The 57,671-nt window shown below is 45.5% G+C and carries 57 protein-coding genes, 2 riboswitches and 1 other annotated feature (1 of these 60 running past the window's edge); of the genes, 55 read left to right on the top strand and 2 right to left on the bottom strand.

The genetic code is table 11. From position 1 onward, the window contains the following. Nucleotides 1-179: 179 nt before the first annotated feature. The 33 genes from spoIIGA (at nucleotide 180) to sirC (ending at nucleotide 32,490) form a co-directional block, all read left to right on the top strand. Nucleotides 180-1,109, top strand: coding sequence for a sigma-E processing peptidase SpoIIGA (gene spoIIGA / locus SC79_RS03375; protein WP_039073895.1), 930 nt, complete (start codon nucleotides 180-182; stop codon nucleotides 1,107-1,109). Between the two features lie 62 nt (nucleotides 1,110-1,171). Then, nucleotides 1,172-1,891: an RNA polymerase sporulation sigma factor SigE gene (gene sigE, locus SC79_RS03380; RefSeq protein WP_003221446.1), complete on the top strand. Its 720-nt coding sequence runs from the start codon at nucleotides 1,172-1,174 to the stop codon at nucleotides 1,889-1,891. Nucleotides 1,892-2,031: 140 nt separating this feature from the next. Continuing rightward, on the top strand, nucleotides 2,032-2,814 hold the full coding sequence (gene sigG, locus SC79_RS03385) for an RNA polymerase sporulation sigma factor SigG (RefSeq protein ID WP_003221449.1): 783 nt from the start codon (nucleotides 2,032-2,034) through the stop codon (nucleotides 2,812-2,814). A 147-nt stretch (nucleotides 2,815-2,961) separates the two neighbouring features. Next, the gene (locus SC79_RS03390; protein ID WP_039073896.1) at nucleotides 2,962-3,756 is read left to right on the top strand and encodes an ABC transporter ATP-binding protein; all 795 of its coding nucleotides are present in this window, start codon (nucleotides 2,962-2,964) and stop codon (nucleotides 3,754-3,756) included. Nucleotides 3,757-3,768: 12 nt separating this feature from the next. Next, nucleotides 3,769-3,871: riboswitch (TPP riboswitch) on the top strand. 85 nt (nucleotides 3,872-3,956) lie between these two features. Continuing rightward, a complete protein-coding gene (locus tag SC79_RS03395) occupies nucleotides 3,957-5,237 on the top strand; it encodes an acetylornithine deacetylase (RefSeq protein WP_039073897.1) in 1,281 nt (426 codons plus the stop codon). Between the two features lie 82 nt (nucleotides 5,238-5,319). Further along, nucleotides 5,320-5,565, top strand: a complete 246-nt coding sequence (locus SC79_RS03400; protein WP_003232153.1) for a YlmC/YmxH family sporulation protein — start codon at nucleotides 5,320-5,322, stop codon at nucleotides 5,563-5,565. Nucleotides 5,566-5,726: 161 nt separating this feature from the next. Beyond that, nucleotides 5,727-6,563 carry a peptidoglycan editing factor PgeF gene (gene pgeF / locus SC79_RS03405; RefSeq protein ID WP_039073898.1) on the top strand — a complete coding sequence of 279 codons (837 nt, stop codon included), beginning with the start codon at nucleotides 5,727-5,729 and terminating at the stop codon, nucleotides 6,561-6,563. Nucleotides 6,564-6,569: 6 nt separating this feature from the next. Next, nucleotides 6,570-7,262, top strand: a complete 693-nt coding sequence (locus SC79_RS03410) for a YggS family pyridoxal phosphate-dependent enzyme (RefSeq protein ID WP_039073899.1) — start codon at nucleotides 6,570-6,572, stop codon at nucleotides 7,260-7,262. Next, a complete protein-coding gene (sepF, locus tag SC79_RS03415; protein ID WP_010327926.1) occupies nucleotides 7,259-7,714 on the top strand; it encodes a cell division protein SepF in 456 nt (151 codons plus the stop codon). The genes SC79_RS03410 and sepF overlap by 4 nt, the downstream gene beginning before the upstream one ends. Nucleotides 7,715-7,720: 6 nt before the next feature. After that, nucleotides 7,721-7,993, top strand: coding sequence for a YggT family protein (locus SC79_RS03420; protein ID WP_010327925.1), 273 nt, complete (start codon nucleotides 7,721-7,723; stop codon nucleotides 7,991-7,993). A 60-nt stretch (nucleotides 7,994-8,053) separates the two neighbouring features. After that, a complete protein-coding gene (locus tag SC79_RS03425) occupies nucleotides 8,054-8,827 on the top strand; it encodes a YlmH family RNA-binding protein (protein WP_039073900.1) in 774 nt (257 codons plus the stop codon). A 93-nt stretch (nucleotides 8,828-8,920) separates the two neighbouring features. Then, entirely contained in the window at nucleotides 8,921-9,415 is a 495-nt protein-coding gene (gene divIVA, locus SC79_RS03430) for a septum site-determining protein DivIVA (RefSeq protein ID WP_003221468.1), read from the top strand. Nucleotides 9,416-9,477: 62 nt separating this feature from the next. Continuing rightward, nucleotides 9,478-9,704, top strand: a binding site (T-box leader). A 52-nt stretch (nucleotides 9,705-9,756) separates the two neighbouring features. Next, nucleotides 9,757-12,522, top strand: coding sequence for an isoleucine--tRNA ligase (ileS, locus tag SC79_RS03435; protein ID WP_039073901.1), 2,766 nt, complete (start codon nucleotides 9,757-9,759; stop codon nucleotides 12,520-12,522). A 144-nt stretch (nucleotides 12,523-12,666) separates the two neighbouring features. Then, entirely contained in the window at nucleotides 12,667-13,041 is a 375-nt protein-coding gene (gene ylyA, locus SC79_RS03440) for a sporulation-related RNA polymerase-binding protein YlyA (RefSeq protein WP_039073902.1), read from the top strand. Between the two features lie 102 nt (nucleotides 13,042-13,143). Further along, a complete protein-coding gene (gene lspA / locus SC79_RS03445) occupies nucleotides 13,144-13,608 on the top strand; it encodes a signal peptidase II (RefSeq protein WP_010327921.1) in 465 nt (154 codons plus the stop codon). Nucleotide 13,609: 1 nt separating this feature from the next. After that, a complete protein-coding gene (locus SC79_RS03450; protein WP_010327920.1) occupies nucleotides 13,610-14,521 on the top strand; it encodes an RluA family pseudouridine synthase in 912 nt (303 codons plus the stop codon). A 182-nt stretch (nucleotides 14,522-14,703) separates the two neighbouring features. Then, the gene (pyrR, locus tag SC79_RS03455; protein WP_010327919.1) at nucleotides 14,704-15,249 is read left to right on the top strand and encodes a bifunctional pyrimidine operon transcriptional regulator/uracil phosphoribosyltransferase; all 546 of its coding nucleotides are present in this window, start codon (nucleotides 14,704-14,706) and stop codon (nucleotides 15,247-15,249) included. A 174-nt stretch (nucleotides 15,250-15,423) separates the two neighbouring features. Beyond that, nucleotides 15,424-16,731 (top strand): uracil permease PyrP, encoded by a 1,308-nt coding sequence (gene pyrP, locus SC79_RS03460; RefSeq protein ID WP_039073903.1) that lies wholly within the window; start codon nucleotides 15,424-15,426, stop codon nucleotides 16,729-16,731. A 144-nt stretch (nucleotides 16,732-16,875) separates the two neighbouring features. Beyond that, nucleotides 16,876-17,790 carry an aspartate carbamoyltransferase catalytic subunit gene (locus SC79_RS03465; RefSeq protein WP_039073904.1) on the top strand — a complete coding sequence of 305 codons (915 nt, stop codon included), beginning with the start codon at nucleotides 16,876-16,878 and terminating at the stop codon, nucleotides 17,788-17,790. Continuing rightward, nucleotides 17,774-19,060 (top strand): dihydroorotase, encoded by a 1,287-nt coding sequence (locus tag SC79_RS03470; protein WP_039073905.1) that lies wholly within the window; start codon nucleotides 17,774-17,776, stop codon nucleotides 19,058-19,060. Before SC79_RS03465 ends, SC79_RS03470 begins: the two co-directional genes overlap by 17 nt. Further along, entirely contained in the window at nucleotides 19,057-20,151 is a 1,095-nt protein-coding gene (locus SC79_RS03475) for a carbamoyl phosphate synthase small subunit (protein ID WP_039073906.1), read from the top strand. The genes SC79_RS03470 and SC79_RS03475 overlap by 4 nt, the downstream gene beginning before the upstream one ends. Next, the gene (gene carB, locus SC79_RS03480; protein ID WP_039073907.1) at nucleotides 20,136-23,351 is read left to right on the top strand and encodes a carbamoyl-phosphate synthase (glutamine-hydrolyzing) large subunit; all 3,216 of its coding nucleotides are present in this window, start codon (nucleotides 20,136-20,138) and stop codon (nucleotides 23,349-23,351) included. Before SC79_RS03475 ends, carB begins: the two co-directional genes overlap by 16 nt. Further along, the gene (pyrK, locus tag SC79_RS03485) at nucleotides 23,348-24,118 is read left to right on the top strand and encodes a dihydroorotate oxidase B electron transfer subunit (RefSeq protein ID WP_039073908.1); all 771 of its coding nucleotides are present in this window, start codon (nucleotides 23,348-23,350) and stop codon (nucleotides 24,116-24,118) included. The genes carB and pyrK overlap by 4 nt, the downstream gene beginning before the upstream one ends. Then, on the top strand, nucleotides 24,118-25,053 hold the full coding sequence (locus SC79_RS03490) for a dihydroorotate dehydrogenase (RefSeq protein ID WP_039073909.1): 936 nt from the start codon (nucleotides 24,118-24,120) through the stop codon (nucleotides 25,051-25,053). Before pyrK ends, SC79_RS03490 begins: the two co-directional genes overlap by 1 nt. Next, nucleotides 25,022-25,741 carry an orotidine-5'-phosphate decarboxylase gene (gene pyrF, locus SC79_RS03495; protein WP_039073910.1) on the top strand — a complete coding sequence of 240 codons (720 nt, stop codon included), beginning with the start codon at nucleotides 25,022-25,024 and terminating at the stop codon, nucleotides 25,739-25,741. Before SC79_RS03490 ends, pyrF begins: the two co-directional genes overlap by 32 nt. Further along, nucleotides 25,738-26,370 carry an orotate phosphoribosyltransferase gene (gene pyrE, locus SC79_RS03500; RefSeq protein WP_039073911.1) on the top strand — a complete coding sequence of 211 codons (633 nt, stop codon included), beginning with the start codon at nucleotides 25,738-25,740 and terminating at the stop codon, nucleotides 26,368-26,370. Before pyrF ends, pyrE begins: the two co-directional genes overlap by 4 nt. A 144-nt stretch (nucleotides 26,371-26,514) precedes the next feature. Next, nucleotides 26,515-26,620, top strand: a riboswitch (SAM riboswitch). 160 nt (nucleotides 26,621-26,780) lie between these two features. Continuing rightward, nucleotides 26,781-27,482 (top strand): phosphoadenylyl-sulfate reductase, encoded by a 702-nt coding sequence (locus tag SC79_RS03505; RefSeq protein WP_039073912.1) that lies wholly within the window; start codon nucleotides 26,781-26,783, stop codon nucleotides 27,480-27,482. A gap of 11 nt (nucleotides 27,483-27,493) precedes the next feature. Beyond that, nucleotides 27,494-28,558, top strand: coding sequence for a sulfate permease (gene cysP / locus SC79_RS03510; RefSeq protein ID WP_039073913.1), 1,065 nt, complete (start codon nucleotides 27,494-27,496; stop codon nucleotides 28,556-28,558). A 48-nt stretch (nucleotides 28,559-28,606) separates the two neighbouring features. Then, the gene (gene sat, locus SC79_RS03515) at nucleotides 28,607-29,755 is read left to right on the top strand and encodes a sulfate adenylyltransferase (protein ID WP_039073914.1); all 1,149 of its coding nucleotides are present in this window, start codon (nucleotides 28,607-28,609) and stop codon (nucleotides 29,753-29,755) included. Between the two features lie 12 nt (nucleotides 29,756-29,767). Continuing rightward, nucleotides 29,768-30,361 carry an adenylyl-sulfate kinase gene (gene cysC / locus SC79_RS03520; protein WP_039073915.1) on the top strand — a complete coding sequence of 198 codons (594 nt, stop codon included), beginning with the start codon at nucleotides 29,768-29,770 and terminating at the stop codon, nucleotides 30,359-30,361. Nucleotides 30,362-30,459: 98 nt separating this feature from the next. Then, nucleotides 30,460-31,233 (top strand): uroporphyrinogen-III C-methyltransferase, encoded by a 774-nt coding sequence (cobA, locus tag SC79_RS03525; protein ID WP_039073916.1) that lies wholly within the window; start codon nucleotides 30,460-30,462, stop codon nucleotides 31,231-31,233. Between the two features lie 2 nt (nucleotides 31,234-31,235). After that, nucleotides 31,236-32,021, top strand: a complete 786-nt coding sequence (gene sirB / locus SC79_RS03530; protein WP_039073917.1) for a sirohydrochlorin chelatase — start codon at nucleotides 31,236-31,238, stop codon at nucleotides 32,019-32,021. After that, nucleotides 32,002-32,490 (top strand): precorrin-2 dehydrogenase, encoded by a 489-nt coding sequence (gene sirC / locus SC79_RS03535; protein WP_039073918.1) that lies wholly within the window; start codon nucleotides 32,002-32,004, stop codon nucleotides 32,488-32,490. Before sirB ends, sirC begins: the two co-directional genes overlap by 20 nt. A gap of 38 nt (nucleotides 32,491-32,528) precedes the next feature. Here the strand turns inward: sirC and rqcH are convergent, their stop codons facing one another. Then, entirely contained in the window at nucleotides 32,529-34,241 is a 1,713-nt protein-coding gene (rqcH, locus tag SC79_RS03540; protein ID WP_039073919.1) for a tRNA modification protein RqcH, read from the bottom strand. A 121-nt stretch (nucleotides 34,242-34,362) separates the two neighbouring features. Here rqcH and SC79_RS03545 point away from each other — a divergent pair, with 121 nt between their 5' ends. From SC79_RS03545 to spoVM, 17 genes are all read left to right on the top strand, one after another. Next, nucleotides 34,363-37,035, top strand: coding sequence for a calcium-translocating P-type ATPase, SERCA-type (locus SC79_RS03545; protein ID WP_039073920.1), 2,673 nt, complete (start codon nucleotides 34,363-34,365; stop codon nucleotides 37,033-37,035). Between the two features lie 83 nt (nucleotides 37,036-37,118). Beyond that, nucleotides 37,119-37,994, top strand: a complete 876-nt coding sequence (locus tag SC79_RS03550) for a YicC/YloC family endoribonuclease (protein ID WP_039073921.1) — start codon at nucleotides 37,119-37,121, stop codon at nucleotides 37,992-37,994. A 76-nt stretch (nucleotides 37,995-38,070) separates the two neighbouring features. Beyond that, nucleotides 38,071-38,340: an extracellular matrix/biofilm regulator RemA gene (gene remA / locus SC79_RS03555; protein WP_003154355.1), complete on the top strand. Its 270-nt coding sequence runs from the start codon at nucleotides 38,071-38,073 to the stop codon at nucleotides 38,338-38,340. 7 nt (nucleotides 38,341-38,347) lie between these two features. Further along, nucleotides 38,348-38,962, top strand: coding sequence for a guanylate kinase (gene gmk / locus SC79_RS03560; RefSeq protein ID WP_010327898.1), 615 nt, complete (start codon nucleotides 38,348-38,350; stop codon nucleotides 38,960-38,962). 2 nt (nucleotides 38,963-38,964) lie between these two features. Continuing rightward, on the top strand, nucleotides 38,965-39,168 hold the full coding sequence (gene rpoZ / locus SC79_RS03565) for a DNA-directed RNA polymerase subunit omega (RefSeq protein ID WP_039073922.1): 204 nt from the start codon (nucleotides 38,965-38,967) through the stop codon (nucleotides 39,166-39,168). 81 nt (nucleotides 39,169-39,249) lie between these two features. Then, nucleotides 39,250-40,470 (top strand): bifunctional phosphopantothenoylcysteine decarboxylase/phosphopantothenate--cysteine ligase CoaBC, encoded by a 1,221-nt coding sequence (gene coaBC / locus SC79_RS03570; RefSeq protein ID WP_039073923.1) that lies wholly within the window; start codon nucleotides 39,250-39,252, stop codon nucleotides 40,468-40,470. Next, complete coding sequence (gene priA / locus SC79_RS03575) at nucleotides 40,467-42,884, top strand: primosomal protein N' (RefSeq protein WP_039073924.1); 2,418 nt, start codon at nucleotides 40,467-40,469, stop codon at nucleotides 42,882-42,884. Before coaBC ends, priA begins: the two co-directional genes overlap by 4 nt. 26 nt (nucleotides 42,885-42,910) lie before the next feature. Beyond that, nucleotides 42,911-43,393, top strand: coding sequence for a peptide deformylase (gene def, locus SC79_RS03580; RefSeq protein ID WP_039073925.1), 483 nt, complete (start codon nucleotides 42,911-42,913; stop codon nucleotides 43,391-43,393). Nucleotides 43,394-43,397: 4 nt separating this feature from the next. Beyond that, nucleotides 43,398-44,348 (top strand): methionyl-tRNA formyltransferase, encoded by a 951-nt coding sequence (fmt, locus tag SC79_RS03585; protein ID WP_039074259.1) that lies wholly within the window; start codon nucleotides 43,398-43,400, stop codon nucleotides 44,346-44,348. After that, nucleotides 44,338-45,681 carry a 16S rRNA (cytosine(967)-C(5))-methyltransferase RsmB gene (gene rsmB / locus SC79_RS03590; RefSeq protein WP_039073926.1) on the top strand — a complete coding sequence of 448 codons (1,344 nt, stop codon included), beginning with the start codon at nucleotides 44,338-44,340 and terminating at the stop codon, nucleotides 45,679-45,681. The genes fmt and rsmB overlap by 11 nt, the downstream gene beginning before the upstream one ends. A 2-nt stretch (nucleotides 45,682-45,683) precedes the next feature. Beyond that, nucleotides 45,684-46,775, top strand: a complete 1,092-nt coding sequence (rlmN, locus tag SC79_RS03595; RefSeq protein ID WP_039073927.1) for a 23S rRNA (adenine(2503)-C(2))-methyltransferase RlmN — start codon at nucleotides 45,684-45,686, stop codon at nucleotides 46,773-46,775. 6 nt (nucleotides 46,776-46,781) lie between these two features. Continuing rightward, nucleotides 46,782-47,546 (top strand): protein-serine/threonine phosphatase PrpC, encoded by a 765-nt coding sequence (prpC, locus tag SC79_RS03600; protein WP_039073928.1) that lies wholly within the window; start codon nucleotides 46,782-46,784, stop codon nucleotides 47,544-47,546. Further along, nucleotides 47,540-49,486 (top strand): serine/threonine protein kinase PrkC, encoded by a 1,947-nt coding sequence (gene prkC / locus SC79_RS03605; protein WP_039073929.1) that lies wholly within the window; start codon nucleotides 47,540-47,542, stop codon nucleotides 49,484-49,486. The genes prpC and prkC overlap by 7 nt, the downstream gene beginning before the upstream one ends. A 14-nt stretch (nucleotides 49,487-49,500) precedes the next feature. Continuing rightward, nucleotides 49,501-50,397: a ribosome small subunit-dependent GTPase A gene (gene rsgA / locus SC79_RS03610; RefSeq protein WP_010327890.1), complete on the top strand. Its 897-nt coding sequence runs from the start codon at nucleotides 49,501-49,503 to the stop codon at nucleotides 50,395-50,397. A gap of 4 nt (nucleotides 50,398-50,401) precedes the next feature. Beyond that, nucleotides 50,402-51,055 carry a ribulose-phosphate 3-epimerase gene (gene rpe, locus SC79_RS03615; RefSeq protein WP_039073930.1) on the top strand — a complete coding sequence of 218 codons (654 nt, stop codon included), beginning with the start codon at nucleotides 50,402-50,404 and terminating at the stop codon, nucleotides 51,053-51,055. A gap of 70 nt (nucleotides 51,056-51,125) precedes the next feature. Beyond that, entirely contained in the window at nucleotides 51,126-51,770 is a 645-nt protein-coding gene (locus tag SC79_RS03620) for a thiamine diphosphokinase (protein ID WP_010327888.1), read from the top strand. A 70-nt stretch (nucleotides 51,771-51,840) separates the two neighbouring features. Then, on the top strand, nucleotides 51,841-51,921 hold the full coding sequence (gene spoVM / locus SC79_RS03625) for a stage V sporulation protein SpoVM (protein ID WP_003221545.1): 81 nt from the start codon (nucleotides 51,841-51,843) through the stop codon (nucleotides 51,919-51,921). Nucleotides 51,922-51,993: 72 nt separating this feature from the next. On the opposite strand, the gene rpmB is transcribed toward spoVM, so the two are convergent. Continuing rightward, nucleotides 51,994-52,182: a 50S ribosomal protein L28 gene (gene rpmB, locus SC79_RS03630; RefSeq protein ID WP_003221548.1), complete on the bottom strand. Its 189-nt coding sequence runs from the start codon at nucleotides 52,180-52,182 to the stop codon at nucleotides 51,994-51,996. A gap of 277 nt (nucleotides 52,183-52,459) precedes the next feature. Here rpmB and SC79_RS03635 point away from each other — a divergent pair, with 277 nt between their 5' ends. The 5 genes from SC79_RS03635 to recG all read left to right on the top strand — a co-directional run. Further along, nucleotides 52,460-52,822 carry an Asp23/Gls24 family envelope stress response protein gene (locus SC79_RS03635; protein WP_003238605.1) on the top strand — a complete coding sequence of 121 codons (363 nt, stop codon included), beginning with the start codon at nucleotides 52,460-52,462 and terminating at the stop codon, nucleotides 52,820-52,822. A 15-nt stretch (nucleotides 52,823-52,837) separates the two neighbouring features. Next, the gene (locus tag SC79_RS03640; protein ID WP_039073931.1) at nucleotides 52,838-54,499 is read left to right on the top strand and encodes a DAK2 domain-containing protein; all 1,662 of its coding nucleotides are present in this window, start codon (nucleotides 52,838-52,840) and stop codon (nucleotides 54,497-54,499) included. A 138-nt stretch (nucleotides 54,500-54,637) separates the two neighbouring features. After that, entirely contained in the window at nucleotides 54,638-55,300 is a 663-nt protein-coding gene (gene sdaAB / locus SC79_RS03645; protein WP_039073932.1) for an L-serine ammonia-lyase, iron-sulfur-dependent subunit beta, read from the top strand. Between the two features lie 23 nt (nucleotides 55,301-55,323). Further along, a complete protein-coding gene (gene sdaAA / locus SC79_RS03650) occupies nucleotides 55,324-56,226 on the top strand; it encodes an L-serine ammonia-lyase, iron-sulfur-dependent, subunit alpha (RefSeq protein ID WP_039073933.1) in 903 nt (300 codons plus the stop codon). Further along, nucleotides 56,204-57,671, top strand: the 5' portion of a protein-coding gene (recG, locus tag SC79_RS03655; RefSeq protein WP_039073934.1) for an ATP-dependent DNA helicase RecG. It continues 581 nt past the right edge of the window; 1,468 of the gene's 2,049 nt are visible here — the first part of the coding sequence; its start codon is at nucleotides 56,204-56,206; its stop codon lies off the right edge, out of view. Before sdaAA ends, recG begins: the two co-directional genes overlap by 23 nt.

Consider the following 57,671-nt stretch of genomic DNA (forward strand, 5'->3'; position numbering starts at 1 on the left):
CCTGCCGGTCAACGGCAGCTTTTTTATCTATACTCTCATTTATTCCCTCGACAAATTAAGCAGATATCTCTGAAAAATTGTATTTTCCTCTCAACATTAACTGACAGACTTTCCCACAGAGCTTGATTTATACTATGAAACTAGAAGGGGAGCAGCGTGATGCAAGAAAGGAGTCAGATGTGAAAATCTATTTAGATGTCATTTGGCTGTTAAACTTTTGTTTTGATGCGCTTTTGCTTTTGCTCACGGCATTTATTTTAAAACGGCATGTGAAAAAAAGAAGAGTGATAGGAGGAGCGTTCATCGGTTCAAGTATTGTCGTGTTGGTGTTTACTCCTTTTTCGCCAATTGTTGAACACCCGGCCGGCAAGCTGGCTTTTTCAGTTGTTATTGTGATGGTGACATTTGGCTTTAAAAGATTTCGTTATTTCTTTCAAAATTTGTTTTCCTTTTATTTTGCCACTTTTTTAATGGGGGGAGGAATTATTGGTGCCCATTCTTTGCTGCAGACCAATTCCGTTATTCGAGACGGTGTCATGATCACCAATCAAACTGGGTTTGGAGACCCGATCAGCTGGTTGTTTATTGTTGCTGGCTTTCCAGCATTGTGGTTTTTTTCTAAGAGAAGAATTGAAGATATTGATACAAAAAACATTCAGTATGAGGAACGAGTCAGCATTCAGGCGGATTTAGGCGGGCAAACGCTTCATGCTAGAGGGATGGTTGATTCTGGTAATCAGTTGTACGATCCGCTTACTAAAACGCCGGTCATGATTATTCACATTGATAAACTGGAATCGATTTTCGGAGAAGCCGAAACAATGATCATTCGAAACACAGATCCATTGGAAGCCACCCAACAGCTCGATGATTCGTTTCGATTTTTAGATAAACTGAGGCTGATTCCATATAGGGGAGTAGGTCAGCAAAATCAATTTTTATTATGCGTTAAACCGGATCACGTAACAATTATGACAAAAGAAGAAATGATTTCTGCGGATAAATGCTTAATCGGAATCAGCACAACAAAGCTATCAGCAGATGGAGAGTTTGACGCCATTATTCATCCGAAAATGCTTTCGGGCAAGGCCATCAAACACGTTTCATAATGTTCGCAAATGTCCGTTACTTATCATACTCAAATGACGTGACATTTAGAAGGGAGAGGAAGATGAAAAAACTGAAATTGCGATTGACGCACCTCTGGTATAAGCTGCTGATGAAACTTGGGCTGAAAAGTGATGAAGTCTATTACATAGGCGGGAGTGAAGCCCTGCCGCCTCCATTATCTAAAGATGAGGAACAGGTTCTGTTAATGAAGCTCCCAAACGGCGATCAGGCGGCTCGCGCCATTTTGATTGAACGCAATTTGCGCCTCGTCGTCTATATCGCCCGTAAATTCGAAAATACGGGAATTAATATAGAGGATTTAATCAGCATCGGCACCATCGGATTAATCAAAGCTGTGAATACATTCAATCCAGAAAAGAAAATCAAGCTGGCGACCTATGCCTCACGCTGTATAGAAAATGAAATCCTCATGTATTTAAGAAGAAACAACAAAATCCGGTCAGAGGTTTCCTTTGATGAGCCGCTAAATATTGATTGGGACGGCAATGAGCTTTTGCTTTCTGATGTGCTGGGCACTGACGATGACATTATCACAAAAGACATAGAAGCAAATGTAGATAAAAAGCTTTTGAAAAAAGCGCTTGAACAGCTTAATGAGAGGGAAAAGCAAATCATGGAGCTGCGGTTTGGGCTTGTCGGTGAAGAAGAAAAGACCCAAAAGGATGTAGCGGATATGATGGGAATTTCTCAGTCCTATATTTCGCGTCTGGAGAAAAGAATTATAAAAAGACTGAGAAAAGAGTTCAACAAAATGGTGTAAAAATTTTTGTGGTTTGGAACCCCTTGATTTGACAGGGATTTCCTGGATTCGACTGTTTTTCGGTCTCCGTGCAGTGCATATTTTTCCCACCCAAGGAGATACTTAACGTTGTACAGCAGCTCCTGTAGGGAGGGAAAAAAGTGTCGAGAAATAAAGTCGAAATCTGCGGGGTGGATACCTCCAAATTACCAGTACTCAAGAATGAAGAGATGAGAAAGCTGTTTAGGCAGCTGCAGGATGAAGGCGATGATTCAGCGAGAGAAAAACTTGTAAACGGGAACTTGCGTCTTGTCTTAAGTGTCATTCAAAGATTTAATAACAGAGGAGAGTATGTTGATGACTTATTTCAGGTCGGCTGCATCGGACTAATGAAATCCATTGATAATTTTGACCTAAGCCACAATGTTAAGTTTTCAACATACGCTGTACCTATGATTATCGGAGAAATCCGCAGGTATTTACGCGATAATAACCCGATTCGTGTTTCAAGATCACTCCGGGATATCGCTTACAAGGCACTTCAGGTAAGAGAGCGGTTAATCAGTGAGACAAGCAAGGAGCCGACTGCAGAAGACATCGCAAAAGTTCTTGAAGTACCGCATGAGGAAATCGTATTTGCGCTCGATGCCATCCAGGATCCTGTTTCTCTATTTGAGCCGATCTATAACGATGGCGGAGATCCGATCTATGTAATGGACCAAATTAGTGATGAGCGCAATAAAGATTCACAATGGATTGAAGAGCTAGCTTTAAAAGAGGGCATGAGAAGGCTGAATGATAGGGAAAAAATGATTTTGAGAAAACGGTTCTTCCAAGGGAAAACACAAATGGAAGTAGCCGAGGAAATTGGGATTTCCCAAGCTCAGGTGTCCAGGCTTGAAAAAGCGGCTATCAAACAAATGAATAAGAATATTCACCAATAATGAAAAGCCTTTAAAACAGTTTTTGTTTTAAAGGCTTTTCTATTGATTGCACGTGGTTTACGTCTTGGAATAAATAAGGTATCCTAGTTTGTACGAAGTTTTAGAAAATTTAAACAATTACCAAAGGCAGTAAAGAGGGGGACCACGATGATTTTGCAGCTTGACAATGTCTCACTAAAACGAAATGGAAAATGGATACTGAAAGATGTTCATTGGAAGGTGGAAGAAAAGGAAAATTGGGTGCTTTACGGGCTGAATGGGGCCGGCAAGACCGCGCTGTTACATATGCTTTGCTCTTATTATTTTCCAACATCAGGCGAGATGGAGGTGCTTGGCCATGAATTTGGCAAAACGGAGCTTGGGGAGAAGCTTAGACGGAAAATCGGCCTCGTCTCAGCTGCACTTCAGCAAAAATTTTATCCGGCAGATTCTGCATTTGAAATTGCTTTGAGCGGAGCTTACGCTTCAATTGGATTATATGAAACGCCAAGTGCGCAAATCAGGGAAAAAGCGATCGGTTTGTTAGAGGACTTGGGAGCAATTGAATATGCGGATCGCCGTTATGAGACGCTTTCTCAAGGAGAAAAACAAAGAGCTTTGATTGCAAGAGCGCTAATGGCCGATCCTGAGCTGTTGATACTGGACGAACCAGTGACAGGGCTGGATTTTATTGCCCGGGAAAATCTGTTAGATACGATTACATACATTGCAAGTAAAGAAAATGCGCCATCGATCCTTTACGTGACTCATCATGCGGAAGAAATTTTGCCGGTTTTTGACAAAGCCCTTTTATTAAAACAGGGAGAGGTCTTTCGATCGGGAGAAATGAAGGAAATGCTTACTGATCATATACTTTCCGCTTTTTTTGATACGCCAATCCATGTATTATGGAATCAGGGTCGGCCGTATTTAACAAGAGCTGAGCCGATCACGAATGCCTGACAAACTCATATTGATTCATCCTAGGGGTGCTTTTCGAAGCTGAGAGAGACATAGGTCTCAACCCTTTTGACCTGATCTGGATCATGCCAGCGGAGGGAAGCGGTGAAAAATTCGGAGTGCATAGGACTCTGTTTATTTTGATGAAGCCGTTTCATACATGTGAAACGGCTTTTTGATTTTTTAAAAAAGGAGCGGATGACATGAAGCCACAAATAGACTCTCTGATAAAAAGAGCGGAAGATCAAAAGGAGGAGCTTATTCAGCTAGCAAAAACGCTGATTTCCTATAAAACACCTGCTCCGCCTGCAAGAAATACAGCCGGCATTCAGTCATGGGTTGCAGAATTTTTAAAGAAAAATGGATTCTTGATCGACAAATGGGACGTGTACCCGGGAGACCCCAATGTTGTAGGCTTGCTAAAGGGAACAGATTCAGCAGATTACCATAGCTTGATCATCAATGGCCATGTAGATGTGGCAGAGGTAAAAGAGGATGAGGAGTGGGAGGATGATCCATTTCACCCAATTGAAAAAAACGGTCTCTTAATCGGGCGGGGCGCTTCTGATATGAAAGGCGGAATGGCGTGTGTGCTGTTTGCGGTGAAATTGATTCGTGAAGCCGGTATTGAACTTCCCGGTGACTTGATTCTGCAATCGGTGATCGGGGAGGAAGTTGGAGAAGCCGGCACGCTTGAATGCTGCAAGAGGGGCTATCATGCTGATTTTGCAGTTGTGGCGGATACGAGTGATATGCATATACAAGGCCAAGGCGGAGTCATTACAGGCTGGATTGAAATCAAAAGCAGCCAAACGTTTCATGATGCCACAAGGCGGAATATGATTCACGCAGGCGGGGGAACATTCGGAGCAAGTGCAATTGAAAAAATGGCAAAAATCATTGCGGGGCTCGGTGAACTAGAACGCCACTGGTCCATTATGAAAAGTTATCCCGGTTTTACACCAGGCACAAATACGATTAACCCGGCTGTCATAGAAGGCGGCAGACATGCCGCTTTTATAGCGGACGAGTGCCGGCTATGGATCACAGTCCATTTTTACCCGAATGAAACCCATGAACAAGTGGCAGCGGAAATAGAAGATTACATCAATCGCCTGAGTGACAGTGATATTTGGCTGAGGGAAAACCGCCCTGTTTTTCAGTGGGGAGGCTCATCTATGATTGAAGACAGAGGAGAAATTTTCCCGGCACTGAAAGTTGACCCATACCACCCAGGCGTCTTAGCGCTTACGGCGTCTCATGAGGAGGTGAAACGGGAGCGTCCGGTTATGGACGTTTCTCAATCCGTTACAGACGGGGGGTGGCTGTATAATGCCGGCATACCAAGCGTGATCTACGGTCCTGGTGATCTGCACAATGCACACTCTGTGAACGAGGAGGTATCGATTGAGCAGCTGATAGATTACACAAAAATCATGCTTGATTTTATTATCAGGTGGTGCAGCGGTATAAAAGAACAGTAACCATGAAAATTTCTTCTTGCTGACAAGGTTCAGCCCGCCCGTTCATATACTTGAACAAAGGACGGAAAAAGGACGTGATGGAATGATCAGCATTTCTGAATTTCAGGTGAAGGATGTCGTCAATGTCTCAAACGGAAAAAAGCTGGGGAGCATTGGCGATATCGATATCAATGTGACCACAGGCAAAATTCAGGCAATCATACTAGGAGGAAATGGCAAAGTTCTCGGATTTTTTGGAAAAGAAGAGGAATTGGTCATTCCATGGCGAAATATAGTAAAAATCGGGGAAGATGTGATCTTGGTCCGATTAAGTGAGCCGCATGCATAACCTGTTTTGTCTGCCATTGATTGGCAAATGCCGGAAGCTAGATTTTTTCGGCACATTTCATTTAGAAATATGCAAATCGGCGCTCAACGAATGCTGAAAGATGTGGTAAAATAAGTGGGAAATTCCGCTTTTTTTAATGTTTGTCGAAAGGTTGGATCACCATGAATACATATCACCCATTCAGTCTTACCACACCCTCGACACTCATGATACAAGACTGGACACAAGCGATTCAAAACGACAGAGAAGTCATCGCCGGGTTTACAACGAAAAACGGCGGTGTCAGCCAGAAGCCTTTTGAATCGTTAAATACAGGATTGCACGTTCATGACAAAGATGCAGATGTAGTTAAAAATCGTGAATATATTGCCGATATGTTTAATATTGATTTGCAGTCTTGGGTATTTGCTGATCAGACACACGATAATCGCGTCCAAAAAGTGACGCACAGTGATAGGGGAAAAGGCGCCCGTGAGTACCAGACAGCTTTAAAAGCAACAGACGGGCTCTATACAAATGAAAAGAATGTATTTTTGGCATTATGCTTTGCTGATTGTGTGCCTCTTTTCTTTTATGATCCGGTTACATCGCTTGTCGGGGTTGCCCATGCCGGGTGGAAAGGCACTGTTAAACAGATTGGCAGAGAAATGGTGAAGCAATGGGCCGAACAGGAAGGTTCAAATCCTTCAGATATTTATGCTGTGATTGGACCGTCTATCGGCGGAGCATGCTATACGGTAGACGATCGAGTTATGGATGCTGTCCGCGCATTGCCGGTTTCGGCAGAACGTGCCGTAAATCAGACGGGACAGGGACAATATCAGCTTGACTTGAAAGAACTGAACCGCCTCATACTGATCGACAGCGGTTTGGCAAATGAACAGATCTCTGTCAGCGGTTTATGCACGGAAAGTGAGCCGTCTCTTTTCTATTCACACCGCCGCGATCAGGGGAAAACTGGACGGATGATGTCCTTTATCGGAATGAAGGAGGCATAAAAGATCTTGCGTGTTGTTGATCATTTACGACATATAAACGAACGAATAAACGAAGCATGTAACAGATCGGGCCGCAGCTCCGATGAAGTTACGGTTATTGCAGTCACAAAATATGTATCGCCTGAAAGAGCACAGGAGGCAGTGGATGCGGGCATCACCTGCCTCGGAGAGAACCGGGACGCGGAACTGCTCCGCAAACAGGAAATCATAAAAGGGAATCCGGAATGGCATTTTATCGGCAGTCTGCAATCAAGAAAAGCAAAAGCCGTTGTCAATGCGGTTTCTTATATCCATTCCTTAGACCGGCTCTCATTAGCGAAAGAAATTGAAAAACGGGCTGAAGGTACTGTCAAGTGCTTTGTGCAGGTCAATACCTCTCTTGAGCCTTCTAAACACGGCATAAAAAAAGAGGAAGTCATTCCATTCATACAGGAGCTTTCCGGTTTTGGCCATATCGTTGTGGCCGGACTGATGACAATGGCTCCGCTGACTGATGATCAAGATCAGATCAGAAGCTGTTTCAAAGAGCTGAGAGAACTCCGTGACCAGGTTCAGGAGCTAAAACAGCCGAACGCTCCGTGTACAGAACTGTCGATGGGCATGTCAAATGATTTTGAAATGGCAATTGAAGAAGGGGCTACTTATATTAGAATCGGCTCATCGTTAGTCGGAAATGAAACAGGGGGTGTACAGCAATGAGTATGAAAAATAAACTGAAAAACTTTTTCTCAATGGAAGATGAAGAATACGAATATGAATATATTGAGACAGAGCGGGAATCTGACGGGGAGCAGGAGCAAAAAGAAAAGCCGGCTTACGCTGCCCAAAAACCTGCAGGCAAACAGAATGTAGTGAGCTTGCAAAGTGTTCAGAAATCCTCTAAAGTGGTGTTGAGTGAGCCGCGCGTTTATGCGGAGGCGCAGGAAATAGCAGACCATTTGAAAAACCGGCGGGCAGTTGTCGTCAATCTTCAGCGGATCCAGCATGACCAGGCTAAGCGAATTGTTGACTTTTTAAGCGGAACCGTTTATGCCATCGGCGGCGATATTCAAAGGATCGGCTCTGATATTTTTCTCTGCACGCCTGACAACGTAGATGTATCAGGCACAATTTCTGAGCTCATATCTGAAGACGAACATCAGAGGTGGTAAAGCGAGATGATCCTTTATCAAGTTTTTTCGGTTTTAAGCTTATTAATTACAATATACTCATTTGCCCTGATCATATATATTTTCATGTCATGGGTGCCGAGTACAAGAGAAACAGCGGTCGGGCGGTTTTTAGCCCAGATTTGTGAACCGTATCTCGAACCATTTAGAAAAATCATCCCGCCAATCGGAATGCTCGATATTTCACCGATTGTGGCTATTCTTGTGCTTCGGTTTGCGACAACCGGCTTGTGGGGGCTTTATCGCATGATTGCGTTTTAAAGTGACAGTTTGATAGGGGCTTGGCAGCAGCCAAGCCTCTTTACATAGAAGGGAAAGATGATGAGCGATATCTATCAGCACTTCAGAAAAGACGAGCGGGCCTTTATAGACCAGGCGCTCGAATGGAAAAGAATTGTCCAGGAACAGTACAGAATGAAGCTGACCGACTTTTTAGACCCTCGAGAGCAGGTCATCCTCTCTGCTGTTACGGGACAGGCCGACGTTGGACTTGCTTTTTCCGGCGGCTATGACAGAGCGGAGCGGAAACGGGCGATCCTGTATCCAGAGTACATCACTCCGGAAGAGCCGGATTTTGAATTGCAGGCGTTTCACGTCCGGTACGCTGAAAAATTTGTCTCAGTAGATCACCGTGCTCTGCTTGGTGCATTGATGGGCATAGGCTTAAAGCGGCAAAAGTTTGGTGATCTCGTGTTTTCTGAGACGGCAGTGCAATTGATTGTCTCAGCCGATACTGCTGATTTTGTGGCGGCACAGCTGACCCAAGCAGGGAAAGCGGCGGTCAGCCTAGAGAAAATTGACTTGTCAGACCTTAACATTCCAGCAGTTGATGTCGAAATAAGAGATGACACGGTTTCTTCTTTAAGGCTTGACGCCGTCTGCGCCTCTATGAGCAGACAATCCCGCCAAAAATCACAGACGCTTGTGAAAAACGGACTCGTGAAAGTGAACTGGAAGGTAGTTGAAGATCCTTCATACATAGTGGCAGAAGGGGACATGCTGTCTATCAGAGGTTTTGGCCGCTGCAGCTTAACAAAAATCGAAGGAAAAACCAAAAAAGACAAATGGAGAGTAACGTTTGAGCGACAAAAATAGTCGGTTTTTCAGTTTTTTTCTCCATCTGTGCGAAATTTGCTTTATAATGTGAACTAGATAACTGTACTGAAATGTAAAAATGGAGGTGGCATCATGCCATTAACGCCAAATGATATTCACAACAAGACGTTTACAAAAAGTTTTCGCGGATATGATGAAGATGAAGTAAATGAATTTCTAGCGCAAGTCAGAAAAGATTACGAAATTGTTCTCCGTAAGAAAACGGAGCTGGAAGCGAAAGTCAATGAACTTGATGAAAGAATCGGACACTTTGCCAATATTGAAGAAACGCTGAATAAATCGATTTTAGTTGCTCAAGAGGCGGCTGAAGACGTAAAACGCAATTCTCAAAAAGAAGCAAAGCTGATCGTTCGGGAAGCGGAGAAAAACGCTGATCGCATTATTAACGAATCTTTATCAAAATCAAGAAAAATCGCCATGGAAATTGAAGAGCTGAAAAAACAGTCTAAAGTATTCAGAACACGTTTCCAAATGCTGATTGAAGCTCAGCTCGATCTTCTGAAAAATGACGATTGGGATCATCTGCTTGAGTATGAAGTCGACGCAGTATTTGAGGAAAAGGAATAAATTCTCTGATTGCCTTGACATGTTCCGAGCTTGTCGAATATAATACGTTCATAAATTCAGATGAAAAGACGGTTGAAAGGGACAGTCATGTTTCCTTCAGGCCTTCATAGCGACCCGGAGATGGTGAGAGTCCGGGATGGCCGGAATCATGTAGATCAGCCCTTAAGTTTCCTTTCTGAACTATCAGTAGGTTAGGACGCTCATCACGTTACGATGCTCAAGAGGAAAAAGCGCCTGTTTGCTTTTTCTAAAAGGGTGGTACCGCGAGATAAGCTTTCTCGTCCCTTATGGGATGAGAGGGCTTTTTTTATTTTCTGAAAAAATGCAGTGGAGGAATGAAAATGGATTTTAAAGACACGCTCTTAATGCCGAAAACAGATTTCCCGATGCGAGGAAATTTGCCAAATCGTGAGCCTGATATGCAAAAGAAATGGGAAGAAGAGGATATCTACCGTCTTGTGCAAGAACGGACGAAAGACCGCCCGAAATTTGTTTTACATGACGGACCTCCGTATGCAAACGGCGATATCCATATGGGACACGCGCTTAACAAGATTTTAAAGGACTTTATTGTCCGCTATAAGTCAATGAGCGGCTACAACGCGCCGTATGTACCGGGCTGGGATACACACGGGTTGCCGATTGAAACAGCCCTTACAAAAAACAAAAAAGTCAACCGCAAAGAAATGTCTGTAGCGGAATTCCGTAAACTGTGCGAAGAGTACGCTTGGAAGCAAATCGAGGGACAGCGTGAGCAGTTCAAGCGTCTTGGTGTTCGCGGTGATTGGGAAAACCCATATGTGACATTAAAACCGGAATACGAAGCGCAGCAAATCCGCGTATTTGGTGAGATGGCAAAACGAGGCTACATTTATAAAGGTCTTAAACCGGTTAACTGGTCACCTTCAAGTGAGTCTGCATTGGCTGAAGCCGAGATCGAATATCAAGACAAACGCTCTGCATCTATTTACGTTGCTTTCGGTGTAAAAGACGGAAAAGGCGTTCTGGACAACGGCGAGCGCATCATCATTTGGACAACAACGCCTTGGACAATTCCGGCGAACCTCGGAATTTCGGTGCACCCTGACCTTGAGTACAGCGTGATTGCAGTAGGGGAAGATCGTTTTGTTGTAGCAAGTGCTTTAGTCGAAAATGTGGCGTCTGCATGTGGATTTGATCAGTATGAAGTGACAAGAACGATCAAAGGGAATGATCTTGAGAACATTGTCGCCGAACACCCGCTATATGGCAGAGACTCTCTTGTAATGCTTGGCGAACACGTAACAACTGATGCCGGAACAGGCTGTGTTCATACAGCTCCGGGACACGGGGAAGATGACTTTATCATCGGCCAAAAATACGGCTTAGATGTGCTATGCCCGGTTGATGCAAAAGGTGTCATGACAAGCGAAGCACCAGGCTTTGAAGGCATGTTCTATGATGATGCGAACAAAGCGATCACACAGCAGCTTGATGAAAAAGGCGCGCTTGTGAAGCTTGAATTCATCACCCACTCTTATCCGCACGATTGGAGAACAAAAAAACCAACCATTTTCAGAGCGACAGCGCAATGGTTTGCTTCAATTAAAGATTTCAGGTCAGACCTGCTGGATGCCATTAAAGAAACCAAATGGGTCCCTGAATGGGGCGAGCAGCGTTTGCACAACATGGTTCGTGACCGCGGAGACTGGTGTATTTCCAGACAGCGTGCGTGGGGTGTGCCGATCCCGGTTTTCTATGCTGAAAACGGAGAACCGATTATTACAGATGAAACCATTGAACATGTTTCTGAATTGTTCAGACAGCACGGATCAAACATCTGGTTTGAAAAAGAAGCGAAGGATCTTCTTCCGGAAGGCTTTACGCATCCTGGCAGCCCGAACGGCACGTTCACAAAAGAACAGGACATCATGGATGTTTGGTTTGATTCAGGCTCTTCCCATCAAGCGGTGCTTGAAGAGCGTGAAGACCTCGTTCGCCCGGCTGATTTATACCTTGAAGGATCTGACCAATATCGCGGCTGGTTTAACTCATCTCTTTCTACAGCGGTAGCCGTAACAGGAAAGGCGCCATATAAAGGTGTGCTCAGCCATGGTTTCGCATTGGATGGAGAAGGGCGCAAGATGAGTAAATCAATCGGTAACGTCGTTGTACCAGCTAAAGTCATGAAACAGCTTGGTGCCGATATCTTGAGATTATGGGTGTCTTCAGTTGATTATCAGGCGGACGTTCGCGTGTCAGACGCAATTCTAAAGCAGGTTGCTGAAGTATACCGTAAAATCCGCAATACGTTCCGTTTCCTTCACGGCAACCTATTCGATTTTGATCCAAAAACGAATGCGGTGGCTGTCGAAGATCTTCGCGAAGTGGATCAGTATATGCTGATTAAGCTGAACAAACTGATTGACAAAGTGAAAAAAGCGTATGATGAGTATGAATTTGCGGTTGTATACCACAGCATCCATAATTTCTGCACAATCGAATTGAGCTCATTCTATCTTGATTTTGCAAAAGATATTGTCTACATCGAGCATGCGGATCATCCGGACAGACGCAGCATGCAGACGGTATTCTATGAAACGCTTCTAGCATTAGTGAAGCTTTCAGCGCCTATCCTTCCTCATACCGCTGACGAATTATGGGCTCATTTAGCATTTGTTGAAGAGCAGAGCGTTCAGCTGACAGATATGCCGGAAACAATCGCGGTTCCAAACAGTGAAGCGACAGAAGATAAATTTGACCGCTTTTTGACTTTCCGTGACGATGTGCTAAAAGCGTTAGAAACTGCCCGGAATGAAAAAATTATCGGTAAATCATTGGAAGCGAACTTGAAATTGTATCCAAACAAAGAAAACCAAGAGCTCTTGGCTTCGATTAAAGAAAATCTTTCTCAGCTGTTTATTGTTTCTGAACTGACAATCAGCGAAGAAAATGAAGCGCCGAACGATACGCAAAGCTTCGCGACAGGTAAAATCGCTGTCGAGAAAGCCGAAGGCGAAATGTGTGAGAGATCCCGAGTAATTTCAAAAGACGTGGGGGCAAATCCGAAATATCCTACACTTTCATTGCGAAACGCTGAAATCGTTGAAAAATACTATCAAAATTAATGAAAAATAGCCTGGCGTAAAAGCCGGGCTTTTTTTGTGCCAAGAGTGACATCGTTTAGAACGGCAGGAAAAATCTTATGGGCTTTAGATCATCATTCACAGGCAACAATATAGGTATTACGTTAAGAGCAGGAGTTGTGATGAATGAATGATCAACTGACCGCAATTTATACGGAACTTCTTCTAATGAAAGAAGAATTACAGTCGAGATTATTTGAGTATTCTTGCTTTCAGGCTTCAACAAGCCCGCAAGCAGCAATCAATCATAAACAAAAAGCAACTCTGGTCTATCACATTAAAGAAGAGCTTCAAGACGTTCTTCTCGCTTTGTCTAAAATCGAAAACGGCACATTCGGATATTGTGAAGAATCCGGGGCTCCCATTCCTCTTTCAAAGCTTGCTGTACTGCCGACAGCCCGTACAGCAAACGATTTTCTTTATTCTGTCCAATTTGAAAAAAAAACGCTTCCGCTGTGGAAATCAACGGATATCGAATATGGACAGGCACTGTATGAATAACAGTGCCTGTCTGGTTTATATGCCTGATATATCTTTACTCCGGTGCTTTTTATTGATAAAATGCATAATGGATTAAAGTAACCGTAAACTGGAGGAACGTTTGTGCTGTATTATATCATTGCACTTCTTATTATTGCAGCCGATCAATTGACAAAATGGCTAGTCGTCAAGAACATGGAGCTTGGACAAAGCATTCCGATCATTGATCAGGTATTCTATATCACCTCCCATCGCAATACGGGTGCTGCATGGGGGATATTGGCCGGTCAGATGTGGTTTTTCTACCTCATTACAACCGCGGTTATTATTGGCATTGTTTATTACATACAGCGTTATACTAAAGGACAAAGGCTTCTTGGCGTAGCTCTCGGACTTATGCTTGGCGGTGCCATCGGCAACTTCATCGACAGGGTCTTCAGACAGGAAGTTGTGGATTTTATCCATGTCATCATTGTGGATTACAATTACCCGATTTTTAATATCGCGGACTCTTCACTATGTGTCGGCGTCATGCTTTTATTTATACAAATGCTGTTGGACAGCGGGAAAAAGAAAAAGGAGCAATAGCATGAATCAAATTGATATAACCGCCTCAGAAGAACAAAAAAGTGAGCGGATTGATAAATTTCTGGCATCGACTGAGAATGATTGGTCGAGAACCCAGGTGCAGCAATGGGTGAAAGACGGACAAATTGTCGTAAACGGAAGCCCCGTAAAATCCAATTATAAAATTCAGCCGGGTGATCAGGTGACCGTCACTGTACCTGAGCCGGAAGCGCTCGACGTGCTGGCAGAACCTATGGATCTTGATATTTACTATGAAGACCAAGATGTGCTGGTCGTCAATAAACCTCGCGGAATGGTTGTTCACCCAGCCCCCGGGCATCTTACGGGTACACTTGTAAACGGCCTTATGGCTCATTGCACGGATCTTTCCGGCATTAATGGCGTGATGCGTCCGGGGATTGTTCATAGAATCGATAAGGACACGTCCGGCTTATTGATGGTGGCGAAAAATGATATGGCGCATGAGTCACTCGTGAACCAATTGGTCAACAAAACGGTTACGCGTAAATATACGGCGGTTGTCCACGGGCTTATTTCTCATGATGACGGCACAATTGACGCGCCGATCGGCCGGGACAAGAAAGATCGTCAAAGCATGACTGTAGCGCGTGATGGCAAAAACGCCGTCACTCATTTTCATGTACTTGAGCGTTTTCAAGATTTTACGCTGGTGGAATGCCAGCTTGAAACAGGAAGAACGCACCAAATTCGTGTGCATATGAAATATATCGGATTTCCATTAGCGGGCGATCCAAAATACGGGCCAAGAAAAACGATTGATTTTAACGGCCAGGCCCTTCACGCCGGCATTTTAGGTTTTGATCATCCTCGCACCGGTGAATATGTCGAATTTGAAGCGCCGCTTCCGGACGATATGGCAGAATTAATTGAAAGCCTCAGAAAAAACGGTTGACAGGCTGTTTCTTTTCTGAAATAATAAACGAAGCTGAATAGATTCTTTAAAATAGTCCAGAGAGGCTGAGAAGGATAACGGATAGACAGGATGCGTGTGTTGGCGCGTACCTTGTCCTAAAACCCCTCTATGCTCTGGCAAGAGGGGTTTTTTCTTCTATATGAACTGTGAGGTGTCACACATTGAATCAAAAAGCTGTCATTCTCGACGAACAAGCAATCAGACGGGCGCTGACCAGAATTGCTCACGAAATGATCGAACGCAATAAAGGAATGAATAACTGCATCCTTGTCGGGATCAAGACAAGAGGAATTTACTTGGCGAAACGCCTTGCGGAACGAATCGAGCAGATTGAAGGAAGTCCTGTAACAGTCGGTGAAATTGATATTACTCTTTACAGAGACGATCTTTCCAAAAAAACGAGCAACGAGGAGCCGCTTGTGAAAGGTGCAGATATTCCGGTAGACATCAACGATCAAAAAGTTATTCTCGTTGACGATGTCCTGTACACCGGAAGAACAGTGAGAGCAGGTATGGATGCGCTTGTTGATGTGGGCAGACCTTCCTCCATTCAGCTGGCTGTGCTTGTTGACAGAGGACACAGGGAGCTGCCGATCCGAGCGGATTACATCGGAAAAAACATCCCGACATCAAAGGCTGAAAAGGTAATGGTTCAGCTTCATGAGGTAGATCAAAACGATCTCGTGGCCATTTATGAAAATGAATAATAGATCACCTTTTTAAAGGCAATCCAGAGAGGTTGCAAAGAGGTACAAAAACAAAGTCCCGAACGTATTCGGCAGGTCTTTGTATGCCTCTTTGCGTAAAAATAGCAAAGAGGTTTTTTTATACAGTCATTGAGTCATCCTAATATAAAGTTAACAATCAGGGGGAAAATCATCATGAGTAAGAAAAAAGTAAATTTAGGAGTCAGGGATGTCCCGACACCTTTTTCTTGGGTTTCATTCAGCCTGCAGCATTTGTTTGCCATGTTTGGTGCAACGATTTTGGTTCCGAAGCTGGTCGGAATGAGTCCTGCTGTGGCATTGGTGACAAGCGGCATCGGGACACTGGCTTACCTTCTCATTACGAAAGGGCAAATTCCTGCGTATCTCGGTTCATCTTTCGCTTTTATTTCTCCGATCATACTGGTCAAAGCGACCGGCGGGCCGGGAGCGGCCATGGTCGGAGCGTTTCTTGCAGGGTTAGTGTATGGGCTGATTGCCTTATTCATCAGGCAGCTTGGAACAGGCTGGCTGATGAAGGTTCTCCCTCCTGTAGTCGTAGGCCCTGTTATTATCGTCATCGGGCTGGGGCTGGCAAGCACTGCGGTAAACATGGCGATGTACGCTGATCCGAACGCGAGTGAATTGGTCTACAGCTTAAAGCATTTTAGTGTCGCAGGGGTTACGTTGGCCATCACGATTATATGCGCAATTTACTTACGAGGATTTTTAAGCCTGATTCCGGTTCTGATTGGCATTATCGGCGGATACCTATTTGCCCTTACACAAGGGATTGTCAACTTCCAGCCGGTGCTTGACGCGAAATGGTTTGCAGTGCCTGAATTTATCATCCCGTTCAAAGACTATTCACCGTCAATAACACTCGGCATCGCAGCGGCAATGGTTCCTGTCGCGTTTGTGACAATGTCTGAGCACATCGGCCACCAAATGGTGCTAAGCAAAGTTGTCGGACAAGATTTCATTAAAAAGCCGGGGCTTCATCGCTCCATCATGGGTGACAGCGTGGCGACAATTCTGGCTTCCCTGATCGGCGGTCCGCCGACAACGACTTACGGAGAAAACATTGGCGTGCTGGCCATTACAAGAGTATTCAGCGTCTTTGTCATCGGCGGCGCTGCAGTGATTGCATTATGCTTCGGTTTTATCGGCAAAATCTCAGCGCTGATCAGTTCAGTGCCGTCAGCGGTCATGGGAGGCGTCTCCTTCCTGCTGTTCGGAATCATCGCTTCGAGCGGCCTGAGAATGCTGATTGACAACAAAATTGATTATGAAAACAACAGAAACCTCATTATCACATCGGTTATCCTTGTGATTGGTGTAGGAGGCGCGTTTATCCAAGTGTCTAAAGGAGGATTCCAAGTATCAGGAATGGCGCTTGCTGCGATTGTCGGTGTCATCTTAAACCTGATTCTTCCGCAGGCGAAAGAAGAGCAGGCGGATACGTCTGAACAACATCATATTTAAAACCTTTTAATGAAAGTCCAGAGAGGCTTGGAAGGGTTATGAAGAGAAGGAAGCTTCAATGCTGCCCTCTATTTAACCATACCCCGAGTCTATCTTAGACCGGGGTTTTTTCAGCCTTAAAGTTGAAATGAGAGGGGAAAGAACATGAAGCATTTAACGACGATGAGTGAACTCAGCACTGAGGAAATCAAAGATTTGCTTCAAACAGCACGCGATCTCAAAAGCGGAAACACAGACAATGGGCTTGCGGGGAAATTTGCAGCGAACCTGTTTTTTGAACCGAGCACAAGAACACGGTTCAGCTTCGAAGTCGCGGAAAAAAAGCTGGGCATGAATGTCCTGAACCTTGATGGAACAAGCACAAGTGTGCAAAAAGGCGAAACCCTATATGACACCATCCGGACGCTTGAATCAATCGGTGTGGACGTATGCGTCATCAGGCACAGTGAAGATGAGTACTATAAAGAGCTTATCAGCCAGGTGAATATCCCGATTCTGAATGCCGGGGACGGATGCGGCCAGCATCCGACACAATCACTGCTTGATGTCATGACGATTTATGAAGAGTTCAATACGTTCAAAGGTCTTACCGTCTCCATTCATGGCGATATCAAGCACAGCAGAGTGGCAAGGTCGAATGCGGAGGTTTTGGCAAGACTGGGTGCCCGCGTACTGTTTTCCGGTCCTTCGGAATGGCAGGATGAAGAAAACACATTCGGCACGTATGTCTCAATGGATGAAGCAGTTGAGTCTTCCGATGTCGTGATGCTGCTGCGCATTCAAAATGAAAGACATCAGTCCGCTCGCAGCCAAGACGGTTATTTAAACAAATACGGCTTGACCGTAGAACGGGCTGAGCGTATGAAGCAGCATGCGATCATTATGCATCCTGCTCCGGTAAACAGAGGAGTGGAGATTGATGACAGCTTAGTAGAAAGCGAAAAATCAAGAATCTTCAAGCAAATGCAAAACGGCGTATTTATCAGAATGGCAGTGATACAGCGTGCCTTACAAACCAAAGTGAAAAGAGGAGAAGCAGCGTATGTCATATCTCATTAAAAACGGCTGGATACTTAACGAAAATGGTGAAAAAAGAGAAGCGGATATTCGAGTGACAGGAGAAATCATTTCCGAAGTCGGCAAGCTTGATGCAGCGGAGGGAGAAACGGTCATTGATGCAAACGGATTGCTCGTTTCACCTGGGTTTGTCGATCTCCACGTCCACTTTAGAGAGCCGGGCGGTGAGAAGAAAGAAACCATTGAAACCGGAGCAAAAGCAGCGGCGCGCGGCGGATATACAACTGTCGCGGCAATGCCGAATACGCGGCCGGTTCCTGATACGAAGGAGCAAATGGAATGGGTGCAAAACAGAATTAAAGAAACCTCATGCGTCAGAGTTCTTCCATATGCATCCATTACGATCAGACAAATCGGTGATGAGATGACAAACTTTGAAGCTTTAACAGAAGCCGGAGCATTTGCTTTTACAGATGACGGCGTCGGTATACAGACAGCAGGAATGATGTATGAAGCGATGAAACGGGCAGCTGCGATCGACAAAGCGATTGTTGCACATTGCGAAGATAACTCCTTAATTTACGGAGGAAGTGTGCATGAGGGAACATTCTCAAAAGCAAACGGGCTCAACGGCATTCCTTCTGTGTGTGAATCGGTTCATATTGCCCGCGATGTATTGCTGGCTGAGGCGGCAGGCTGTCATTACCATGTATGCCATATCAGCACAAAAGAGTCTGTCAGGGTCGTACGCGATGCGAAAAAAGCGGGAATCAAAGTGACAGCAGAAGTGTCACCGCATCATTTGCTCCTTTGTGATGAGGACATTCCAGGACTTGACACAAATTATAAAATGAATCCTCCGCTTCGCAGCGCAGAAGACAGAGCTGCTTTAATCGAGGGTCTTTTAGATGGAACAATTGATTTTATCGCAACAGATCATGCGCCGCATACAGAAGAAGAGAAAAACACAGAAATGAAGCTGGCGCCATTCGGAATTGTCGGTTTAGAAACAGCATTCCCGCTTCTTTACACACACTTTGTCAAAAATGGCAGCTGGTCGCTGAAACAGCTGATTGATTACATGACAATCAAACCATGCGAAGCGTTCGGTCTCCCATACGGAACATTACAAACGGGGCAAGTTGCCGATATGACGTTAATTGATTTGGAAAAAGAAGCGGCGATCGACAAAGAGACATTTTTATCAAAAGGAAAAAACACACCATTCAACGGCATCAGCTGCACCGGCTGGCCGGTCGCCACAATTGCGGCAGGGAAGCTTGCTTATGAAGAGGGGAGACTTGTCAAATGAAGAGACGATTAGTACTGGAAAACGGAGCGGTATTCGAGGGAAAAGCCTTCGGAAGCTTAGAACACAGCATGGGAGAAGTCGTTTTTAACACTGGGATGACAGGCTATCAGGAAATTTTATCTGATCCTTCTTACTGCGGGCAGATCGTAACATTAACGTATCCGCTTATTGGGAATTACGGCATTAACCGTGATGATTTCGAATCCATTACCCCTTTTGTAAAAGGGCTGGTCGTCAAAGAATTGTGTGAACTGCCTTCAAACTGGCGTTCAGCATACACTTTAGACGAATATTTAAAAATGAAGAACATTCCAGGACTGCAGGGAATTGATACAAGAAAACTGACAAGAATGATCCGCACATCAGGCGCGCTGAAAGGAACATTCGCTGCACCAGATGAAGATATCGAAGCAGTGCTGAAAAGGCTCACTGAAACTGAACTCCCGAGAAATCAAGTATCCCAAGTATCAGCCAAAACAGCATATCCGAGCCCGGGAAGAGGCAAGCGTATCGTCTTGGTTGACTTCGGCATGAAGCACGGCATTCTTAGAGAGCTGAACAAACGGAAATGCGACGTTATTGTTGTGCCTTACAACATTACAGCGGAAGAAGTGCTACAGCTGAAACCGGACGGCATCATGCTTTCTAATGGACCTGGGGATCCGAAAGATGTGCCTGAAGCGATTGAAATGATCAAAGGTATTCTCGGAAAAGTGCCATTATTCGGAATATGCCTCGGTCACCAGTTATTTGCGCTGGCGTGCGGAGCGAATACTGAAAAAATGAAATTCGGCCACAGGGGCTCAAACCATCCGGTAAAAGAGCTGGCCACAGGAAAAGTAGCTTTAACATCCCAAAACCATGGCTATACAGTGTCATCCATCAGCGAAACAGAGCTGGAAGTGACACATATCGCAATTAACGACGATACGATTGAGGGGCTCAAGCATAAAACATTACCGGCATTTACGGTTCAATATCATCCCGAAGCTTCGCCAGGCCCTGAGGATGCCAACCATCTATTTGACAGATTCATCGAAATGATCGAAACAACAGAGAAAGAAGGGGAAGCGGTATGCCAAAACGCGTAGACATTAACAAAATTTTAGTAATCGGGTCTGGACCGATCATCATCGGCCAAGCAGCGGAATTTGACTATGCGGGAACGCAAGCCTGCCTTGCGTTGAAAGAAGAAGGCTATGAAGTCATCCTTGTCAACTCAAACCCTGCCACGATCATGACAGATACAGAAATGGCTGACCGGGTGTACATCGAACCGCTCACCCCTGAATTCCTGACGCGAATCATCAGAAAAGAGCGACCGGATGCGATTCTTCCTACACTTGGAGGCCAAACCGGCTTGAATCTTGCGGTTGAGCTTTCTGAAAGAGGCGTGCTGGAAGAGTGCGGCGTCGAAGTGCTTGGAACGAAGCTGTCTGCGATTCAGCAGGCCGAAGACCGCGACTTGTTTAGAAGACTGATGAATGAGCTGAATGAACCGGTGCCTGAAAGTGAGATCATCCACTCCCTGGAAGAAGCAGAAGCCTTCGTCAGCCAAATTGGATTCCCTGTCATTGTCCGCCCGGCATATACATTAGGCGGAACAGGCGGCGGCATCTGCTCGAATGAAACTGAGCTGAAAGAAATTGTGGAGAACGGCTTAAAATTAAGCCCGGTTCACCAATGTCTGCTTGAAAAAAGCATCGCCGGCTATAAAGAAATCGAATATGAAGTCATGAGAGACAGCCAAGACCACGCCATTGTCGTTTGTAATATGGAAAATATTGATCCGGTCGGAATCCATACTGGCGACAGCATTGTTGTCGCGCCGAGCCAAACGCTCAGCGATCGCGAATATCAGCTCTTGCGGAATGTATCATTAAAACTCATTCGCGCGCTTGGAATTGAAGGCGGGTGTAACGTACAGCTCGCTTTAGATCCAGACAGCTTCCAATACTATATTATTGAGGTAAACCCGCGTGTCAGCCGTTCATCCGCTCTTGCGTCAAAAGCGACGGGATATCCGATTGCGAAGCTTGCTGCTAAAATTGCCGTCGGCCTTTCGTTAGATGAAATGATGAATCCGGTAACAGGAAAAACATATGCAGCATTTGAACCGGCTCTTGACTATGTCGTCTCCAAAATTCCGCGCTGGCCGTTTGATAAGTTTGAATCAGCAAACAGAAAGCTCGGCACGCAAATGAAAGCGACAGGAGAGGTCATGGCGATCGGCCGCACGCTCGAAGAGTCACTGCTGAAGGCTGTGCGTTCACTGGAAGCGGATGTGTATCATCTTGAATTGAAAGACGCTGCTGACATTTCAGATGAGCTTCTTGAAAAACGAATTAAAAAAGCCGGTGATGAACGCTTATTCTACTTAGCTGAAGCGTACAGAAGAGGCTACACGGTAGAAGACCTCCATGAATTTTCCGCAATCGATGTTTTCTTCCTGCATAAGCTGTTCGGAATCGTACAGTTTGAAAAAGAACTGAAGGCAAAAGCGGGCGATACGGATGTGTTGAGACAGGCAAAAGAACTCGGATTCTCTGATCAGTACATCAGCCGTGAGTGGAAAATGAAAGAATCGGAGCTTTATAGCTTAAGAAAGCAAGCGGGAATTGCGCCGGTATTCAAAATGGTAGATACGTGTGCTGCGGAATTTGAATCAGAAACGCCATACTTTTACAGCACATATGAAGAGGAAAATGAATCTGTCGTTACAGAAAAGAAAAGTGTGATCGTGCTTGGTTCCGGTCCGATTCGAATCGGTCAGGGTGTTGAGTTTGACTACGCAACTGTTCACTCTGTGTGGGCGATTAAACAGGCAGGCTATGAAGCCATTATTGTCAATAACAACCCGGAAACCGTTTCAACAGACTTCAGCATCTCAGACAAGCTGTATTTTGAACCGCTTACGATTGAAGATGTCATGCACATCATTGATCTCGAACAGCCAATGGGGGTTGTCGTACAATTCGGCGGACAAACTGCCATTAACCTGGCAGACGAGCTTTCTGCACGCGGAGTCAACATCCTCGGGACTTCATTAGAAGATCTAGACCGTGCGGAAGACCGGGATAAATTTGAACATGCGCTTGGAGCTCTTGGTGTTCCGCAGCCGCTTGGAAAAACAGCGACATCAGTTGAGCAGGCGGTCAGCATCGCGAGTAACATCGGCTATCCGGTATTGGTGCGCCCTTCCTATGTACTTGGCGGCCGGGCGATGGAGATTGTGTATCATGAGGAAGAGCTGCTTCATTACATGAAAAACGCAGTCAAAATCAATCCGCAGCACCCTGTATTAATTGACAGATATTTAACCGGGAAAGAAATTGAAGTGGATGCAGTATCTGACGGTGAAACAGTTGTCATTCCGGGAATTATGGAGCACATTGAACGGGCGGGCGTTCACTCCGGAGACTCAATTGCGGTTTATCCGCCTCAGTCTCTCACAGAAGACATTCAGAAAAAAATTGAACAATACACGATCGCATTAGCCAAAGGGCTGAACATTGTCGGGTTGCTCAATATCCAATTCGTCTTATCACAAGGCGAAGTGTACGTGCTTGAAGTCAATCCAAGATCAAGCAGAACCGTACCGTTCTTAAGTAAAATTACGGGTATCCCAATGGCAAACCTCGCCACAAAAGTCATTCTCGGCCAAAAACTGGCTGAGTTCGGCTACGCCGAGGGCCTTCAGCCTGAACAGCAAGGGGTGTTTGTAAAAGCACCGGTCTTCTCCTTCGCTAAGCTGAGAAGAGTGGACATTACGCTAGGCCCTGAAATGAAATCAACTGGTGAGGTCATGGGGAAAGATTCCACCCTTGAAAAAGCGCTCTATAAAGCGTTGATTGCTTCAGGCATTCAAATCCCTAACTACGGTTCCGTGCTTTTAACAGTGGCTGATAAGGACAAAGAAGAAGGGCTTGCTGTCGCTAAGAGGTTTCATGCGATCGGCTACAACATTTTAGCGACGGAAGGAACGGCAGGTTATCTGAAAGAAGCCTCCATTCCAGCGAAGGTCGTCGGAAAAATCGGCCAGGACGGCCCGAACTTGCTTGATGTGATCAGAAACGGAGAAGCGCAGTTTGTCATCAATACGCTGACAAAAGGAAAGCAGCCGGCAAGAGACGGATTTAGAATCAGACGTGAATCAGTAGAAAACGGTGTTGCCTGCTTGACGTCATTAGATACGGCAGAAGCGATATTGCGAGTGCTTGAAAGCATGACATTCCGTGCTGATCAAATGCCGGCAGTCAACACAAATCAGGAGGCGGCAGTCACAATATGAAAAAAGCGTATTTGACAGTATGTTCTAACCAGCAAATTGCAGACCGGGTGTATCAAATGGTTCTGAAAGGAGAACTTGTCCAAGGGTTTACAACCCCGGGGCAGTTCCTCCATCTTAAAGTGAGCGAAGCGGTTACGCCTCTTTTGCGAAGGCCAATCAGCATCGCCGACGTCAACTTTGAAAAAAATGAAGTCACCATCATTTATCGAGTAGATGGGGAAGGGACAAGACTCTTATCTCTGAAGCAACGAGGGGAACTTGTGGATGTCCTCGGGCCATTGGGAAATGGCTTTCCTGTCAATGAAGTCCAACCCGGAAAGACGGCTTTGCTGGTGGGAGGCGGTGTAGGTGTGCCGCCTCTCCAAGAGCTGTCGAAACGCTTGCGCGAAAAAGGGATAAAGGTCATACACGTGTTAGGATTCCAATCGGCAAAGGATATTTTTTACGAAGAAGAGTGCCGGCAATACGGAGACACATATGTGGCAACAGCTGACGGAAGCTATGGGGAGACCGGATTTGTCACAGATGTGATAAAACAGAAAAACTTAGAGTTTGATATTCTTCTTAGTTGCGGGCCGACACCGATGCTGAAGGCGTTAAAGCAGGAATATGCCCATAAAGAAGTTTACCTGTCCATGGAGGAACGAATGGGCTGCGGTATTGGGGCATGCTTCGCGTGTGTGTGCCACACAAACGAAAGTGAGACATCCTACGTAAAAGTATGTCTCGACGGGCCTGTATTTAAAGCTCAGGAGGTGGCGCTGTAATGCTAGAGGTGAAATTGCCGGGACTTGATTTGAAAAATCCGATCATTCCTGCATCAGGCTGCTTCGGTTTTGGAAAAGAATTTGCGCGTTTTTATGATTTATCTTGTCTCGGAGCCATTATGATCAAAGCGACGACGAAGGAGCCTCGCTTCGGGAATCCGACCCCGAGGGTAGCTGAGACTGGCGCTGGAATGCTCAATGCGATCGGTCTGCAAAACCCGGGGCTGGAAAGCGTTTTGCAAAATGAGCTGCCGTGGCTTGAGCAGTTTGATACGCCGATCATCGCCAATGTCGCAGGTTCCAAAGTCGAGGATTATGTACAGGTCGCGGCGCATATTAGTAAAGCGTCCAACGTTCATGCACTTGAGTTGAACATTTCCTGCCCAAATGTGAAAACAGGCGGAATCGCTTTTGGCACGAACCCAGAAATGGCTGCCGATTTGACAAAAGCGGTTAAAGAGGTTTCAGATGTGCCTGTTTATGTGAAGCTTTCCCCGAACGTGGCAAATATCACAGAAATTGCATCAGCGATCGAAGAGGCGGGAGCGGACGGTCTTACGATGATTAACACATTAATCGGCATGAGGCTTGATTTAACATCAGGCAAGCCGATATTAGCGAATCAAACAGGCGGGCTTTCCGGACCTGCTGTGAAGCCGGTTGCCATTCGCATGGTGTATGAAGTCAGTCAGGCTGTCAACATCCCGATTATCGGAATGGGAGGCGTGCAGACGGCAGAAGATGCACTGGAGTTTCTTCTCGCAGGAGCAAGCGCGGTCGCTGTCGGAACGGCAAACTTTGTGAATCCTTTTGCATGCCCGGACATGATTGAACAGCTGCCATCTGTATTGCGCCAATACGGCTATGAATCAATTGAAGAATGTATTGGAAGGAGCTGGAACCATGAAAAACGACCTGCCCATCATCGCGCTTGATTTTGCATCAGCTGAAGAAACACTTGCGTTCTTAGCGCCTTTTCAGCAAAACCCGTTATATGTAAAGGTTGGAATGGAGCTTTTTTATCAAGAAGGGCCGTCGATTGTTAAACAACTAAAAGAAAGAGAGTGCCAGCTGTTTTTAGATTTAAAGCTACATGACATCCCGACCACTGTGCACAAAGCGATGAAGCGCCTAGCAGCTCTTGGGATAGACCTCGTCAATGTTCATGCGGCCGGAGGCAAAAAAATGATGCAAGCAGCTCTGGAAGGCTTAGAAGAAGGGACGCCATCCGGAAAAAAACGCCCGTCCCTTATCGCGGTAACCCAGCTGACAAGCACATCTGAACAAATCATGAAAGATGAATTGCTGATCGAAAAGCCTTTGATTGACACGGTCGTCCACTACAGCAAACTAACAGAAGAAAGCGGATTGGATGGAGTGGTCTGCTCTGTTCATGAAGCAAAAGCCATTTACCAAGCGGTGCCGTCTTCATTTCTGACTATCACTCCAGGGATCAGGCTGTCAGAAGACGCTGCGAATGACCAAATCCGCGTAGCGACACCTGCAATTGCAAGAGAGAAAGGGTCATCCGCAATTGTAGTAGGACGCTCGATTACAAAAGCGAAAGACCCAGTAAAAGCCTATGAAGCCGTCAGACTCGACTGGGAGGGAATCAAATCATGAAGCAAATCATCGCAAAACATCTATTAGACATCCAAGCTGTATTTTTACGCCCGAACGAGCCATTTACATGGGCAAGCGGCATTTTATCGCCAATCTACTGTGACAACCGCCTTACGCTATCTTTCCCGGAAGTCAGAAATGATGTGGCCTCAGGCATCCGCAAGCTTGTCGAAGAGCATTTTCCTGAAGCTGAAATGATTGCGGGAACAGCGACAGCCGGTATTCCTCATGCTGCTCTGGCGGCTGACCGTTTGAACCTTCCGATGTGTTATGTGAGAAGCAAGCCGAAAGCGCACGGAAAAGGCAATCAGATTGAGGGAGCTGTGCAAAAGGGGCAAAAAACGGTCGTCATTGAAGACTTAATCTCTACAGGAGGCAGCGTGCTTGAAGCTGCGGCAGCTTTACAAGCGGCTGGCTGTGAAGTGCTTGGTGTCGTCTCAATCTTTACGTACGGGCTTTCTCAAGCGCAGGAAGCGTTTGCGAAGGCAGAACTGCCATACTACTCTTTAACTGATTATGATGTGCTCACACAGGTCGCGCTTGAAAACGGAAATATTCATTCAGGGGATTTAGATAAGCTGAAAATGTGGAAACAAAATCCCGAGTCAAAAGATTGGTTTAAAAAATAACAAATAAATTTCGCTGATGCACAGAGACCTCAAAGCCTTGATGCAGTTGAAAACAGGCCCCGAGGTCTGTTTTTTTATTAATCCTATAAAAAAAGTCGGGTTGACTTATGTTAGAATTGTGCTAAAATTTACTACAAATCTAAAAACTTATCAAGAGCGGCTGAGGGACTGGACCTATGAAGCCCGGCAACCTGCACAGTTTGTAAGGTGCTACTTCCAGCAAAATGAAATTCATTTTGAAAGATAAGGGCTGCATGCTGTTCTTGTCTTTCTTTCCGCCGGATTGAAAGTTTTTTATTTTAAGAGGAAGAAGGGATGGCGGCAATCACCGCAGCCGCGCATGACATTACAATTGGAAAAAGGCAATCAGCAGAAAGCGGCTGTTTGTCTCCGAAAGGAGGAAAGAAGAAATGTTAACGTATGATAATTGGGAAGAGCCAACGATTACATTTCCGGAAGACGATCCTTATAAAGGAGCGCTGTCAGTTTTAAAGTGGGCATACGGCCATTACGGCAATCAGCTTGTTTATGCCTGCAGTTTCGGAATTGAGGGAATCGTTCTGATTGACTTAATTTATAAAGTGAAAAAAGACGCAGAGATTGTGTTTCTTGATACAGGACTTCATTTTAAAGAAACCTATGAAACGATTGAACGAGTGAAAGAGCGTTATCCGGGTCTTCATATCATCCTGAAAAAACCAGATCTCACGCTTGAGGAGCAAGCTGGTGAATATGGCGACAAACTGTGGGAGAGAGAACCGAATCAATGCTGCTATCTCAGAAAGATCGTTCCTTTAAGAGAGGCGCTTTCGGGACATCCGGCCTGGCTTTCCGGTCTGCGCCGTGATCAAGGGCCGAGCCGTGCCAATACGAATTTCTTAAACAAAGATGAAAAATTCAAATCAGTAAAAGTATGTCCGCTTATCCACTGGACTTGGAAAGACATTTGGAGATACACATCCCGGAATGAGCTGGACTACAATCCGCTTCATGACCAAGGATATCCAAGTATTGGCTGCGCGCCTTGTACCGCTCCAGCTTTTACTGCAGAGGATTTACGCTCAGGAAGATGGAATGGTATGGCGAAAACAGAATGCGGACTGCATGAATAAGGAGCTGTAAAATGGAATTAGCCGCTATTTTATTTAGCTTGTTTTTCGCGATGAATATTGGTGCAAGCGGCGCTGCAGCTTCGATGGGAGTTGCTTACGGCTCTGGAGCCATCAAAAAGAAAACATACGCTTTGATCCTGTGCGCAGTCGGTGTGCTCGCTGGAGCGGTCATTGGCGGGGGCGAAGTTGTAAAAACCATCAGCTCTGGGATTATCCCTGAGCAGACCATTACACTGACGGTTGTTTGCATTATTATTGGAGCCGCTGCGCTGTCACTCTTTACAGCTAACCTGCTCGGCATTCCTTTGTCGACAAGTGAAGTAACGGTCGGCGCTGTTGTCGGCGTGGGAGTGGCCTACAAGGTATTGTTTGTGAACAGCCTTCTGGTCATTGTGTCGTTTTGGATTTTTGTCCCGCTGTTCGCTTTCGGTTTCACATATTTCGTGTATAAGCTGTTTCGTTATTTTAAGATTGAATTGAAATCGTCTAAAAAGCAAAAAATCCTTGGCATTGCGTTGTTAGGTGCCGGATTTTTCGAAGCGTTCTCTGCCGGCATGAACAACGTGGCGAATGCCGTTGGCCCGTTAGTAGCGGCCGGTGTGCTGGATGTCGCGAAAGGAACCTGGTACGGAGGGGTTTTTGTTGCAATTGGCGCGCTGTTATTAGGCCGTCGGGTATTAGAAACAAACGGGAAAAAAATTACGAGATTTTCAAAAGGAGAGGGCATTCTCTTATCCAGTACAGGAGCGGGACTGGTGATCATCAGTTCTGTATTTGGGATGCCGGTGCCTTTGGCTCAAGTCACGTCATCGTCTATTATCGGAATAGGCATGGCAAAAAACGGTCCGAATGTGTTCCATAAACAAGTTGTTCAAACGATGCTGAAGGTATGGATTGTATCGCCGTTTTTATCTTTATCGATTTCTTATATGCTCGTATCCTTGTTTTTAAAAGCGGATTATTATGCAATCTTTATCATGGTAAGCGTGCTCTTAGCGACGGTGGGTGCCGTCAGCCTGACGAAGGCCATACGTAAAGAGAGGCGATCTGTCCATGAACAAGGCGGGGGAATCTGATTATTAATCTGAGTTTTTTTATATGTTAACTAGGAGGAAGTGGATATTATGAGCTTAGCACCTCACGGAGGAACATTAGTAAACAGAGTAAATGAATCATATGATATAAGCAGCATTCATAAAGAAATTGAACTTGATTTAATATCTTTTGCAGATTTAGAGTTAATTGGAATCGGCGGGTACAGCCCGATCGAAGGCTTCTTTAATGAAGAAGATTACGTATCTGTTGTTGAAAACATGCGACTTTCTTCCGGTGTTGTCTGGTCTCTCCCGATCACGCTCCCGGTCAGCGCTCAAAAAGCAGCTGATCTGTCAGTCGGTGAAACGGTAAAGTTAACGTATGAAGGAGAAACATACGGCGTGGTACAAATTGAAGACCTGTACGTGCCTGACAAACAAAAAGAAGCAGTCAATGTGTACAAAACAGATGATCAGGAACACCCGGGTGTTGAAAAGCTGTTCAGCCGCGGCGATACATATGTGGGCGGACCGATCACATTGATTAAAAAAGCTTCAAAACAGTTCCCTGGATTTACGTTTGAACCGGCAGAAACTAGACGCCAGTTTGCAGAAAATGGCTGGAATACAATTGTCGGTTTCCAAACGAGAAATCCTGTTCACAGAGCGCATGAATACATTCAAAAGACCGCTCTTGAAACAGTAGACGGTTTGTTTTTAAACCCGCTGGTAGGTGAAACGAAATCTGATGACATCCCAGCTGACGTGCGGATGGAAAGCTACCAAGTGCTTCTTGACAATTATTATCCGAAAGATCGCGTGTTCCTTGGTGTCTTCTTAGCTGCGATGCGTTATGCAGGGCCGAGAGAAGCGATTTTCCACGCGCTTGTCAGAAAGAACTACGGCTGCACGCATTTCATCGTCGGGCGCGACCACGCTGGTGTAGGCGATTATTACGGAACATACGAGGCGCAGGAGCTGTTTGACACATTTAAACCTGAAGAACTCGGGATTACACCGCTAAAATTCGAGCACAGCTTCTTCTGCAAAAAGTGCGGTAATATGGGAACAGCGAAAACTTGCCCTCACGGCAAAGAGCATCACGTCATTTTATCAGGCACTAAGGTGAGAGGCATGCTGAGAGACGGTGTGCTGCCGCCTGCTGAATTCAGCCGCGCAGAAGTCGTAGAAGTATTGATCAGAGGAATGAAGAAAAAAGAAGAAGCAGGCGTATTTTAAGGGGGACTGGCAGTGACAAATCGCGATATCGTATGGCATGAAGCCTCTATTACAAAAGAAGAGTATCAGCAAAAAAACAAGCACAAAAGCTCCATTCTCTGGCTGACAGGATTAAGCGGTTCAGGTAAATCAACGATTGCCAATGCCGCTGCAAGAGAACTGTTTGAGCAGGGCTATCAAGTCATTGTTCTGGACGGAGATAATATTCGGCACGGCTTAAATAAGGATCTTGGTTTTTCTGACGAAGACCGAAAAGAAAACATCCGCCGAATCGGAGAGGTGGCGAAGTTGTTTGTCCAGCAGGGCACCATTGTGATTACTGCTTTTATCTCTCCTTTCCGTGAGGACAGGGAACAGGTTCGCCAGCTTGTAGAAGCAGGCGAATTCAATGAGGTATACATTAAATGCGATCTCGATATTTGTGAACAAAGAGATCCGAAAGGGCTCTACAAAAAAGCAAGAAACGGGGAAATTCCTTTCTTCACAGGAATTGATTCTCCTTATGAAGAGCCAGAAGCACCTGAACTCGTTCTTGATTCAGGACAGCATGACCGTGAAGCTTGTAAAAACCAGCTCATCGAGTTTGTTGAACGAAAATTGAGCTAATATGATCTGCTGTGTTCTTCACAGATGCCGGAATGCAAGCGAGAACAACATGACAGTAAATGTTTCTGGAAGAACTCGAATAGATCGGGGGAAATACGATGGGGAAAGTATATATTGTAGGAGCGGGTCCCGGTGACCCTGATCTGCTGACAATTAAAGCGCTGAAAGCCATTGAAAAAGCTGATGTCATCTTATATGACAGATTAGTAAATAAAGAGATTTTACAATATGCCAAAGAGCAAGCAGACCTGATCTACTGCGGGAAGCTTCCAGATTTTCATACGATGAAGCAGGAAACCATCAATCGATTTCTTGTGAAGTATGCGCAAAAAGGGAAAATCGTTGTCAGATTGAAAGGCGGAGACCCTTTTGTGTTCGGTAGAGGGGGAGAAGAAGCGGAATGCCTCTCTGACAACGGAATTCCGTTTGAAATCATCCCTGGCATTACATCAGGAATTGCGGCAGCGGCTTATGCAGGGATTCCTGTTACTCATCGAGATGCGGGCTCTAACGTCGCTTTTGTAACGGGTCATTATAAAAAAGAAGAAGATTTTGACGAAAAGTGGAAAGCGCTGGCCACAGGAATTGATACACTTGTTATCTACATGGGTATCAAAAACGTGCAGCAGATTGAAAGAAAACTCCTTGAGAACGGCAGGGACGGATCTACGCCGGCAGCCTTTATTCACTGGGGAACAACGGACAAGCAAAAATCTGTTTTTTGTACAGTTGATACCCTTTCAGAAACGGTGATAAAAGAAGATATTAAAAATCCGAGTTTAATTGTCATTGGAAATGTTGTAAATTATCACTATAAGCTGGAATGGTTTGAATCTGAACTAAAAAAACAAGATTTAAGCGAGGCGTTGTAAAAATGAAACAAGCCATTTTATATGTCGGCCATGGCAGCCGGGTAAAAAAGGCGCAGCAAGAAGCCGCGGCCTTTTTGGAAGGGTGCAAGGCGCACGTCCCTGCACCTGTACAGGAAATCAGCTTTTTAGAGCTTCAGGAGCCGACAATTGAGACTGGGTTTGAAGCATGTGTGAAACAAGGCGCCACTCATATCGCAGTGGTGCCTCTGCTTCTTTTAACAGCTGCACATGCAAAACAGGATATTCCGGAAGAAATTGCGCGTGTTGCATCCCGATATCCTTCGATCCGTGTTTCATACGGAAAGCCGATCGGGATTGATGAAGAAGTGGTCAAGGCTGTATATCACCGAATGAAGGACATAGGTGTTCCGTATGAAAATGCCAGAGTCGTGCTCATCGGGAGGGGAAGTTCAGATCCCGCTGTCAAAAGAGACGTAACCGGTATTGCCAATCTTCTTCAAAAGATGATTCCTGTCAAGGAAGTCATTCCGTGCTTTTTGACAGCATGCGGCCCGAATTACAGAGAGGTTTTTTCAGAACTTAAAAAAGCTGACGGCGTGACAACCTTTATCGTACCTTATTTGCTCTTTACGGGTATGCTGATGAATGAAATCGAACGAGAGGTTCAGGAATTAAAGTCTCATAATCCGAATATCTACCTTTCTTCATATATCGGTTTCCACCCTCATGTGAAAAACGCATTTTTAAATCGTGTAGGAGAGACTTCCGAAAATCCAGAGGGGAAATTCGATTTTGCCGGAGGTTCATATGCTCCCGCTGCACATTAGCCTGGGGAAGAAAAAGGTTGTCATTGCGGGTGGCGGCAGTATCGCGCTCAGAAGACTGAAAACGGTGCTTTCTGAGGGAGCTGATATTACGCTTGTCAGTCCGGATGTTGAGCCTGAAATCAAGCAGATGGCCGCCAATCACCTCATCAGGTGGATCGCCCGTACAATTGAAAAAGAAGATTATCTCGATGCTTTTTTGATCATTGCTGCCACGGATAATGCGGCAGTGAACAAAGAAATTGCTCAAACCGCTTCGCCTCTTCAGCTTGTCAATTGTGTCAGTGATGCTGAGCTTGGCGATGTATACATGCCGAAAATCGTAAAAAGAGGGCATGTCACGGTATCTGTTTCTACAAACGGAGCCAGTCCAAAGCATACAAAGGAGCTGGCTGAACAGGTGAATAAGCTGATTGACGGCGATTTTGTCGCTGAAGTTGACAGACTCTATCAGCTAAGAAGAAAGAAATAAGCCAGAGCAAACAATGCTCTGGCTTTTCTTTATGCGGCTCAGCTTTTTTTCAGCTTAATGACAGTATCAGCATCAGGTGTGACAAAGACGGTATGCTGGCTGTCATAGGTGACGAAGCCGGGCTTCGCGCCGCTCGGTTTTTTGACATGCCTGATTTTTGTATAATCTACAGGCACTGAACTCGAATCTTTAGCTTTTGAAAAATAAGCAGCAATTGTCGCAGCTTCAATGATTGTTTGCTCATCCGGTTCGCTGCTTCTGATCACAACGTGAGAGCCTGGAATATCTTTCGTGTGAAGCCAAATATCCTCTCTGGCTGCTGCTCTGGTCGTTACATACTCATTTTGGCGGTTGTTTTTCCCTACTAATATCGTCAAGCCTGATGAGGATTCATAGGTCTCTAAAACCGGGTTGTGAGGTTTTTGTTTTTTCTGCCCTTTTTGCTGCTTAGGGCGCAAATATTTGCCCTCCACAAGCTCCTCTCTGATTTCGCTAATATCTCGAGGAGAAGCGGACGAAAGCTGCTGAATCAGCTGATCAAAGTATTCGATCTCTTCCTGTGCAAGCCTGATTTGTTCTTCGACAACCGCGACCGAATTTTTCGCTTTCTGATACTTCGTGAAGTAGGCTTGTGCATTTTCAGAAGGTGTTTTATTCGGGTTTAAAGGAATTGTAATTGTCGGACTTTCTTCATCGTAATAGTTCATGACCTCAGCCTGTTTATCACCTTTTTTCAGCATATAGAGATGAGCGGTTAAAAGCTCGCCATATAGCTGAAATTCCTTCGCGTTTTCCGAATACTCCAGCGTTTTTTCCAACTTTTTGATTTTGTTGGCATTCTTCTTCCTTTCATTGACAACAAATCGCTCAAGATCTTGTGCCTGCTGTTTGACGCGGTCTCGTTCAGCTTTGCCGAAATAAAAACGGTCGAGCAGCTCGCTTAATGAATCAAAACGGCGCGCTTCGCCCTTGAGATGAGTCAGCTCCAGCAGATAAAAATATTCCTTACCGTTTACAGTTGTAATGTTGGGAATGAAGCGGTGCTCTTTTACTTCGGCAAAAAGCTCCAGCAATGCTTTTGGCAATGTGACTTTGTTGGCAAGGCCCGCCCTGTGAACCGCTTCTTTGGCAAAGAGCGGTGATACACCTGAAAAGTGCTCGACAATTTGTTTATCAAGCCGTCCTTCTTGAAAATTGAGATGACGTAACATATCGTCTTCTGACGCCTCTAGCGGCGAGATTTTGTTCTGGGCCGGCGGAAGTTTATAATCTTGGCCGGGCAGTACTGTACGGTAGCTGTTCATTGAAGGCGATAAATGCTTAAGCCCGTCGATGATCATATTTTCCGCTCCGTCTGTCAAAATGATATTGCTGTGGCGTCCCATAATTTCTACATAAAGCTTTCGGACGGTTTCGTCGCCAATTTCGTTCCGGCTTTTGATATGAAAAATCATAATGCGGTCTAGGCCCGCCTGTTCAATTTTTTCAATAAACCCGCCTTCGATATGCTTTCTCAGCAGCATGCAAAACATTGGCGGTTCACTTGGGTTTTCATAGGCTTGCGTCGTGATGTGCACCCGTGAATAGCTCGGGTGTGCCGATAATAATAGTTTTTGGTTTTTTCCATTCGCGCGTATGTGGAGGACCACTTCGTGCTTATATGGCTGGTGGACTTTCGTAATTCGTCCGCCCAACATTTTCTCGTTAAGTTCGTGTGTCATTCCGTATGTAAACATGCCATCAAACGACATATGCAATACACCCTCTCATTCTTCCTGCATTCGATAATTATAGCATGAAATGGGACGAGTCAGAATAAGCATGCTTATAGAGTGATATCTCTATAAGAGAGCAGGGGAGTGGACGAGGCGAATGAAGTTTCATGAAATGGAACAAACAGATTTACTAGAGGCAACCAATACGTCCATGAAACAAGGATTAACAGAAAAAGAGGTGAAAAAACGCCTCGATAAGCATGGGCCAAACGAGCTGCAAGAAGGGAAAAAAACATCAGCGCTTCTCTTGTTTTTCGCGCAGTTCAAAGATTTTATGGTGCTTGTGCTTTTGGCTGCCACGTTAATCTCGGGATTTCTTGGTGAATACGTAGACGCGGTTGCGATTATTGCGATTGTGCTTGTGAATGGCTTACTCGGTTTCTTTCAAGAAAGGCGAGCTGAGCAATCTCTTCAGGCTTTAAAAGAGCTTTCGACACCGCATGTCATGGCGCTCAGGGAGGGGAGCTGGATAAAGATCCCTTCTAAAGACCTTGTGCCGGGTGATATTGTGAAATTTACGAGCGGTGACAGGATTGGCGCGGACGTTCGAATTGTCGAAGCGAAAAGCCTTGAAATAGAAGAATCAGCCCTGACCGGGGAATCAATCCCGGTTGTAAAGCATGCCGATAAATTAAAAAAACCGGATGTTTCGCTCGGCGATATTACGAATATGGCTTTTATGGGAACGATTGTGACACGCGGCAGCGGTGTGGGGGTCGTTGTAGGCACAGGAATGAATACGGCAATGGGGAAAATTGCCGACATGCTTGAATCGGCAGGGACACTGTCAACACCGCTGCAAAGAAGGCTGGAGCAACTTGGGAAGATTTTAATTGTTGTTGCGTTGCTGCTGACGGTGCTTGTCGTTGCTGTCGGTGTCCTTCAGGGGCATGACTTGTACACTATGTTTTTAGCGGGTGTATCATTAGCGGTAGCTGCTATTCCGGAGGGGCTCCCGGCAATTGTGACAGCAGCGTTATCACTTGGCGTGCAGCGGATGATTAAGCAAAAATCAATCGTAAGAAAGCTTCCTGCTGTTGAAACACTAGGATGTGCCTCTATTATTTGTTCAGACAAAACAGGAACATTGACGCAAAACAAAATGACAGTAACACATGTCTGGTCCGGAGGGAAAACATGGAGAGTAACGGGGGCCGGCTATGAACCGCAAGGAAGCTTTACACTGAACGAAAAAGAGGTCAGTGTAAATGAGCATATGCCGCTGCAGCAGATGTTGCTGTTCGGAGCGTTGTGTAACAACTCCAATATTGAGAAAAGAGACGGTGAATATGTGCTTGATGGAGATCCGACGGAGGGGGCGCTGCTCACCGCGGCAAGAAAAGGCGGTTTTTCTAAGGAGTTTGTTGAATCTCATTATCAGGTGATTGAAGAGTTTCCGTTTGACTCTGCACGGAAAATGATGACTGTCATTGTAGAGGGTCAGGACAGAAAGCGGTATATCGTCACAAAAGGTGCACCGGATGTGCTGATGCAACGCTCTTCCCGTATTTATTATGACGGCTCAGCGGCGCTTTTAACTAATGAGAGAAAAGCAGAAACAGAGTCGGTGTTAAGACATTTGGCATCCCAGGCGCTCAGAACGATAGCGGTTGCCTACAGGCCGATAAAAACAGGTGAAACACCGTCTATGGAGCAGGCGGAAAAAGATTTGACGTTGCTCGGTCTTTCGGGCATCATTGATCCGCCGCGGCCGGAAGTCAGACAGGCAATTAAAGAATGTCGTGAAGCGGGTATCAAGACCGTCATGATTACAGGCGATCATGTGGAGACTGCTAAAGCGATAGCCAAAGACTTGCGCCTCCTTCCGAAAAGCGGCAAAATCATGGACGGTAACATGCTGAATGAATTTTCTCAAGAAGAGCTTTCAAATGTCGTGGAGGATGTTTATGTATTCGCCCGCGTTTCTCCTGAGCATAAATTGAAAATCGTGAAAGCTTTCCAGGAAAACGGGCATATTGTGGCGATGACCGGAGACGGCGTCAATGACGCACCTGCCATTAAACAAGCTGACATCGGAGTGGCTATGGGCATTACCGGGACAGATGTGGCCAAGGAAGCGTCATCCCTTGTTCTCGTGGATGATAATTTTGCGACGATCAAATCTGCGATAAAAGAGGGCAGAAACATCTATGAAAATATCAGAAAGTTCATCAGGTACCTGTTGGCTTCTAACGTCGGAGAAATCCTTGTCATGCTGTTTGCGATGCTGCTTGCCTTGCCTTTGCCGCTCGTGCCGATTCAGATTTTATGGGTCAACTTAGTGACGGACGGATTGCCGGCAATGGCGCTTGGCATGGATCAGCCGGAAGGAGATGTGATGAAGCGAAAGCCGCGCCATCCGAAAGAAGGGGTGTTTGCCCGCAAGCTTGGATGGAAGGTCGTCTCCAGAGGATTTTTGATCGGAGCTGCCACCATTTTAGCGTTCATCATTGTATATCACCGGAATCCGGAGAATTTGGCTTATGCCCAGACGATCGCGTTTGCCACTTTAGTGCTGGCTCAGCTGATTCACGTTTTTGACTGTCGAAGCGAGACATCTGTTTTTTCCAGAAACCCGTTTCAAAATATGTACTTAATCGGTGCGGTATTATCATCCATTTTGCTGATGCTTGTTGTGATCTACTATGCGCCGCTTCAGCCGATTTTCCATACCGTTGCTATCACGCCGGGGGACTGGATGCTCGTCATCGGCATGTCCGCCATTCCTACTTTTTTGCTGGCTGGGTCACTTTTGACAAGAAAAAAATAAATTCATATGATATAATCTTAGGGGTAATAGCATGTCTATTGCCCTTTTATTATGAGAATCAGGGAAGAATTGGGTGTTTTAAAATGATACGAAGTATGACAGGCTTCGGCAGTGCAAGCAAAACACAAGATGATCTCTCTGTAAGCGTGGAACTTAAATCTGTGAACTACAGGTTTAAAGAAGTGAACGCTCGTTTGCCAAGGCCTTTGCTATATGTTGAAGATAAGCTGAAACAGACGATTCTGGAGCGTATCCAGCGCGGACGAATTGAGCTTTTCGTAGCCGTTGACAGCGATATGCTTGTTGAGAAAAGGCTTGAAATTGATTGGGCGCTGCTCGATGAGTTCGTCGCAGCTGCGGGAGATATGAAGAAGCGGTATCAATTGGCTGCAGAGCCTGATGTAATGGATTTCTTCAAGCTTGATCATGTCGTTCAGATTCATGAAGAACAGACGCAAAACGACAGGCTGGAGGCATTCATCATCGCTGCTGCAGAGGAAGCGGTAAAAGGGCTCTGTGCAATGCGTGAAAAAGAGGGGCTGCTTTTAGCAAAAGACTGCCTGATGCATATTGACCAGCTTGAAGAGCTGGTGAATGAAACTGAATTGCTTGCAGCAGACGTCGTATCCCGTTACCGGGAACGGCTGTACGCCAGAATAAAAGAATGGACTGAAGACGTGTTAGACGAGAGCCGGCTTGTAACAGAATGCGCTATTTTTGCAGACCGCTCGGATATCACTGAAGAGATTACCAGGCTGAAGAGCCACTTTGCCCAGTTTCGTGATATATTAGCTGAAGGCGGAGCTGTCGGGCGCAAACTCGACTTTCTCGTTCAGGAGCTGAATCGGGAAGCAAATACAATCGGCTCAAAGGCAAATGATCACCAGATCACAAAGCTTGTCGTCGAAATGAAAAGTTCTATTGAAAAAATAAAAGAACAAGTGCAAAATATAGAATAGTGACTGTGCGTATTGTTTACAGACGGTCTTACTAGGCTAAACTAGAGACGTCTATTTTACAGGGGGAACGTAGAAGATGACGATTAAACTGATTAATATCGGATTTGGCAATATTATCTCCGCCAATCGGATGATTTCGATTGTCAGCCCGGAGTCTGCGCCAATCAAACGGATGATCCAGGATGCAAGAGACCGCGGAATGCTTATAGACGCTACATACGGACGAAGAACCCGTGCAGTTGTCGTCATGGATAGTGACCACATTATCTTATCTGCCGTCCAGCCTGAGACAGTTGCACACAGACTTTCTGTTAAAGAAGAAATTATGGATGAAGGGCAGGGATAGTTGCCGCATGAAAGAAAGAGGGTTATTAATCGTTCTCTCAGGTCCCTCAGGAGTTGGTAAAGGAACGGTTCGGCAAGCGATCTTTTCGCAGGAAGACACAAAATTTGAATATTCGATCTCAGTAACAACAAGAAGTCCGCGAGAGGGCGAAGTGAACGGAGTCGATTATTTTTTCAAAACGAGAGAAGAATTCGAGCAAATGATTGCAGACAACAAGCTGCTTGAATGGGCAGAATATGTCGGCAATTATTACGGCACGCCTGTCGATTATGTTGAACAGACGCTTCAAGACGGAAAAGACGTCTTTTTAGAAATCGAAGTTCAGGGCGCTCTTCAAGTGAGAAATGCTTTCCCGGAAGGCCTGTTTATTTTCCTTGCGCCTCCAAGCCTTTCTGAACTGAAGAACAGAATCGTGACACGGGGTACGGAAACAGACGCTCTGATTGAAAATCGAATGAAAGCCGCAAAAGCTGAGATCGAAATGATGGATGCTTATGATTATGTCGTTGAAAACGATAATGTTGAAAAGGCATGCGATAAGATCAAAGCAATCGTTCTCGCTGAACATTTGAAGCGTGAGCGCGTTGCACCAAGATATAAGAAAATGCTGGAGGTTGAATAACGATGTTAGATCCGTCAATTGACTCATTAATGAATAAATTAGATTCAAAATATACGCTCGTGACTGTTTCTGCAAGACGCGCGCGTGACATGCAAATCAAAAAAGACCAAATGATTGAACATACGATTTCACACAAATATGTAGGCAAAGCTTTAGAAGAAATTGATGCAGGCCTGCTTTCGTTTGAAAAGGAAGACCGCGAATAGTAGCACAAGTAGCAACCTATATCATGTAGGTTGTTATTTTTTTCCGTGCGGTTTTTGTAAAGTGCAGAGGGGGAGAAGTCATTGCTTAACAATCGAAATGTGTTGCTTTGCGTGAGCGGGGGCATCGCTGTTTATAAAGCCTGTGCGTTAACGAGCAAGCTGGTACAGGCAGGAGCAAATGTCAAAGTGATTATGACTGAATCAGCATGCCAATTCGTCTCACCGCTGACATTTCAGGCATTGAGCCGCCACGAAGTATATACAGATACATTTAAAGAACAAAATCCAAGCGTCATTTCTCATATTGATGCCGCAGACTGGGCCGACTTGATTATCGTGGCGCCTGCTACGGCTAATGTAATTGGAAAACTGGCAAACGGCATCGCTGACGATATGCTGACGACTACGTTGTTAGCGGCAACGGCTCCAGTATGGATCGCGCCGGCGATGAACGTTCACATGTATGACAACCAGTCAGTTAAACGAAATATTTCTATTCTTTATCAGGATGGCTATCGTTTTATTGAGCCGAGCGAGGGCTATTTAGCGTGCGGTTACGTAGGAAAAGGCAGATTAGAAGAGCCAGAACGTATCGTGTCGCTAGCTGAAAAGCACTTTGCTGAAGAAAAAACCGCTCCTTTAGAAGGCAAACATGTGGTCATTACAGCTGGGCCGACCCGGGAAGCGATTGATCCTGTCCGATTTTTTACCAATAAATCAACGGGTAAAATGGGATACGCATTAGCGGAGGCTGCGGTTCAGCTCGGCGCACAGGTAACTTTAATTTCTGGCCCTGTTTTATTAGATCAGCCGAAAGGCCTTGCTCAGTTTATCCCTGTTCAATCGGCTGCTGATATGTATGATGCGGTGCTCTCTGTATATGACTCGAGTGATATTGTCATCAAAACTGCTGCGGTAGCTGATTTTACGCCGAAAACCGTTTTTGACCATAAAATGAAAAAACAAGACGGCGGTATGACCCTTGAACTGATCAGAACGGTTGATATTTTAAAAGAATTGGGCGAGAAAAAGCAGGGGCAGCTACTGGTTGGCTTCGCCGCTGAAACACAAGACGTTGAACACTATGCCCGTCAAAAGCTCGCCGCCAAAAATCTTGATATGATCGTGGCAAATGATGTGAAAGCTAATGGGGCCGGTTTTGGTGCTGATACGAATATCGTGACAATCTTTTTGGAAGACGGTCGCAAACGCGAGCTTCCGATCATGTCTAAGCTCGATGTTTCTTTTGAAATTCTTAAGGAAGTCGCAGCCCTATCAAAACAAACCGGAGAGCAATCATGAATGTTGCCGAGGTCATCGTTGATGTCAGCACCAAAAATATAGACAGGCCTTTTGATTATAAAATCCCAGACCATCTCAAAGGCATGATAAAAACGGGAATGCGGGTCATTGTTCCATTTGGCCCCCGTAAAATTCAAGGGTTTGTGACAGCTGTGAAGGAAGCATCTGATCTCTCGGGGAAATCTGTCAAGGAAGTAGAGGATTTATTAGATCTTACACCTGTTTTGACAGAGGAGCTGATGAATCTGTCATCATGGCTGTCCGACAAAACGCTGTCTTTTAAAATAACGGCGCTTCAAGCGATGCTGCCTGCCGCATTAAAGGCGAAATATGAAAAAGAACTAAAAATCGCACACGGTGCCGATCTGCCTCCGCAAGTGGAACGGCTGTTTTCTGAAACAAAGACTCTTCTGTATTCAGATATACCTGATCACGATATGCTGAAACTGATTCAAAAGCATGTTCAAAAAGGCAGCATTGATGTGACGTATAAAGTTGCGCAAAAAACCAATAAAAAAATGGTCAGGCATATTCAGGCAAATGCGAGTAAAGAAGAGCTTAGCAAACAGGCTGAGGGATTATCCCGCCAAGCGGCCAAGCAGCAGGCGATTCTTCACTTTTTCATTGCTGAGCGGGAAGGGGTGAAAATCCCCGCAACGGATTTGTGCAAAAAAACGGACGCTAGCTCTGCGACCATCAAAACCCTTATCCAAAAGGGGCTGTTGAAGGAAAGCTATGAAGAGGTTTACAGAGATCCCTATCAGGACAAAATGTTCAAAAAAACAGAGCCGCTCCCGCTGACAGACGAACAGAGCGCAGCCTTTGAGCCTATACGCCAGACGTTGGACAACGATGAGCATAAAGTGTTCCTTCTTCACGGTGTAACAGGAAGCGGAAAAACAGAAATTTATTTGCAATCAATTGAGAAAGTACTGGCGAAAGGTAATGAAGCCATCGTTCTCGTACCGGAAATATCCCTGACGCCGCAGATGGTCAATCGCTTCAAGGGCCGTTTCGGCTCTCAGGTGGCAGTCATGCACAGCGGATTATCCACAGGGGAAAAATATGACGAGTGGCGTAAAATCCACCGGAAAGAAGTGCGGCTTGTCGTCGGCGCCAGATCGGCCATTTTTGCTCCGTTTGAAAATCTCGGAATGATTATTATTGATGAAGAGCATGAGTCCTCTTACAAACAAGAAGAAATGCCGCGCTATCATGCGAAAGAGGTGGCGATCAAGCGGGCTGAACACCACAGCTGCCCTGTTGTGCTGGGCAGTGCTACGCCGACATTAGAGTCCTATGCAAGGGCGCAAAAGGGTGTGTACGAGCTTCTTTCGCTGAAGCACCGCGTGAACCACCAGGTGATGCCTGAGGTTTCGCTTGTCGATATGAGAGAAGAGCTCAGAAACGGCAATCGTTCAATGTTTTCAGTTGAATTGATGGAAAAGCTTGAAGAAACGATTGCCAAGGGGGAGCAGGCGGTGCTGTTCTTAAATAAAAGGGGCTATTCTTCCTTTGTGATGTGCAGGGATTGCGGATATGTCCCGCAATGCCCGCACTGCGACATTTCCATGACATATCATCGTTACGGCCAAAGGCTGAAATGCCATTATTGCGGACATGAGGAGCCTGTCCCGCATACTTGTCCCGAATGTGCAAGCGAGCATATCCGCTTTTTCGGGACGGGCACACAGCGAGTGGAGGAAGAGCTGACAAAAGTTCTGCCGCATGCAAGAGTGATTCGGATGGATGTTGACACGACGTCAAGAAAGGGCGCGCATGAAAAATTATTGTCAGCTTTCGGAGAAGGAAAAGCGGATATTCTTCTCGGAACGCAAATGATTGCGAAAGGGCTTGATTTTCCGAATGTCACACTTGTCGGCGTATTAAGTGCTGATACAACACTCCATATTCCTGATTTCAGGTCGGCCGAAAAAACTTTTCAGCTGTTAACGCAAGTCAGCGGACGGGCAGGAAGGCACGAAAAACCCGGAAATGTCATCATTCAAACGTACACACCGTCCCATTACAGCATCCAGCTGACGAAGTCGCACGATTATGAAGCGTTCTATCAGCATGAAATGGCGCATAGAAGAGAGCAATCCTATCCGCCCTATTACTATTTGGCCCTTGTGACGGTTTCTCATGAGGAAGTGACGAAAGCAGCCGTTACGGCTGAAAAAATCGCTCACTTTTTAAAATCAAACTGCGGAGCTGACACGAAAATTCTCGGGCCAAGTGCGTCCCCGATCGCCCGGATCAAAGATAGATATCGCTATCAATGCGTGATAAAATACAAACAGGAAACCCAGTTATCTGCTTTATTGAAGAGGATACTGGAACATTATAAACGCGAAATTGAACAAAAGCATGTAATGATTTCAATTGATATGAATCCTTATATGATGATGTAAGATCTCACGTCTTGGAGGGTAACAAATTGGCAGTAAAAAAGATCGTCACACATCCAGCGGAGGTTTTGGAAACACCGGCGGAAACCGTGACTGTTTTTGATAAAAAATTAAAAAAACTGCTTGATGATATGTACGACACCATGCTTGAAATGGATGGGGTCGGACTGGCAGCGCCGCAGATCGGCATTTTAAAAAGAGCAACTGTCGTAGACATCGGGGATGACAGCGGCAGGATTGATCTTGTGAATCCAGAGATTTTAGAAAAAAGCGGAGAGCAAACCGGTGTAGAAGGATGCCTGAGTTTTCCCGGCGTCTATGGTGATGTCACACGTGCCGATTACGTTAAAGTGCGTGCGTTTAACCGGCAGGGAAAACCGTTTATTCTGGAAGCGCGAGGCTTTTTAGCGAGAGCCGTGCAGCACGAAATGGACCATTTAGACGGGGTGCTGTTTACATCTAAAATAAGCACATACTATACAGAAGATGAACTAGCGGATATGGAAGGATGATTTGATGACAAGAATCGTATTTATGGGGACGCCGGATTTTTCAGTTCCTGTTTTAAGAACCTTGATAGAGGAAGGATATGAAGTGGTGGGAGTCGTCACGCAGCCGGACCGTCCGAAGGGCAGAAAAAAAGTGCTGACACCTCCTCCGGTAAAGGAAGAGGCATTGCGTCACGGCATCCCGGTTCTTCAGCCGGAAAAAGTCAGGTTGACAGAAGAAATCGAGAACGTGCTGGCATTAAAGCCTGATCTTATCGTAACGGCAGCATTTGGCCAAATTTTGCCGAAGGAGCTTCTCGACAGCCCGAAATACGGCTGCATTAACGTTCACGCGTCTCTTTTGCCGGAATTGCGCGGCGGAGCCCCGATCCATTACTCCATTTTGCAGGGAAAGAAAAAAACCGGTGTAACCATTATGTATATGGTAGAAAAATTGGATGCCGGCGATATGATCTCAAAAGTGGAAGTGGACATTGAAGAAACCGACAATGTCGGAACGCTGCATGATAAATTAAGCGCGGCTGGGGCAAAGCTATTGTCTGAAACTGTTCCTAATGTCATTTCGGGCAGTATATCACCTGAAAAGCAGGATGAAGAGAAAGCGACATACGCTCCTAATATCAAAAGAGAGCAAGAGCTCCTCGACTGGTCTAGAACAGGAGAAGAGCTTTACAACCAAGTCCGCGGCTTAAATCCTTGGCCTGTTGCCTATACGACTCTGAATGGGCAAAACTTGAAAGTATGGGCGTCGAAAAAAACTCCCGCACCTAAAAAAGCTGAGCCCGGCACAGTCGTGGCGATTGAAAAGCAAGGGATTATCGTGGCCACCGGCAACGAAACGGCCCTGTTATTAACCGAACTTCAGCCTGCTGGCAAAAAACGCATGAAGGGCGAGGATTTTGTGCGCGGCGCCCATGTTGAAGCTGGTGAAAAGTTAGGAGTAAACAATGAAAAATAATAGTGTTCGTGATATCGCCCTTGAGGCGCTGATCAAACTAGAACAAAACCAGGCATACAGCAACCTGCTCCTGAAATCGGTCATGAAATCAAATGAACTGAGTGATCAGGACAGAGGGCTTTTGACTGAACTTGTCTATGGAACATTGCAAAATAAGATCGCGCTTGATTATATGCTTCAACCGTTTATTAATAAGCCCCAAAAAGTAAAGCCGTGGGTGATTCAGCTTCTTCGCCTATCCTTATACCAAATGGAGTATCTGGAGAAGATTCCAGACAGGGCTGCCATCCATGAAGCGGTTGAGATCGCAAAAATCCGCGGACACAAAGGCATTGCTTCATTTGTCAACGGAGTGCTTCGTTCCCTACAGCGGGAAGGTGTTCCATCCTTTGACGCCATCGAAGACCCTGTCCGCCGGCTGGCGACAGAGACAAGCCATCCGGAATGGCTCGTAAAAGAGTGGGTGGATGCATATGGGTTTGATGCGGCTGAAAAGATTTGCCGCATCCATCTTATTCCGCCGAAGCAAACACTGCGTGTCAATCAAATGAAAGCAGACAGAGCGGAGTTGCTTGATCAAATGGCAGCTGAAGAAATTGAAGTTGAAAAAGGCGACCTCGCTGAAGATGCTGTGAAGCTCCTAAAGGGCACAATCGCCGGAACTCATTTTTTCCAAAACGGTGAAGTGTCCATCCAGGATGAGAGCTCGATGCTCGTCGCCCGGGCCCTTGATCCTAAGCCCGGTGAAACGGTACTTGACGCATGTGCGGCGCCTGGCGGAAAGTCGGCTCATATCGGCGAATTGATGGAGAACAAAGGAAGTATTTCGTCGCTTGATCTTCACAAACATAAAGTGAAGCTTATCAAAGAAGCGGCAGACCGGCTTGGAATTACAATCATTGATGCGAAAGAAATGGATGCGAGAAAAGCAGGAGAAACGTTTGAAAACGAACAGTTTGACCGGGTTTTGGTAGATGCTCCGTGCTCAGGTTTTGGTGTCATCCGGAGAAAGCCGGATATGAAGTATACGAAAAAGCCAGATGACAGCGCGCGGCTTGCTGAGATCCAGCTGTCGATCATGAGAGAAATTGCACCATTAGTAAAAAAAGGTGGCACTCTTGTCTACAGTACGTGTACAATGGACCGGACAGAAAATGAAGAAGTGATACATGCGTTTATACAAGAACATCCTGATTTTGAACCCGATTTGTCTCTTGAAAAGCGGCTGCCCGAAAAGGCGAGACCCTTTGTTCGGGATGGAAGGGTGCAAATCCTTCCTCATTATTTCGGAACAGATGGTTTCTTTATTTGCAGCATGAGAAAGAAGGGATAACAATGGCAGAAATGAAAAAAACAAAAGGAAGAAAAGAATTGCGGACAGAGCGTCCGTCTATTTATTCTTTTGAATTAGATGAAATCAAACAATGGCTGACAGACAACGGAGAAAAACCGTTCCGAGCGGCACAGATTTTTGAATGGCTATATGAAAAACGCGTATCTTCATTTGAAGAAATGACAAACCTGTCAAAGGAATTGCGTGAGAAATTAAGCGCTCATTTTGTGTTAACAACGTTGAAAACGGCCGTCAAACAAACCTCTTCAGACGGTACAATGAAGTTTTTATTCGAGCTTCATGACGGTTATACAATCGAAACCGTGTTAATGAGACACGAGTATGGTAATTCTGTATGTGTAACGACACAGGTCGGCTGCCGCATTGGCTGTACATTCTGTGCTTCGACGCTTGGAGGTTTGAAACGAAACCTTGAAGCGGGCGAAATTGTCGCACAAGTCGTCAAAGTCCAACAAGCTCTTGATGAGACGGATGAACGAGTGAGCTCTGTCGTGATCATGGGAATTGGTGAACCTTTTGATAACTTTGAAGAAATGCTCGCTTTCTTGAAAATCATTAACCATGATAATGGCCTAAATATCGGCGCGCGCCACATTACAGTTTCTACAAGCGGGATCATCCCGAAAATTTACGAATTCGCTGATCAAAAAATGCAAATTAACTTTGCGATTTCTCTGCATGCGCCGAATACAGAAATCAGAAGCCGTTTGATGCCGATTAACAGAGCGTACAAGCTGCCTGAATTAATGGAAGCTGTTAAATATTATATTAACAAAACGGGACGCCGTATCAGCTTTGAATACGGGCTGTTCGGAGGCGTAAACGACCAGGTCGAGCACGCTGAAGAGCTTGCCGACTTGCTCGAGGGAGTCAAATGTCACGTGAACTTGATTCCGGTAAACTACGTGCCTGAACGAGACTATGTGCGTACACCGCGTGACCAGATTTTCGCTTTTGAAAAAACGCTGAAATCCCGCGGAGTTAATGTCACAATCAGAAGAGAGCAAGGCCATGACATTGACGCAGCCTGCGGTCAGCTTCGCGCGAAGGAGCGTCAAGACGAGACGAGGTGATGAGGGTTGTTAACAGCCTTAAAAACAGATACAGGAAAAATCCGTCAGCATAACGAAGATGATGCGGGGATATTCAAAGGGAAAGACGATTTTGTATTAGCGGTTGTCGCTGATGGCATGGGCGGCCATCTTGCTGGAGATGTTGCGAGCAAGATGGCTGTGAAAGCCATGGGGGAGAAATGGAATGAAGCGGAGACGATTCCAGTTGCGCCCGCAGCATGTGAAAATTGGCTAAATGAGCAGATTCTCGCGGTAAACAGTAAAATATACGAGCATGCCCAAGCCCACGAAGAATGCCAAGGCATGGGAACAACGATTGTATGTGCGCTTTTTACGGGGAAAACGGTTTCTGTTGCCCATATAGGTGACAGCAGATGCTATTTGCTTCAGGACAGTGATTTCATCCAGGTGACAGAAGATCATTCACTTGTAAATGAGCTGGTTCGCACTGGGGAGATTTCCAGAGAAGACGCTGAACATCATCCGCGGAAAAATGTGCTGACGAAGGCGCTTGGAACAGACCAGTCAGTTAGCATTGACACTCGTTCCTTTGATATCGAACCCGGAGACAAGCTGCTTCTATGTTCTGATGGACTGACGAATAAAGTGGAAGGCACTGAATTAAAAGACATCCTGCAAAGCGATCAAGCTCCACAGGAAAAAGTAAACCTGCTAGTGGAAAAAGCCAATCAGAATGGCGGGGAAGACAACATTACAGCAGTTTTGCTTGAGCTTGCTTTACATGTTGAAGAGGGTGAAGATCAGTGCTAATCGGCAAGCGGATCAGCGGACGTTACCAAATTCTTCGCGTCATAGGCGGCGGAGGAATGGCCAACGTGTACTTAGCTGAGGATATGATTCTAGACCGTGAAGTCGCAATCAAAATCCTGCGGTTTGACTATGTGAATGACAATGAGTTTATCAGGCGTTTCCGAAGAGAAGCCCAATCCGCATCAAGCCTCGATCACCCGAATATCGTCAGTATTTACGATTTGGGTGAGGAAGATGATATTTATTATATTGTTATGGAATACGTTGAGGGCATGACGCTTAAAGAATACATAACAGCAAACGGGCCGCTTCACCCTAAAGAAGCGCTGAACATCATGGAGCAAATTGTCTCAGCCATCGCGCATGCCCATCAAAATCAGATCGTTCACAGAGACATTAAGCCGCACAACATTTTGATCGACCATATGGGAAATATCAAAGTGACGGATTTCGGAATTGCGACGGCATTAAGCTCGACTACAATCACCCATACCAATTCTGTGCTGGGCTCAGTCCATTACTTATCACCTGAACAGGCGCGGGGCGGTTTGGCGACAAAAAAATCTGATATTTATGCGCTTGGAATCGTTCTTTTCGAGCTTTTAACCGGCCGTATCCCGTTTGATGGAGAATCGGCAGTCAGCATCGCCTTAAAGCATCTACAGGCGGAAACTCCTTCGGCGAGAAGGTGGAACCCGTCATTGCCCCAAAGCGTTGAAAACATCATCCTAAAGGCAACTGCAAAAGACCCTTTTCATCGCTATGAGACAGCTGAAGATATGGAAGCAGATATAAAAACAGCTTTTGATGCCGACAGACTCAATGAGAAGAAATTTACGATTCAAGAAGATGAAGAGATGACAAAAGCGATTCCGATCATTAAAGATGAAGAGCTCGCGAAAGCTGCTGCCGAAAAAGAAGCTGAATTGACACCAATCAACGACAATAAAACAAAGAAAAACGGCAAAAGAAAAAAGTGGCCGTGGGTTTTGCTAACGGTTTGCATCATTTTCATCACAGCTGGAATTCTCGCTGTCACCGTTTTTCCGTCGCTTTTTATGCCTAAAGATGTCAAAATACCTAATGTCTCCGGAATGGAATACGAAAAGGCGGCAGGCCTTTTGGAAAAAGACGGCCTGCAGGTTGATTCCGAGGTTTTGGAAATCTCAGATGAGAAAATTGACGAAGGCCTGATTGTAAAAACGGATCCTAAAGCGGAATCCACAGTTAAAGAAGGCGCTACGGTCACGCTCTATAAAAGCACCGGAAAAGCTAAAACGGAGGTCGGCGATGTGACAGGCCAAACGGCCGATCAGGCGAAAAAAGCGTTAAAGGACCAAGGGTTTAAACATGTTACAGTGAATGAAGTGAACGACGAGAAAAGCGCTGGCACTGTCATCGAACAGAATCCGTCCGCAGGGACTGAGCTTGTGCCAAGTGAAGATCAAGTCAAGCTCACAGTCAGTATTGGGCCCGAAGACATTACGCTTAGAGACTTGAAAACGTACAGTAAAGAAGCAGCGTCTGGATATCTGGAAGACAACGGACTGAAGCTGATAGAAAAAGAAGCATACTCAGATGATATTCCAGAAGGGCAGGTTGTCAAACAAAAGCCAGCGGCAGGAACGGCAGTAAAGCCGGGAAACGAAGTTGAGGTGACATTCTCTCTGGGACCTGAGAAAAAACCTGCGAAAACAGTAAAAGAAAAGGTCGAGATCCCCTACGAGCCAGAAAATGAGGGGGACGAGCTTGAGGTGCAAATCGCGATTGACGATGCGGATCACAGCATTTCTGACACTTACGAGGAATTTAAGATAAAAGAGCCGGCTGAACGAACGATCGAATTGAAGATTGAATCCGGCCAAAAAGGGTACTATCAAGTGATGGTAAATAATAAAGTCGTCAGCTACAAAACCATTGAGTATCCGAAAGGTGAATAACAAGGAGGGAAAATATGCCCGAGGGCAAAATTATTAAGGCGCTAAGCGGTTTTTACTATGTACTGGATGAATCAGGGGATTCAGATAAAGTGGTTCAATGCAGAGGAAGAGGCATTTTTAGAAAGAACAAAATTACCCCTCTTGTCGGTGATTATGTTGTGTATCAAGCTGAAAATGACAAAGAGGGATATCTGCTAGAAATTAAAGAAAGAACCAATGAGCTTATCAGGCCGCCAATTTGCAACGTGGATCAAGCGGTCCTTGTTTTCTCAGCGGTTCAGCCTTCTTTCAGCACGGCATTGCTCGACCGCTTCTTGGTTCTCGTTGAAGCCAATGATATTCAGCCGATTATATGCATTACAAAAATGGATCTGATTGAAGATCAGGATACACATGATGCGATTCAAACCTATGCACAAGACTACCGGAATATTGGGTATGACGTGTATCTCACCTCCTCTAAGGACCAAAACAGTTTAACGGATATCATCCCGCATTTTCAGGACAAAACAACGGTATTTGCCGGTCAGTCCGGTGTGGGAAAATCCTCGCTTCTCAACGCGATCAGTCCGGAGCTTGGTTTAAGAACTAACGAGATTTCCGAACATTTGGGCCGCGGGAAACACACTACCCGCCACGTAGAGCTGATTCACACGTCCGGAGGCTTGGTTGCAGATACTCCGGGATTCAGCTCGCTCGAATTTACAGATATTGAGGAAGAAGAGCTTGGTTATACCTTCCCTGATATCAGAGAAAAAAGCGCTTCGTGCAAATTCAGAGGCTGTTTGCATCTGAAAGAACCAAAATGTGCAGTGAAACAAGCTGTTGAAGACGGGGAATTAAAGCAGTATCGCTACGACCATTATGTTGAATTTATGACGGAGATTAAAGACAGAAAGCCGAGGTATTAGCATAATGATAAAGGTTGCACCATCTATTCTATCCGCTGATTTTGCCGCTCTAGGCAATGAGATTAAAGATGTAGAAAAGGGCGGAGCCGATTGTATTCATATTGATGTCATGGACGGCCACTTTGTCCCGAATATCACGATCGGTCCGCTGATTGTAGAGGCTGTCCGGCCGGTAACAGACCTGCCGCTGGATGTTCATTTAATGATAGAAGAGCCGGATCGTTACATCCCGGCTTTCGCTAAAGCCGGCGCAGATATCCTGTCGGTGCATGCTGAGGCATGTCCGCACCTGCATCGTACCATCCAGCTTATTCAAGAGCAAGGGGTGAAGGCCGGTGTTGTTCTGAACCCGCATACGCCTGTACAAGTTATCGAGCATGTTTTCGACGACCTTGATCTTGTTCTTTTAATGACGGTGAACCCGGGATTTGGCGGGCAGAAATTTATTCATTCTGTCCTTCCTAAAATCAAAGAGGTTAAGCGAATGGCGGATGAAAGAGGAAAAAAAGATCTGTTAATTGAAGTAGACGGCGGCGTCAATAAAGAAACCGCTCCGCTAGTCATTGAAGCGGGCGCAAATTTACTCGTAGCCGGTTCAGCTGTTTACGGCCAGCCTGACCGCCAAAAAGCAATTTCTGAAATCAGAGGAAGTAAATAAGCAGCAGGAAAAAGAGCTGGGCATGCAGAGCCTAAGCTCTTTTTCCTGTATGCTGAGAAAGGGATCAGAGATGAAAACAATCAATATCGTTGCGGGAGGCCCTAAAGATCTCATTCCTGATCTAACCGGCTATACAGCTGGGGACATCCTTTGGATCGGTGTTGACAAAGGCACCGTTACTCTTTTAGATGCCGGGCTCATTCCTGATGAAGCTTTTGGAGATTTTGACAGCATAACAGAGCAAGAACGCAGCCGAATTGAAAATGCCGCTCCCGCACTTCATGTGTATCAAGCAGAAAAAGATCAAACAGATTTAGATCTCGCCCTTGATTGGGCGCTGGAAAAACAGCCGGATATCATTCAGATTTTCGGCATTACAGGCGGCAGAGCTGATCATTTTTTAGGAAATATTCAGCTTCTGTATAGAGGTATAAAAACGAATATCAAAATTAGGCTGATAGACAAACAAAATCATATTCAAATGTTCCCTCCCGGTGAATATGATATGGAGAAGGATGAAAACAAGCGATATATCTCCTTCATACCGTTTTCCGAAGAAATACATGAGCTGACACTGGCTGGTTTTAAATATCCGCTGAATAATTGTCATATTACGCTCGGTTCAACACTATGTATTAGTAACGAACTCATTCATTCACGAGGTACTTTTTCGTTTGCAAAAGGCATATTAATAATGATAAGAAGCACGGATTAGCATGTGCTTTCATTCATTTGCTGACATCAGTGAACAGGCGGTTACGGGACGTTATAGGAGGGGACAAAAAATGAAATTTTACACCATTAAATTGCCGAAGTTTTTAGGAGGAATTGTCCGGGCGATGCTGGGTTCATTTAGAAAAGATTAAGGCCCAGGGGTTCATAGCCCTCTTTCACCACATAAAAACGCCTGCCACATATAGAGGCAGGCGTTCATTTTGTTATACACGCTCAACTTTACCGGATTTCAAAGCTCGAGCAGATACATATACTTTTTTAGGTTTTCCGTTCACAAGGATACGAACCTTTTGAAGATTCGCGCCCCAAGTGCGCTTAGAAGCGTTCATTGCGTGAGAACGGTTATTCCCAGCTGTTGTTTTTTTACCTGTGATAACGCATTTACGTGCCATTTGTTTCCCTCCTCACTTGCACAAAACATCTACTTTTTAACATTTCATATGATCTTAGATGCTTTCGATATGGATACTTTAAATAATTTACCACAGCTAAAAAACGTTTGCAACTATTGTTTCATCATCTTTCAAGAAAATTCACTTGACATCTTGCGCAAACAGCGGTGCTATAGTATATGTAGAGGGACGGCAGCAATAGCTGGTCTTTTCTTTTCATAATGGAAACCATATAGTAGAATAGCTGTAACTCTATGCATTCGAAGGAGGAACTAGTGTGTCCATTGAATTAAGAACGAAGTACGGGCAGATTGATATATCTAATGAAGTCATTGCGATGGTGGCAGGAGGCGCGGCGATCGACTGTTACGGCATTGTCGGAATGGCCTCTAAAAACCAGATTAAAGACGGACTGACTGAAATCCTTCGGAAAGAGAATTTCAGCAGAGGCGTCCAAGTTCGCCAAGAAGGAGAACAGATACATATTGACATGTATATCATTGTCAGCTATGGAACGAAAATTTCTGAAGTGGCACATAATGTCCAAACAAAAGTAAAGTACACAGTAAATCAAACCATCGGATTGGCAGTGGACTCTGTTAATATTTATGTCCAAGGCGTCCGAGTGACGAACCCGTAGTTAGGAGGAGTAGGATTGTCTATTAGAACATTAGACGGCAGAACCTTTGCCGGGATGATTCTCGCGGGAGCGCAGAATCTGTCTCAAAATGCGAGTGCGGTTGATGCGCTCAACGTGTTTCCGGTGCCGGACGGCGATACGGGGACAAATATGAACCTGTCGATGACTTCCGGAGCAAGAGAAGTGGAGCAAATGGATACGGATGATATCGGTAAGGTGGGTTCCGCGTTATCGAAAGGGCTGCTCATGGGAGCGCGCGGAAATTCAGGAGTGATCCTGTCCCAATTGTTCCGCGGATTCAGTAAAAGCATTGAAACGAAAAAAGAAATGAATGCACAAGAGTTTGCCGCTGCGCTGCAAGCCGGTGTTGATATGGCGTATAAAGCTGTCATGAAGCCTGTAGAGGGCACCATTTTAACAGTTGCAAAAGACGCTGCGAAAAAAGCGGTGGCTCTGGCAGAAAAAGAAACCGATATCACAGCGCTGATGACTGCAGTGACAGAGGAAGCAGAGGCATCTTTAAACAGGACACCTGAATTGCTTCCAGTTCTAAAGGAAGTAGGAGTCGTCGACAGCGGGGGCAAAGGCCTGCTTTGTGTGTATGAAGGTTTCCTCGCTTCATTAAAAGGTGAAACTGTGCCTCAGAAAGCTGTTCTTCCGTCACTTGACGACATGGTCAGCGCAGAGCATCATAAGAGCGCGCAAAGCGCAATGAATACAGAAGATATTGAATTTGGTTTTTGTACTGAAGTGATGGTTAGACTCGATCAGGAAAAACGAGAATTCAACGAAGGTACGTTCAGACAAGATCTTAGCCAGTTCGGTGATTCTCTGTTAGTCATTGCGGATGAATCGCTGGCGAAGGTTCATATTCATGCGGAAGAACCGGGAAATGTATTAAACTATGCCCAGCATTATGGTGAATTGATCAAAATTAAAATAGAGAATATGAGAGAACAACATACTTCTCTTATCAGCCAGGAAAGCAAGCCTTCTGGCAACGAAAAACCGCCGGCAAAGCAGCCCTATGGCGTTGTGACTGTAGCAATGGGAGAAGGCATTTCTGACTTATTTAAAAGCATCGGCGCTTCTGTTGTGATTGAAGGCGGTCAGACAATGAACCCGAGCACTGAGGATATTGTCGATGCCGTGAAATCCGTAAATGCGGAAACAGTGTTTATCTTACCGAATAACTCCAACATCATCATGGCGGCTAATCAAGCGGCAAGTGTAATGGATGGACAGGTTTTCGTCATTCCTGCCAAAACGGTTCCCCAAGGGATGTCAGCCCTGCTGGCATTTCATCCGGATCAAGAAGCTGAAGCGAACGAGGCCAATATGCTTAGCGCCATTCAGCAGGTGAAAAGCGGGCAAGTGACGTACTCAGTCAGAGATACCCATATTGATGGCAAGGATATTAAAAAAGGCGACTTTATGGGAATTCTGAATGGAACGATTATCGGCACTGCTGAAGATCAGCTGACAGCCGCGAAAACGCTGCTGTCAGAAATGATCGGAGAAGACGACGAAATTGTCACCATCCTATACGGTGAGGATGCGTCTCAGGAAGAAGCTGAGGAGCTTGAAGCGTTCCTTAGTGAAAAGTACGAGGAGATTGAGGTTGAGATCCATAACGGAAAACAGCCGCTATATTCGTATATCGTTTCAGCAGAATAGAAGGGCGATTCGCCCTTCTATTCTTATGTCTGCTTTTAAGTGCGGCAGCGCTGTGACGCGCCCGCTTGCCATTTTATATATGATCAATTAGTCTAGAAGCAAAGCGCTTATAAACTCTGGTTCATAAGGAGGAATAGCATGAAATACAGAAGCGTTTTTGATATTATCGGCCCGGTTATGATCGGTCCGTCCAGCTCGCATACGGCGGGGGCGGCAAGAATCGGGAGAGTGGCCAGAAGTTTATTTGGCAGAGAGCCTGAGCGCATCACCGTATCCTTTTACGGCTCTTTTGCGGAAACGTATAAAGGTCACGGCACAGATGTCGCGATTATCGGTGGATTGCTTGATTTTGATACATTTGACGAACGGATTAAAACCGCTATACAAATTGCAGAAGATAAAGGTATTGATATAGAGTTTCGCGTTGAAGACGCTGTACCCGTCCACCCGAACACAGCCAAAATCACCATTTCTGATAAAAAGGGAGAGCTTGAGCTGACAGGTATTTCGATTGGCGGAGGGAAGATTGAAATCACAGAATTAAATGGTTTTGAACTCCGATTGTCAGGAAATCATCCTGCTATATTGGTTGTTCATAATGACAAGTTTGGCACGATTGCCGGTGTTGCCAATGTCCTGGCGAAATTTTCAATCAACGTTGGCCATATGGAAGTAGCCCGAAAGGATATCGGCCAGCTTGCTTTGATGACAATAGAGGTCGATCAAAATATTGACGAACAAATTCTCAACGAGCTGTCAAAGCTGCCGAATATTATTCAAGTAACAAAGATTGCTGACTAGCGAAAGGTCAGGAGGAGCCAGTTATGTTTCGTAATGTAAAGGAATTATTAGAGATAACAAAAGAAAAGCAACTATCCATCTCTGATGTGATGATCGCACAAGAGATGGAAGTTACAGAAAAAACAAAAGAAGAGATTTTTCAGCAGATGGATCACAATTTGTCTGTTATGGAAGCGGCGGTTCAAAAAGGACTCGAGGGAGTGACGAGCCAAACGGGCTTAACTGGCGGTGACGCCGTGAAATTACAGGCTTACATTCGGTCAGGTAAAAGCCTGTCTGGCCAGCTGATTTTAGATGCGGTATCGAAAGCTGTTGCAACAAATGAAGTGAATGCAGCCATGGGAACCATTTGTGCGACACCGACTGCGGGTTCTGCTGGTGTCGTGCCCGGCACGTTATTTGCTGTAAAAGAAAAACTGAACCCAACAAGAGAACAAATGATCCGCTTTTTGTTTACCTCTGGGGCTTTTGGATTTGTCGTGGCTAATAACGCAAGTATTTCCGGCGCCGCCGGAGGATGCCAGGCAGAGGTTGGATCAGCATCAGGCATGGCTGCTGCGGCGATTGTTGAGATGGCAGGAGGAACACCAGAACAGAGCGCGGAGGCCATGGCCATTACATTAAAAAATATGCTCGGACTCGTGTGCGATCCTGTTGCGGGGCTTGTTGAAGTGCCGTGCGTGAAACGAAATGCAATGGGAGCTTCAAATGCAATGATTGCTGCTGATATGGCATTGGCGGGCATTACAAGCCGCATTCCATGTGATGAGGTTATTGATGCCATGTATAAAATTGGCCAGACGATGCCCACAGCACTTAGAGAAACAGGCCAAGGCGGTTTGGCGGCAACACCGACAGGAAGAGAATTAGAGAAAAAAATTTTTGGAGGAGCGCTAGGAACACGTGAAACAACATCAGCAAACTAGTATAGCCAACATTAAGGGCATTGGGCCGGAAACAGAAAAAACATTGAAGGAACTCGGTATTTATGACATTTCTGATCTTCTGAATTATTTCCCTTATCGCTATGATGACTACGAGCTGAGGGATTTAGAAGAAGTCAAGCATGATGAAAGAGTTACAGTCGAAGGGAAGGTTCATTCGGAGCCTTCTCTTACCTATTACGGAAAAAAACGGAACAGACTGACATTTAGGGTTCTTGTCGGCCATTATTTGGTCACAGCCATATGCTTCAACCGGCCTTATTTGAAGAAAAAGCTTTCTCTGGGCTCTGTCGTGACAGTCTCAGGTAAATGGGACAAGCACCGTCAAACCATTTCTGTTCAGGAGTTGAAAAACGGTCCGCATCAAGAGGATAAGAGCATTGAACCAGTGTATTCTGTGAAAGAAAACGTTACCGTCAAAATGATGAGACGTTTTATTCAACAAGCGCTGACCCAGTATGCAGACTCGCTTTCCGATCCTCTTCCGGAAAAGCTACGAACACGTTATAAGCTGCCGGATTATCATCAGGCGTTAAAAGCGATGCACCAGCCTGAAACAAGAGAAGCGTTAACGCTTGCAAGACGCCGGTTTGTTTATGAGGAGTTTTTGTTGTTTCAGTTGAAAATGCAGGCGTTTCGAAAGGCGGAAAGAGAGCAGACTCAAGGGATACGGCAGCGTTTTTCAAACGAAGAACTCATGAAATTTGTCAACAGCCTCCCGTTTCCTCTCACTAACGCCCAATCCCGCGTGCTTCGCGAAATAACGGCAGACATGTCTTCTCCGTACAGAATGAACCGTCTTCTTCAAGGAGACGTCGGATCAGGAAAAACGGCAGTCGCCGCTATTGCGCTGTATGCCGCGATCTTATCCGGATACCAGGGCGCGCTTATGGTGCCGACAGAGATTCTGGCCGAACAGCATGCTGATTCGCTCGTTTCACTATTTGAAAAGTGGGATATTAGCGTTGCTCTTTTGACAAGCTCTGTCAAAGGAAAGCGGCGAAAAGAACTGCTTGAGCGTCTTGCAGCGGGAGAGATTGATATTCTTGTAGGAACCCACGCTTTAATACAGGATGAGGTGGAGTTTAAGGCGCTGAGTCTCGTCATTACAGATGAGCAGCATCGTTTTGGTGTTGAGCAGCGCAAAAAACTTCGGAACAAGGGACAGGATCCCGATGTTCTCTTTATGACAGCCACTCCAATCCCAAGAACGTTAGCCATCACAGTGTTCGGCGAAATGGATGTATCTGTCATTGATGAGATGCCGGCGGGACGAAAACAGATCGAAACTTATTGGGTCAAGCATGACATGCTGGACCGTATTTTATCATTCGTTGAAAAAGAATTAAAGCAGGGAAGACAGGCTTATATCATCTGCCCGCTGATTGAAGAATCAGACAAGCTTGATGTGCAAAACGCCATTGACG

The sequence above is a fragment of the Bacillus sp. MSP13 genome, from assembly GCF_000815295.1.
Taxonomy (GTDB): domain Bacteria; phylum Bacillota; class Bacilli; order Bacillales; family Bacillaceae; genus Bacillus; species Bacillus vallismortis.

What these genes read in the sequence shown, in the direction of transcription:
- sigE (WP_003221446.1), top strand. Translation starts at nt 1,172, where the DNA reads ATGAAAAAACTGAAATTGCGATTGACGCACCTCTGGTATAAGCTGCTG.
- SC79_RS03390 (WP_039073896.1), top strand. Translation starts at nt 2,962, where the DNA reads ATGATTTTGCAGCTTGACAATGTCTCACTAAAACGAAATGGAAAATGG.
- SC79_RS03395 (WP_039073897.1), top strand. Translation starts at nt 3,957, where the DNA reads ATGAAGCCACAAATAGACTCTCTGATAAAAAGAGCGGAAGATCAAAAG.
- SC79_RS03400 (WP_003232153.1), top strand. Translation starts at nt 5,320, where the DNA reads ATGATCAGCATTTCTGAATTTCAGGTGAAGGATGTCGTCAATGTCTCA.
- pgeF (WP_039073898.1), top strand. Translation starts at nt 5,727, where the DNA reads ATGAATACATATCACCCATTCAGTCTTACCACACCCTCGACACTCATG.
- sepF (WP_010327926.1), top strand. Translation starts at nt 7,259, where the DNA reads ATGAGTATGAAAAATAAACTGAAAAACTTTTTCTCAATGGAAGATGAA.
- SC79_RS03420 (WP_010327925.1), top strand. Translation starts at nt 7,721, where the DNA reads ATGATCCTTTATCAAGTTTTTTCGGTTTTAAGCTTATTAATTACAATA.
- SC79_RS03425 (WP_039073900.1), top strand. Translation starts at nt 8,054, where the DNA reads ATGAGCGATATCTATCAGCACTTCAGAAAAGACGAGCGGGCCTTTATA.
- divIVA (WP_003221468.1), top strand. Translation starts at nt 8,921, where the DNA reads ATGCCATTAACGCCAAATGATATTCACAACAAGACGTTTACAAAAAGT.
- ileS (WP_039073901.1), top strand. Translation starts at nt 9,757, where the DNA reads ATGGATTTTAAAGACACGCTCTTAATGCCGAAAACAGATTTCCCGATG.
- ylyA (WP_039073902.1), top strand. Translation starts at nt 12,667, where the DNA reads ATGAATGATCAACTGACCGCAATTTATACGGAACTTCTTCTAATGAAA.
- SC79_RS03450 (WP_010327920.1), top strand. Translation starts at nt 13,610, where the DNA reads ATGAATCAAATTGATATAACCGCCTCAGAAGAACAAAAAAGTGAGCGG.
- pyrP (WP_039073903.1), top strand. Translation starts at nt 15,424, where the DNA reads ATGAGTAAGAAAAAAGTAAATTTAGGAGTCAGGGATGTCCCGACACCT.
- SC79_RS03465 (WP_039073904.1), top strand. Translation starts at nt 16,876, where the DNA reads ATGAAGCATTTAACGACGATGAGTGAACTCAGCACTGAGGAAATCAAA.
- SC79_RS03470 (WP_039073905.1), top strand. Translation starts at nt 17,774, where the DNA reads ATGTCATATCTCATTAAAAACGGCTGGATACTTAACGAAAATGGTGAA.
- SC79_RS03475 (WP_039073906.1), top strand. Translation starts at nt 19,057, where the DNA reads ATGAAGAGACGATTAGTACTGGAAAACGGAGCGGTATTCGAGGGAAAA.
- carB (WP_039073907.1), top strand. Translation starts at nt 20,136, where the DNA reads ATGCCAAAACGCGTAGACATTAACAAAATTTTAGTAATCGGGTCTGGA.
- pyrK (WP_039073908.1), top strand. Translation starts at nt 23,348, where the DNA reads ATGAAAAAAGCGTATTTGACAGTATGTTCTAACCAGCAAATTGCAGAC.
- SC79_RS03490 (WP_039073909.1), top strand. Translation starts at nt 24,118, where the DNA reads ATGCTAGAGGTGAAATTGCCGGGACTTGATTTGAAAAATCCGATCATT.
- pyrF (WP_039073910.1), top strand. Translation starts at nt 25,022, where the DNA reads ATGAAAAACGACCTGCCCATCATCGCGCTTGATTTTGCATCAGCTGAA.
- pyrE (WP_039073911.1), top strand. Translation starts at nt 25,738, where the DNA reads ATGAAGCAAATCATCGCAAAACATCTATTAGACATCCAAGCTGTATTT.
- SC79_RS03505 (WP_039073912.1), top strand. Translation starts at nt 26,781, where the DNA reads ATGTTAACGTATGATAATTGGGAAGAGCCAACGATTACATTTCCGGAA.
- cysP (WP_039073913.1), top strand. Translation starts at nt 27,494, where the DNA reads ATGGAATTAGCCGCTATTTTATTTAGCTTGTTTTTCGCGATGAATATT.
- sat (WP_039073914.1), top strand. Translation starts at nt 28,607, where the DNA reads ATGAGCTTAGCACCTCACGGAGGAACATTAGTAAACAGAGTAAATGAA.
- cobA (WP_039073916.1), top strand. Translation starts at nt 30,460, where the DNA reads ATGGGGAAAGTATATATTGTAGGAGCGGGTCCCGGTGACCCTGATCTG.
- sirB (WP_039073917.1), top strand. Translation starts at nt 31,236, where the DNA reads ATGAAACAAGCCATTTTATATGTCGGCCATGGCAGCCGGGTAAAAAAG.
- sirC (WP_039073918.1), top strand. Translation starts at nt 32,002, where the DNA reads ATGCTCCCGCTGCACATTAGCCTGGGGAAGAAAAAGGTTGTCATTGCG.
- rqcH (WP_039073919.1), bottom strand. Translation starts at nt 34,241, where the DNA reads ATGTCGTTTGATGGCATGTTTACATACGGAATGACACACGAACTTAAC.
- SC79_RS03545 (WP_039073920.1), top strand. Translation starts at nt 34,363, where the DNA reads ATGAAGTTTCATGAAATGGAACAAACAGATTTACTAGAGGCAACCAAT.
- SC79_RS03550 (WP_039073921.1), top strand. Translation starts at nt 37,119, where the DNA reads ATGATACGAAGTATGACAGGCTTCGGCAGTGCAAGCAAAACACAAGAT.
- remA (WP_003154355.1), top strand. Translation starts at nt 38,071, where the DNA reads ATGACGATTAAACTGATTAATATCGGATTTGGCAATATTATCTCCGCC.
- gmk (WP_010327898.1), top strand. Translation starts at nt 38,348, where the DNA reads ATGAAAGAAAGAGGGTTATTAATCGTTCTCTCAGGTCCCTCAGGAGTT.
- rpoZ (WP_039073922.1), top strand. Translation starts at nt 38,965, where the DNA reads ATGTTAGATCCGTCAATTGACTCATTAATGAATAAATTAGATTCAAAA.
- priA (WP_039073924.1), top strand. Translation starts at nt 40,467, where the DNA reads ATGAATGTTGCCGAGGTCATCGTTGATGTCAGCACCAAAAATATAGAC.
- fmt (WP_039074259.1), top strand. Translation starts at nt 43,398, where the DNA reads ATGACAAGAATCGTATTTATGGGGACGCCGGATTTTTCAGTTCCTGTT.
- rsmB (WP_039073926.1), top strand. Translation starts at nt 44,338, where the DNA reads ATGAAAAATAATAGTGTTCGTGATATCGCCCTTGAGGCGCTGATCAAA.
- rlmN (WP_039073927.1), top strand. Translation starts at nt 45,684, where the DNA reads ATGGCAGAAATGAAAAAAACAAAAGGAAGAAAAGAATTGCGGACAGAG.
- rsgA (WP_010327890.1), top strand. Translation starts at nt 49,501, where the DNA reads ATGCCCGAGGGCAAAATTATTAAGGCGCTAAGCGGTTTTTACTATGTA.
- rpe (WP_039073930.1), top strand. Translation starts at nt 50,402, where the DNA reads ATGATAAAGGTTGCACCATCTATTCTATCCGCTGATTTTGCCGCTCTA.
- SC79_RS03620 (WP_010327888.1), top strand. Translation starts at nt 51,126, where the DNA reads ATGAAAACAATCAATATCGTTGCGGGAGGCCCTAAAGATCTCATTCCT.
- spoVM (WP_003221545.1), top strand. Translation starts at nt 51,841, where the DNA reads ATGAAATTTTACACCATTAAATTGCCGAAGTTTTTAGGAGGAATTGTC.
- rpmB (WP_003221548.1), bottom strand. Translation starts at nt 52,182, where the DNA reads ATGGCACGTAAATGCGTTATCACAGGTAAAAAAACAACAGCTGGGAAT.
- sdaAB (WP_039073932.1), top strand. Translation starts at nt 54,638, where the DNA reads ATGAAATACAGAAGCGTTTTTGATATTATCGGCCCGGTTATGATCGGT.
- sdaAA (WP_039073933.1), top strand. Translation starts at nt 55,324, where the DNA reads ATGTTTCGTAATGTAAAGGAATTATTAGAGATAACAAAAGAAAAGCAA.